This window comes from Kitasatospora sp. NPDC090308 (assembly GCF_044769485.1).
GTDB classification, from domain to species: Bacteria; Actinomycetota; Actinomycetes; order Streptomycetales; family Streptomycetaceae; genus Kitasatospora; species Kitasatospora fiedleri.
This window is the reverse complement of sequence record NZ_JBIVXY010000001.1, coordinates 110913-168373: the sequence shown is the minus strand read 5'-3', so window position 1 is coordinate 168373 and position 57461 is coordinate 110913. Positions and strand designations below refer to the sequence as shown.

General features: G+C 73.0%; 45 protein-coding genes and 2 pseudogenes (2 of these 47 cut by a window edge). 24 read left to right on the top strand and 23 right to left on the bottom strand.

What is annotated here, in order from left to right; all coding sequences use genetic code 11:
- Positions 1-6508: the 5' portion of an RHS repeat domain-containing protein gene (locus tag ACIQVD_RS00730; RefSeq protein WP_402285069.1), read on the bottom strand. It extends 209 nt beyond the left edge of the window; the window shows 6508 of its 6717 coding nt (coding positions 1-6508); it begins with the start codon at positions 6506-6508; the stop codon falls past the left edge of the window.
- A gap of 467 nt (positions 6509-6975) precedes the next feature.
- On the opposite strand from ACIQVD_RS00730, the gene ACIQVD_RS00725 reads away from it, so the two are divergent.
- Positions 6976-11916 (top strand): LamG-like jellyroll fold domain-containing protein, encoded by a 4941-nt coding sequence (locus tag ACIQVD_RS00725; RefSeq protein ID WP_402285067.1) that lies wholly within the window; start codon positions 6976-6978, stop codon positions 11914-11916.
- 130 nt (positions 11917-12046) lie between these two features.
- Here the strand turns inward: ACIQVD_RS00725 and ACIQVD_RS00720 are convergent, their stop codons facing one another.
- Complete coding sequence (locus tag ACIQVD_RS00720; protein WP_100835649.1) at positions 12047-13258, bottom strand: pyridoxal phosphate-dependent aminotransferase; 1212 nt, start codon at positions 13256-13258, stop codon at positions 12047-12049.
- 98 nt (positions 13259-13356) lie between these two features.
- Here ACIQVD_RS00720 and ACIQVD_RS00715 point away from each other — a divergent pair.
- From ACIQVD_RS00715 to ACIQVD_RS00695, 5 genes and pseudogenes are all read left to right on the top strand, one after another.
- Positions 13357-13710, top strand: a pseudogene (locus ACIQVD_RS00715) (winged helix-turn-helix transcriptional regulator); the annotation flags it as partial.
- A gap of 140 nt (positions 13711-13850) precedes the next feature.
- Positions 13851-14033, top strand: a complete 183-nt coding sequence (locus ACIQVD_RS00710) for a hypothetical protein (RefSeq protein WP_100835647.1) — start codon at positions 13851-13853, stop codon at positions 14031-14033.
- Between the two features lie 69 nt (positions 14034-14102).
- Positions 14103-14597 carry a hypothetical protein gene (locus tag ACIQVD_RS00705; RefSeq protein ID WP_402285064.1) on the top strand — a complete coding sequence of 165 codons (495 nt, stop codon included), beginning with the start codon at positions 14103-14105 and terminating at the stop codon, positions 14595-14597.
- Between the two features lie 30 nt (positions 14598-14627).
- Positions 14628-15137: a hypothetical protein gene (locus ACIQVD_RS00700; RefSeq protein WP_400688761.1), complete on the top strand. Its 510-nt coding sequence runs from the start codon at positions 14628-14630 to the stop codon at positions 15135-15137.
- 77 nt (positions 15138-15214) lie between these two features.
- On the top strand, positions 15215-15772 hold the full coding sequence (locus ACIQVD_RS00695; protein WP_400688764.1) for a sigma-70 family RNA polymerase sigma factor: 558 nt from the start codon (positions 15215-15217) through the stop codon (positions 15770-15772).
- A 6-nt stretch (positions 15773-15778) separates the two neighbouring features.
- On the opposite strand, the gene ACIQVD_RS00690 is transcribed toward ACIQVD_RS00695, so the two are convergent.
- A complete protein-coding gene (locus ACIQVD_RS00690; RefSeq protein WP_402285062.1) occupies positions 15779-17872 on the bottom strand; it encodes an MMPL family transporter in 2094 nt (697 codons plus the stop codon).
- 105 nt (positions 17873-17977) lie between these two features.
- Between ACIQVD_RS00690 and ACIQVD_RS00685 the strand changes: the two genes are divergently transcribed.
- The 5 genes from ACIQVD_RS00685 (at position 17978) to ACIQVD_RS00665 (ending at position 22495) form a co-directional block, all read left to right on the top strand.
- Positions 17978-18913: a MerR family transcriptional regulator gene (locus ACIQVD_RS00685; RefSeq protein ID WP_402285060.1), complete on the top strand. Its 936-nt coding sequence runs from the start codon at positions 17978-17980 to the stop codon at positions 18911-18913.
- 259 nt (positions 18914-19172) lie between these two features.
- Entirely contained in the window at positions 19173-19622 is a 450-nt protein-coding gene (locus ACIQVD_RS00680; protein WP_282205341.1) for a MarR family winged helix-turn-helix transcriptional regulator, read from the top strand.
- A gap of 199 nt (positions 19623-19821) precedes the next feature.
- Positions 19822-20841, top strand: a complete 1020-nt coding sequence (locus ACIQVD_RS00675) for a Dyp-type peroxidase (RefSeq protein ID WP_402285057.1) — start codon at positions 19822-19824, stop codon at positions 20839-20841.
- A complete protein-coding gene (locus tag ACIQVD_RS00670; RefSeq protein ID WP_402285055.1) occupies positions 20838-21638 on the top strand; it encodes a family 1 encapsulin nanocompartment shell protein in 801 nt (266 codons plus the stop codon). Before ACIQVD_RS00675 ends, ACIQVD_RS00670 begins: the two co-directional genes overlap by 4 nt.
- A gap of 74 nt (positions 21639-21712) precedes the next feature.
- Positions 21713-22495, top strand: coding sequence for an SGNH/GDSL hydrolase family protein (locus ACIQVD_RS00665; RefSeq protein ID WP_400688779.1), 783 nt, complete (start codon positions 21713-21715; stop codon positions 22493-22495).
- A 7-nt stretch (positions 22496-22502) separates the two neighbouring features.
- On the opposite strand, the gene ACIQVD_RS00660 is transcribed toward ACIQVD_RS00665, so the two are convergent.
- Positions 22503-22892: a PPOX class F420-dependent oxidoreductase gene (locus ACIQVD_RS00660; protein WP_100835638.1), complete on the bottom strand. Its 390-nt coding sequence runs from the start codon at positions 22890-22892 to the stop codon at positions 22503-22505.
- 69 nt (positions 22893-22961) lie between these two features.
- A complete protein-coding gene (locus tag ACIQVD_RS00655) occupies positions 22962-24278 on the bottom strand; it encodes a glycosyltransferase 87 family protein (protein ID WP_402285052.1) in 1317 nt (438 codons plus the stop codon).
- Between the two features lie 249 nt (positions 24279-24527).
- Here ACIQVD_RS00655 and ACIQVD_RS00650 point away from each other — a divergent pair, with 249 nt between their 5' ends.
- Positions 24528-26852 carry a Tex family protein gene (locus tag ACIQVD_RS00650; protein ID WP_400689263.1) on the top strand — a complete coding sequence of 775 codons (2325 nt, stop codon included), beginning with the start codon at positions 24528-24530 and terminating at the stop codon, positions 26850-26852.
- Between the two features lie 49 nt (positions 26853-26901).
- Here ACIQVD_RS00650 and ACIQVD_RS00645 read toward each other — a convergent pair whose 3' ends face one another.
- On the bottom strand, positions 26902-27465 hold the full coding sequence (locus ACIQVD_RS00645) for an NUDIX hydrolase (RefSeq protein WP_402285050.1): 564 nt from the start codon (positions 27463-27465) through the stop codon (positions 26902-26904).
- Between the two features lie 672 nt (positions 27466-28137).
- The gene (locus ACIQVD_RS00640) at positions 28138-28350 is read right to left on the bottom strand and encodes a hypothetical protein (protein ID WP_402285048.1); all 213 of its coding nucleotides are present in this window, start codon (positions 28348-28350) and stop codon (positions 28138-28140) included.
- A gap of 209 nt (positions 28351-28559) precedes the next feature.
- Between ACIQVD_RS00640 and ACIQVD_RS00635 the strand changes: the two genes are divergently transcribed.
- From ACIQVD_RS00635 to ACIQVD_RS00625, 3 genes are read left to right on the top strand one after another with little or no spacing between them, the layout of a single operon-like run.
- A complete protein-coding gene (locus tag ACIQVD_RS00635) occupies positions 28560-29390 on the top strand; it encodes a Scr1 family TA system antitoxin-like transcriptional regulator (protein WP_402285046.1) in 831 nt (276 codons plus the stop codon).
- On the top strand, positions 29387-29602 hold the full coding sequence (locus tag ACIQVD_RS00630) for a DUF397 domain-containing protein (RefSeq protein ID WP_402285044.1): 216 nt from the start codon (positions 29387-29389) through the stop codon (positions 29600-29602). Before ACIQVD_RS00635 ends, ACIQVD_RS00630 begins: the two co-directional genes overlap by 4 nt.
- The gene (locus ACIQVD_RS00625) at positions 29599-29811 is read left to right on the top strand and encodes a DUF397 domain-containing protein (RefSeq protein ID WP_402285042.1); all 213 of its coding nucleotides are present in this window, start codon (positions 29599-29601) and stop codon (positions 29809-29811) included. Before ACIQVD_RS00630 ends, ACIQVD_RS00625 begins: the two co-directional genes overlap by 4 nt.
- An 80-nt stretch (positions 29812-29891) precedes the next feature.
- Here ACIQVD_RS00625 and ACIQVD_RS00620 read toward each other — a convergent pair whose 3' ends face one another.
- The gene (locus ACIQVD_RS00620) at positions 29892-30524 is read right to left on the bottom strand and encodes an FMN-dependent NADH-azoreductase (RefSeq protein ID WP_400688795.1); all 633 of its coding nucleotides are present in this window, start codon (positions 30522-30524) and stop codon (positions 29892-29894) included.
- A gap of 143 nt (positions 30525-30667) precedes the next feature.
- On the opposite strand from ACIQVD_RS00620, the gene ACIQVD_RS00615 reads away from it, so the two are divergent.
- On the top strand, positions 30668-31303 hold the full coding sequence (locus tag ACIQVD_RS00615) for a TetR/AcrR family transcriptional regulator (RefSeq protein WP_199846950.1): 636 nt from the start codon (positions 30668-30670) through the stop codon (positions 31301-31303).
- A gap of 87 nt (positions 31304-31390) precedes the next feature.
- Here ACIQVD_RS00615 and ACIQVD_RS00610 read toward each other — a convergent pair whose 3' ends face one another.
- From ACIQVD_RS00610 to ACIQVD_RS00600, 3 genes are all read right to left on the bottom strand, one after another.
- Positions 31391-31984: a GNAT family N-acetyltransferase gene (locus ACIQVD_RS00610; RefSeq protein WP_400688799.1), complete on the bottom strand. Its 594-nt coding sequence runs from the start codon at positions 31982-31984 to the stop codon at positions 31391-31393.
- An 85-nt stretch (positions 31985-32069) separates the two neighbouring features.
- Positions 32070-32747 (bottom strand): nitroreductase family protein, encoded by a 678-nt coding sequence (locus tag ACIQVD_RS00605; protein ID WP_402285039.1) that lies wholly within the window; start codon positions 32745-32747, stop codon positions 32070-32072.
- A gap of 161 nt (positions 32748-32908) precedes the next feature.
- Entirely contained in the window at positions 32909-34555 is a 1647-nt protein-coding gene (locus tag ACIQVD_RS00600) for an ABC-F family ATP-binding cassette domain-containing protein (protein ID WP_400688804.1), read from the bottom strand.
- 94 nt (positions 34556-34649) lie between these two features.
- Between ACIQVD_RS00600 and ACIQVD_RS00595 the strand changes: the two genes are divergently transcribed.
- Positions 34650-35036: a hypothetical protein gene (locus tag ACIQVD_RS00595; protein ID WP_402285037.1), complete on the top strand. Its 387-nt coding sequence runs from the start codon at positions 34650-34652 to the stop codon at positions 35034-35036.
- Here ACIQVD_RS00595 and ACIQVD_RS00590 read toward each other — a convergent pair.
- From ACIQVD_RS00590 to ACIQVD_RS00570, 5 genes are all read right to left on the bottom strand, one after another.
- Entirely contained in the window at positions 35030-35317 is a 288-nt protein-coding gene (locus ACIQVD_RS00590; protein WP_402285035.1) for a hypothetical protein, read from the bottom strand. The genes ACIQVD_RS00595 and ACIQVD_RS00590 overlap by 7 nt on opposite strands.
- A gap of 188 nt (positions 35318-35505) precedes the next feature.
- Positions 35506-35781 (bottom strand): hypothetical protein, encoded by a 276-nt coding sequence (locus ACIQVD_RS00585; RefSeq protein WP_402285033.1) that lies wholly within the window; start codon positions 35779-35781, stop codon positions 35506-35508.
- A gap of 40 nt (positions 35782-35821) precedes the next feature.
- Complete coding sequence (locus tag ACIQVD_RS00580; protein WP_402285031.1) at positions 35822-35977, bottom strand: hypothetical protein; 156 nt, start codon at positions 35975-35977, stop codon at positions 35822-35824.
- A 574-nt stretch (positions 35978-36551) separates the two neighbouring features.
- Positions 36552-42728: a DNRLRE domain-containing protein gene (locus ACIQVD_RS00575; RefSeq protein ID WP_402285029.1), complete on the bottom strand. Its 6177-nt coding sequence runs from the start codon at positions 42726-42728 to the stop codon at positions 36552-36554.
- Between the two features lie 417 nt (positions 42729-43145).
- Entirely contained in the window at positions 43146-43691 is a 546-nt protein-coding gene (locus ACIQVD_RS00570; RefSeq protein ID WP_402285027.1) for a hypothetical protein, read from the bottom strand.
- Between ACIQVD_RS00570 and ACIQVD_RS00565 the strand changes: the two genes are divergently transcribed.
- The gene (locus ACIQVD_RS00565; RefSeq protein WP_400688823.1) at positions 43684-44391 is read left to right on the top strand and encodes a glycoside hydrolase domain-containing protein; all 708 of its coding nucleotides are present in this window, start codon (positions 43684-43686) and stop codon (positions 44389-44391) included. The two genes, ACIQVD_RS00570 and ACIQVD_RS00565, sit on opposite strands and share 8 nt — an antisense overlap.
- 348 nt (positions 44392-44739) lie before the next feature.
- Here ACIQVD_RS00565 and ACIQVD_RS00560 read toward each other — a convergent pair.
- Positions 44740-44886 (bottom strand): annotated as a pseudogene (locus ACIQVD_RS00560) (NUDIX domain-containing protein); the annotation flags it as partial.
- Between the two features lie 88 nt (positions 44887-44974).
- Positions 44975-45328 carry a VOC family protein gene (locus ACIQVD_RS00555; RefSeq protein ID WP_402285025.1) on the bottom strand — a complete coding sequence of 118 codons (354 nt, stop codon included), beginning with the start codon at positions 45326-45328 and terminating at the stop codon, positions 44975-44977.
- Positions 45329-45696: 368 nt separating this feature from the next.
- Here ACIQVD_RS00555 and ACIQVD_RS00550 point away from each other — a divergent pair, with 368 nt between their 5' ends.
- Both ACIQVD_RS00550 and aroA read left to right on the top strand, forming a co-directional pair.
- A complete protein-coding gene (locus tag ACIQVD_RS00550) occupies positions 45697-47313 on the top strand; it encodes an ABC-F family ATP-binding cassette domain-containing protein (RefSeq protein WP_402285023.1) in 1617 nt (538 codons plus the stop codon).
- 201 nt (positions 47314-47514) lie between these two features.
- A complete protein-coding gene (gene aroA, locus ACIQVD_RS00545) occupies positions 47515-48747 on the top strand; it encodes a 3-phosphoshikimate 1-carboxyvinyltransferase (protein WP_402285021.1) in 1233 nt (410 codons plus the stop codon).
- Between the two features lie 31 nt (positions 48748-48778).
- Here aroA and ACIQVD_RS00540 read toward each other — a convergent pair whose 3' ends face one another.
- From ACIQVD_RS00540 to ACIQVD_RS00530, 3 genes are read right to left on the bottom strand one after another with little or no spacing between them, the layout of a single operon-like run.
- Positions 48779-49651 carry a carbohydrate ABC transporter permease gene (locus ACIQVD_RS00540; RefSeq protein ID WP_402285019.1) on the bottom strand — a complete coding sequence of 291 codons (873 nt, stop codon included), beginning with the start codon at positions 49649-49651 and terminating at the stop codon, positions 48779-48781.
- Positions 49648-50625, bottom strand: coding sequence for a carbohydrate ABC transporter permease (locus ACIQVD_RS00535; protein ID WP_400688834.1), 978 nt, complete (start codon positions 50623-50625; stop codon positions 49648-49650). The genes ACIQVD_RS00540 and ACIQVD_RS00535 overlap by 4 nt, the downstream gene beginning before the upstream one ends.
- Before the next feature lie 32 nt (positions 50626-50657).
- A complete protein-coding gene (locus tag ACIQVD_RS00530; RefSeq protein WP_402285820.1) occupies positions 50658-51956 on the bottom strand; it encodes a sugar ABC transporter substrate-binding protein in 1299 nt (432 codons plus the stop codon).
- Between the two features lie 201 nt (positions 51957-52157).
- Between ACIQVD_RS00530 and ACIQVD_RS00525 the strand changes: the two genes are divergently transcribed.
- Positions 52158-52970, top strand: coding sequence for an IclR family transcriptional regulator (locus ACIQVD_RS00525; protein ID WP_400688837.1), 813 nt, complete (start codon positions 52158-52160; stop codon positions 52968-52970).
- Between the two features lie 19 nt (positions 52971-52989).
- Here the strand turns inward: ACIQVD_RS00525 and ACIQVD_RS00520 are convergent, their stop codons facing one another.
- Positions 52990-53649: a Pr6Pr family membrane protein gene (locus ACIQVD_RS00520; RefSeq protein ID WP_402285016.1), complete on the bottom strand. Its 660-nt coding sequence runs from the start codon at positions 53647-53649 to the stop codon at positions 52990-52992.
- 137 nt (positions 53650-53786) lie between these two features.
- A complete protein-coding gene (locus ACIQVD_RS00515) occupies positions 53787-54527 on the bottom strand; it encodes a GNAT family N-acetyltransferase (RefSeq protein ID WP_400688842.1) in 741 nt (246 codons plus the stop codon).
- Between the two features lie 112 nt (positions 54528-54639).
- Here ACIQVD_RS00515 and ACIQVD_RS00510 point away from each other — a divergent pair, with 112 nt between their 5' ends.
- The 3 genes in view from ACIQVD_RS00510 to ACIQVD_RS00500 are tightly spaced (at most 58 nt apart) and all read left to right on the top strand, a layout consistent with a single transcriptional unit that may run on beyond the window.
- The gene (locus tag ACIQVD_RS00510; protein ID WP_400688845.1) at positions 54640-55803 is read left to right on the top strand and encodes a CaiB/BaiF CoA transferase family protein; all 1164 of its coding nucleotides are present in this window, start codon (positions 54640-54642) and stop codon (positions 55801-55803) included.
- An 11-nt stretch (positions 55804-55814) separates the two neighbouring features.
- Positions 55815-56957 (top strand): acyl-CoA dehydrogenase family protein, encoded by a 1143-nt coding sequence (locus ACIQVD_RS00505; protein WP_400688848.1) that lies wholly within the window; start codon positions 55815-55817, stop codon positions 56955-56957.
- 58 nt (positions 56958-57015) lie between these two features.
- Positions 57016-57461: the beginning of an acetyl-CoA C-acetyltransferase gene (locus ACIQVD_RS00500; RefSeq protein ID WP_400688851.1), read on the top strand. The gene runs 775 nt beyond the window's last position; only the first 446 of its 1221 coding nucleotides appear in the window; its start codon is at positions 57016-57018; the stop codon falls past the right edge of the window.

The window sequence follows — 57461 nt, the reverse complement described above, 5'->3', positions numbered from 1 at the left end:
AGAGCCTGATGGGCCCACCGGTGTAGTTCGGATCGTTTTTGATCATCTGGGCAAGCACTCGATGGTTGGTCATCCCAATTCCGCTCTCGGCCGCGTGGAAGGAAGGAGAAACCCCGTTCGGAGACCCGTGGATCCAAACGTCGTGGTATCCCGGTTTGGGCGTGACCTTCAGTACCCTCGAATTCAGGATATCGTCCTTGTGAAAGAAAATTGATGGGCCGCCGCCGCCGGTGGGTCCGGGTTCCGGGGTGGTGGGAGCGGCGGGGTCCGCAGGCTCCTTCTTCAGGCTTACCCCGTCGGAATTTGCCGCCTCCTCCTCTGCCCTGATCTTGGCGGCCTGGCGGCCGGCCAGTTTCTGTTCGGCCGCGATGGTGGCCTCGTCGGCCGCGGCCTCGTTCGGCCTGATGGCCCCGTTCCCCGAGGGCTTCGTCGGGGTCTCCGCCTCCTCGTGGGGGGTGCCGCCCGCCTTGGGGCCGGGCATCATCGGGGTGAGGACACCGCCGCTGCCCCCGGTCATTCCCATGGTGATGCCGGTGCGGTAGTTGGCGTTGTTGATGTGGCAGAAGACGGCCCGCCAGCCCGAGAGGCCGGTGCAGTCCTGGGCGTCCGGGATCTGCCAGTCGCTGCCGCCCCCGCCGCCGCTGTTGGAGCCGCCGCAGGTGGTCTGGTTCAGAAGGTAGTCGGAGACCCGGGCGTCGACGTCGCCGCACGAGGTGTGCTTCACCGGATGCGAGTCCGGGCTGCCGGCTCCGCCGCCGTCCGTCTGGGCCGCGTTGAACAGGCCGGTGGGGTCGCTGCCGCCGACGGGGTTGTCGGAGGAGTAGGTGTACCCGCCCATCTGGTTGGGGTCGCCGGCTTCGAGCATCGGGTCGGCGGTGAGGAAGCGGCCGATGGCGGGGTCGTAGTGGCGGGCTCCGAGGAGGTCGAGGCCGGTGGTGGTGTCGGTGGGTTTGCCGAGGTAGCCGTGGTTGTCGGCCCAGACCGAGGGCTGGGTGCCGCGCGGGTTGCCGTACGGATCGAAGGAGCGCCGGGTGACCGCCAGGGTGCCGGCGTCGACCTGGAGTTGGGCGGTGCCTTGGTGGTTGGCGGGCTGGTAGGTGACGGTGCCGCTGCTGGAGCGGACGACGGTGGTGCCGTCGGGGTTGTGGTAGTAGCGCAGGCCGCTCACGGACCCGGTGGCGCTGTCCAGGGTGAGCTGTTCGGCACCGCCGAACAGGTAGAGGACCGCACCTGTGGGACTGCGCTGGATCAGCAGGTCGCCGTTGCCGTCGTACAGGTAACTGGTGGTCTGGTCGGCGCCGGCGCCGGTCTTGGTGACGATGCCGGAGGTCCGGCCCTCCGCGTTGTAGGTGAATGTCTGGTTCTTGACGGACGCCCCGCTGGTGGCGCGGTCCGTGGTGTTGCCCGCCGCGTCGTAGTGCGGGGTGAGGACGGTGGTGCCGGTCGGGCCGGCCGTGGTGACGGTGGTCGCCGTGTTGGGCTGGTTGGCCTTGGCGGTGCCGTTGCCGGGGTAGGTGCTGGTCTGGGTGACGTCCTTGGCGGTGTTGCCCGTCAGGTCGTGCTGGACCTGCTGGGTGCGGTCGCCGAGCAGGTTGTACTGCCAGGTCTCCCAGTAGGCGGCCGGGCCGCCGAGGGTGGCCGGGGCGGGGGTGGCGGAGTTGCACCGGGCGAGTTGGCCGGCCGTCGGCGTCGTGGTGCCGGCGGTGTCGGTCCAGGCGGTGGTCAGCCGGTCCAAGCCGTCGTAGCCGAAGCACTGGGTGTCGGTGACGGGGGTGCCGGTGCCGTTGGACTGGGCTTCGGAGATGGTGGTGGGGTTGCCCGCCTGGTCGTAGCCGTAGGCGGTGTCGGAGAGCGGCGTGGTGCCGGTCTGCACGCTGACGCGGTTGGTGGTCAGACGGCCGGTGGCGTCGTCGTAGGTCTGCGCGGTGCGGTACTGCTTGCCCGTGTCGCCGTAGGTGGACTGCAGGATCTGGCCGAGCGGGCTGTAGGCGGCGGTGTCCAGGTAGTGGGTGAACCGTCCGGAGCCCGAACTGACCAGCCCGCCTTGGAGGTTGTAGCCGTAGCCGACCGACTCGGCGGAGAGGCCGCCGTCCGCGTTGTAGGTGGTGTGCGCGAGCAGGCCGACGTTGGGCGTGTAGTCGGCGCCGATGGTGTAGGTGTTGGCCAGTTTCCCTTCGGCGGCCGGGACGGTGACGGTGGTTCCGGTCGGCTGGTAGGAGGCGTTGTAGCCGGTCACCGCGGTGGTGTAGGCGCTGCTTCCGGTGCCGGAGCCGCCGACGTAGCGGGTGCTGGAGGTCGGGTAGCCCTTCTGCAGGGTGTCGTAGACGTACCCGGTCAGCTGCTTGGTCGCATCGGTGGTGCTCGGGCCGTCGTAGGTCCCGATCAGCCGGTCGAGGGTGTCGTACTTGTAGGAGACGGTCTGCTGGCGGGCGTCCTTGGTGGTGGCGATCCGGCCCAGCGCGTCGTAGGTGGTGCTGGACGTCCCGGTGTCCGGGTCGCTCTGGGAGGTCTGCCGGCCCAGTAGGTCGTACGTGTAGGTCCAGGCGTTGCCGACGGCGTCGGTGAGGGATGCCACCTGGCCCGAGAACCCGTAGGTGTAGGAGGTGGTGGAGTCACCGGTGCCGATGCCGCCGTGGACGGTGCTGGAGACGGTCCGGCCCCGGGCGTCGGTGACGACGGTGGTGGGGCTGCCGCCGGGCGGCGGGGTGCTGTCGGTGCGGTCCACGCCCGGGTAGGCGGTGGTGGACTGCCAGAGCTTGGCGCCCTTGCTGAACAGCGCACTGGCGGTGGTTCGGCCCAGGCCGTCGTAGGTGGTGACGGTCTGCGAGAGCAGCGTGTTGTCGTTCTCCACGAACAGGGTGCCGCCGGGTGCGGTGCTCGGGTCGGCGTACGGCGCGGTCGAGGAGACCGCCTGGCCGTGCGAGTCGTACCGGGTCGAGGCGATCAGGCGGCCCGCGGAGTTGTCGGCGGTGCTGCTCTGGGTCTGCCGCAACCCGAGGAAGCCGTCGTAGATGTCGACGGAGGTGCTGTACGACTGGTCCTCGCGCAGCGTCCGGGTGGTGACCGTCGCCGGGTCGGGGTGGTCCCCGGTGCCGTGGAGGGCGTACGAGAACGTCCGGTCGGGGGTCTTGCCGTCCGCCTTGTTGCGGCCGGGCAGCCAGATCTGGGTGCGGCGGCCGAGCGCGTCGTAGGTGGAGTCGGTGATCTTCCCGTTGGCGTCGACGGCCTGGGTCGTCAGGCCGCGGGCCGGGGCGTAGGTGCTGGTGGAGGTCCAGCCGGCCGGATTGGTGGTGGAGACGGCGGTGGCGAGGGTGCCCGACGCCGGGGTGTAGGCGCTGGTGGTGGTGTTGCCCGCGAGGTCCCGGGAGGAGGTGACCCGGCCGTAGGCGTCGTAGCTGACGGCCCCGTTGGTCCGGAAGACCGCGTTGCCGGAGGCGTCGTACGAGGTGGCCACCTGACGGGCGGTGATCAGGCCCACGGTGGTGCCGTTGCCGCCGACACTGCCGAACGTTCCGGGGTTGGCGACGGTGCCGTCACCGTCGTAGAACAGCCGTTCGTGCTTGATCGTCGTGCTGTTGCCGGCCTTCGTGGTACAGGGGCCGGAGACGGTCAGCGATTCCTTGGGGAGGCTGAGCACCATCGGGTTGGACGCCGGTGCGGTGGCGTACGAGACGCTGGTGCAGACCTCCTGGCTCGGGTCGGCGATGTCCCCCTTGTCATCGGCCTGGCTCGGTCGGCCCAGGCTGTCGAAGGTCATGTCGGCCCGGGTGGTGCGCCAACTGCCGTCGGCCTTCAGCTCCAGGGTCCGGCTGCTGGCGTTCTGCGGCCGCAGGGCCACCAGGGCGGGCAGGGTGGAGAGGGTGGGCGGCGGGGTCTTGGACGTCCACGCGGCGCGCGTGCGGGTGGCGGTGGTGGTCACCGCGGGTGCCGCCGTCAGTGTCCGGGTGACGGGCGTGCCGCCGGCCTGGGTGTACGTGGTGCTCTCCTGGCTGCTGCCGGCCAGCCAGTTGCTGTCGGTGGTCGCTTCGCCCAGGGAGTTGGCGAGGCTGACGCTCCGCTTGCTGCCGTCGGCCTTGTAGTCGCCGTCCATGCCCTGGAAGTAGGACACGCTGCTCTGGCTGACCGGGTCGGGGGCCGTGCCGGTGGTGGTGGTGACGGTGCGGTAGCCGCGGAAGTCGTTCCAGGTGCGGTACTGGTCGTCCGTCAGGTCGGAGTCGTCGCGGTGCCAGGCCGCGCCGCCGCCGTAGGTGTACTTGGTCACCCGGGACGGGGACCCGGCCGTGGTCAGGTCGTTGTCGCCGACCTCGGCGACCAGCGTCTTGTGGAACCAGTCGGACACCGGGTCCTTCACCCCCGGCGGGTTCCAGTACACCGGGAAGCAGGCCATGGTGTTGCTGTCCGGCGAGGCCGGCATCGCGCCGGCGGTCCGGGAGCACTCGGGGTCGCGGTACTTGACCGTGAGGGACTCGCCGGTCTCGGTCCGGATCGCGGAGATCCTGGGCCGCCACAGCGGGGGCGCGGCCGGGCCGCCGTCGACGCGGTTGTTCATCTCGACGCCGCTGAAGACGACCGGGTCGAGCGGGGCGCTGCCGCTGCCGCCGGCCGAGGTGTCGAGGCCGGTGCGCTGGATCTGGGACAGCCACATGACGGACTGCAGCTGGCCGGTGTCCGCCGGGTCGACGGTCTTGCCGGTGACCGGGTCCATCGCGCCGCCCGCGTCGGAGAACAGGTGCGTCAGTGCGTAGGAGTCGATGTCGGACCAGGTGCTGCCGTTCCTGACCCTGGTGGTGATGGTCTTCAGCCGGACGGTGGACCAGAAGGTCGGTGCGGCGACCTGGCAGACGTTGGAACCGTTGCCGGAAGTCGCCATTCCGGCCGTGCAGTTGAGGTTGTAAGGGACGTCCGGCCAGTTGGTGGCCGTGGTCGCGGACAGGTTGGAGTACTGGCAGACGGTGTCGGAGGTGACGCAGCGCTGGGTGGGGGTGAAGACCACCTTGGCCGCGGGCTCGCGACCGGCCCGGGCGTCCGCGAGCTTGTAGCCGTAGGAGATCTGGGTGGGGTAGCCGCCGCGCACGTACGCGCTCATCGTGCCGCCGCCGCCGGAGTTGGCGACCTGCCCGTAGCCGCGGTTGTAGTAGTTGGTCTCGGTTGCCCAGTCGTAGCGCTGGACGTTGCCGTTGGCATCCACCACGAAGTCGAGGTTGAACCGGTAGCCGGGGTTGGCCGGGCAGAGCGAGTTCTTGCCGGAGCCCGCGCTGTAGCAGGGGTCGCCGGAGTTCGGGTGGTAGACCGGCACGCCCCAGGCGCTGTTGGTCGCGGTGTCCGAGGTGGTGCCCGGCGCGTGGTTGAGGCCCAGGTAGTACTGGGTGCCGTCGGGCGTGGTGACCTTGAAGTACTCGCCGTTCCAGACGCCGTTGGAAGCGCCGGTCAGGTCCTCGATCTTGGTGCCGTCGTCGTTCGGCAGGTGGTAGGCGCCCGAGCTGTCACGGACCAGTTCACCGGAGTGCGAGCCCAGCGAGAGGGTGGCGTTCCAGCCCGCCCAGCACTCGTCGCCGGAGTCGGTGATGCCGTCGGACGAGCAGGGCCGGTAGGAGCGCTCGATGTAGCCCGGGGTGAAGTCCCAGCCGTCGCCGACCCAGGAGGCCTGGGAGTTGCGGGCAGAGGTCTTGCCGTCCACCGACTGCGAGTTGTACGACAGGGCCACGGCGGGCGGGGTGCCGCCGAGGGAGGGCGGCACGCCGATCGAGTAGTTGTAGGTGAACGCGCCCTGGCTCGACCCCCAGTTCCCGGAAGCCGAGAGCGAGGTCGCGGTGTAGCTGCCCTGGGAGCCGCCGGTGTCGGAGACCGCGGCGACGGCCGTGCCGGAGCCGGCCACGGCGTCGAGTCGCATCCCGGTCGCGCCGCCGGCCGGCGCGCTCTCCTGCGCGGGGAGCTGGACGTTCGCGGTCAGCTTGTGGGTGACCGGGTCGTTGACCGTCTCCAGCGGCGTGCGGGTGCGGCACGAGTCGTACTGCGGAGTGGTCAGCGCACAGGCCGGCATCTGCACCAGGCTCAGCCGGGAGGCCCAGCCGCCGCCGTACGCCTGGGCGATGGAGCCGTAGTCGACGGCGACCGAGACGCTGCCGCCGGAGCCGTCGACCGGCTGGAGACCGACCAGCAGGCCGTCCACGTTCGCGGCCTGGGCCTTGGCGCGGTCCGCGGTCTCGACCTTCAGGGAGGTCGCAGCCGGAGCCTTCGACTTCGCCGGTCCGGTCGGGGCGGTGAGCGCCACCGTGCCGGACGGGTCGGCGGAGCCGACCGGCACCGTGGAGGTGGACGCCTTGGGCCAGTTGACGACCGCCGCCTTGTGGGTGCGCAGCTCGCGCGAACCGGCGGCCACACCGTGGTCCGCCTTGTCCGCGGGGGCGGTGGCATTGTGCCCGGCGACCTTCGGCACGGCGGGCAGTGGGTCGGCCGCCCACAGCTTCCCATCGTAGTGGTAGGGGCCGACGGTCGTCGCACCGGCCATCGGAATTATCAATGACATCGCGGCGGCGACCGTCGCGGCGACGGTCAGTCCACGAAATCTCAGTCGGTTGCGCGCCCGCGCGGGACGCCCTCTCCGAGCCAACATAGGGGGGGATGCTCCCATTTTTCTGACGGATTATCACATGACGATGCGCCAGATTTAGGCAGCTGGAAGCGCATGACTGGCGGCGGCGGAACGCTATTGCCATGCCGATCCAATCGCAATACCCTGCCGTGCCGAGCGATGTGGAGAAGGATTCGGGTCGGCGTAACAGATCGTCATGTCCCTCTATTCCATATCGGAATCCGGTGGGCGAATCGGACATGATCGGAAGCTTCGGGACGCCTCTTGGTGACGTAGGACTTTCGATTTGATTCCCCATTTAACTAAAATTTTGCAATTGTCTAGGGGTAGTAGTGCACGCAGTCAACGGAAGACCGTCCCGTAGGCGGTCCCGGCACCGAGCCGTGGCGCTGGTGGCGGCGGCCTGCGCGGTGCTGGTCGGCTTCGCCGCTCCGGCGCTGGCCGACGACCGGCCGTTCGCCGTGGCACCCGGCAACACCACGCCGCCGGCCGCCGGGCAGCAGGACAGCACGCCGAACGGGCCGGTGCAGGTGGCCCGGGCGAAGGCCAAGGCGACCGGGAAGGCGGTGACAGTGGAGGAGCTGACCACCGAGACCAGCCTGACGGTGGCCAACCCGGACGGGACACTGACCCGCACCGACAACGTCCGCCCCGCCCGGGTGCGGAAGGGTGGCGTCTGGACGGCGGTCGACGCCTCGCTCGCCAGGAACGGCGACGGCACCTGGTCGCCGAAGGCCGTGCCGTCGGGTGTCTCGCTGTCGGGCGGCGGCACCGGCCCGCTGGCGACGTTCACCGACGCCAAGGGCCACGACCTGTCGCTGACCCTGCCGTTCGCGCTGCCCGTACCGGTCGTCTCGGGTGCGGGCGCCGACTACCGCAACGTGCTGCCCGGTGTCGACCTCGAGGTGAGCGTCACCGACGAGGGCGCCTTCCACGAGGTGCTGGTCGTCCACGACGCCACCGCCGCGGCGAACCCGGCGCTGCGCACGCTCAAACTGGCCACCGGAGCCAAGGGATTGACGACCAGCGCGGACGCGGACGGCGCCGTGACGGCGGCCGCCGCCGACGGCACCCCGGTGTTCACCTCGCCCGTCCCGGTGATGTGGGACTCCGCCACCAGCGCCACTGCGGCCGGGAAGTCGCGGTCCAGGGTCGCCGGGGCCCCGCAGGCGGCTGCCGCGCCGTCCGGTGTGACGGTGGACGCCGCCGATGCCGAGGCGTCCAGCGCCAAGGGCCCGGGCCACCAGGCGCACGTGTCGGCGATCAAGGTGGCCGCGGACTCCGCCGGCCTCACCCTGAGCCCGGACGCCGCGCAGTTGGACAGCCCGGACACGGTCTGGCCGGTGTACATCGACCCGTACGTGAACCCGGTGACCGGGGGCACCAACCACTACGTGCAGGTCAAGGAGGGCTGCTCCTCCGAGAAGACCTACGACAAGGCGCAGGAGAACGGGGAGGGCGCCGGCTACCAGCAGTACAGCTCGACCTGCTTCGGCCTGTACCGCTCGTTCTACGAGTTCAACACCGGCAACCTGAGCCCGAACATGGTGGTCTCCAAGTCCACCATGACGCTCTACTCGACCCACGGCGCGGACGCCAACTGCAACGCCACCTGGCCCGCGACGCTGAAGCTCACCGGCGGCATCGACGCGAACACGGTCTGGCCCGGCCCGGGGGTGGTCTCCACGATCGGCACCCAGCAGGTCAAGAGCGCCAACGTCAACGTCGGCTGCGGCAACCAGAGCGCCCAGTTCGACGTGACCTCCACCATCAAGCAGTACCAGAACTACCCGAACCTGACGTTCGGCCTGTACGGCAACGAGAGCAAGTCCTCCACCAACTACGGGTTCATGCGCTTCGCCACCAACCCGTACCTCACCACCGTGTTCGACGTCCCGCCGAAGGCGCCGCAGGACCTCGGCACCACCCCGGCCTCGCGGAACCCCGCCTCGGCGGCCTGCGGTTCGGGCAGCCCCGGCTGGATCGGGCTGACCGCGATGAACGGCAACGCCTCGAACATCACCCTGGACGCCACCCTCAGCACGGAGATGTCCGGCGTCAACCTCCAGGCGCACTACCACGTCTGGGACAACATGGTGAACAACGGCTCCGGCGCACCCGCGGACGCCTCCTGGCCGGTCAGCCCGGGCTGGGTCGCCTCAGGCACCACCGTGCACACCCCGATCGGCGGCGCGGTCAGCGACGGCCACCAGTACGGCTGGAACGCCTGGACCCAGGATGGCACCCTCGGCAGCGGCGACTCCGCGTACTGCTACTTCAACGTCGACCTCAGCGCCCCCACTCAGGCCGCCGTCACCCCGTCGGCCGACTTCCCGCCGCTGGGCGGCGGTGCCGCCGCCACCAAGCATGCCGGTGACAGCGCCCACGTCGCGGTCTCCGCCACCGACCCGGTGCCGACCGGCTGCACCCGCGGTTCCTGCATCAACTCCGGCGTCCGGGAGTTCCAGTACTCCCTGGACGCGAACATCCCCGCCGTCGGCGCGACCAGTCTCCCGGCGACCGTCACCAACGGCGTGGCCACCGTCGACATCCCGATCACCGTCCCGAGCAACCAGTGGGGCACCCACACCCTGTACGTCCGCGCGGTCGACAACGCCGGCAACACCCAGGCCACCGCCACCACGTACAGCTTCTACGCCCCCTGGAACCCCACCGCGAAGGTCACCGCCGGCGACCTCACCGGTGACGGCGTCCCCGACCTGCTCGCCACCACCACCGACGGCAACCTCACCCTGATCGGCGGCAACACCGCTCCGGGCACCGCGCCGGACACCGCCTCGACCCCGGCGCAGAGCCCCGACGGCACCGGCTGGGACAACTACCTGATCGCCCACCGCGGCAGCGTCACCCAGCAGGACAAGGACGACCTGTTCGCCTACCAGAAGCAGACCCACACCCTGTACGCGTACCACAACGACGCGACCACGACCCCGACCGGCACCGCCGGACACTTCACCCTGGCCCAGGGCGTGCAGGGCCCGCTCCGCCGCCCGGCGTGCGTGGCCACGACGGCGGGCAACTGCTCCGGCTACAACTCCGCGGACTGGTCCTCGGTCAGCCAACTGGTCTCGGCCGGCCCGCTCTCCATCAACGCCTACAACGCCGCGCACCCCGACCAGAAGGTGGGCCCGGCCGCCGACCTGCTCACCGTCGAGAACGGCAAGCTCTGGTACTACATTTCCGGAGCCGATCCCAGCACCTACTTCGACACCGCGTACCAGATCGGCACCGGCGACTGGAGCATCCTCACCGTGGTCGGTGTCGGCAACGTGGGCGCCGTCACCGCCGGCACCAGCGCCGGGGCCACCTCCACCGGCGGCACCCCGACCCTCTGGGTCCGCAACAACATCACCGGCGCGATCAGCAGCTTCCGACTCACCTTCGACGCCAACGGCATCCCCACCGCCACCATCGCCGCCCCGACCCGGGCCGCCCTGGTCTCCGGCGTCCTGGGCACCGACGGCAAGAACATGTGCCTCGACATCAGCAACGCCAACACCACGGACGGCACCAAGGTCCAGATGTGGACCTGCAACGGCTCCGACGCCCAGAGCTTCACGCTGGGCCGCGACAGCACCGTCCACGCCCTCGGCAAGTGCCTCGACGCCAGCCAGGGCGGCACCGCCAACGGCACCCTCGTCCAGCTCTGGACCTGCAACAACAGCGCCGCCCAGAAGTGGGCCCCCGGCCCGTTCGCCGGCTCCCTGCTCAACCCCAACTCCGGTCGCTGCCTGGCCGATCCGGCGTCGTCGAACACCACCGGCACCCAGGTGGTCCTCTGGGACTGCCTGACCGGCCACGCCGAGCAGAACTGGGCCGCGACCACCACCGGCTCCGCCCTCCCCGCCGCCCAGCCGGTCCTCCCGCTGGGCATCGGCACCAAGGAGTACCCCGCCCTGTCCACCCCGGGTGACGTGGACGGCGACGGCAACCCCGAGCTGTACGCGCTCGCCCCCGACAACCGCATCATGCGCGTCTCGGGTGCCAGCCCGTTCACCGGCCCCCTCGTCGACCGGTGGAAGCTCACCGACGCCAGCGACACCGTCCGCACCAACAACCTCACCCTGAACGGCGGCGCGGCCGTCGCCACCGACGGCGTCCTGGGCCAGGTCCTCTCGCTCAAGGGCGGCACGGCCTACGCCTCCAGCGCCACCACCGGCGTGGACACCAGCAAGAGCTTCACCGTCTCCGCCTGGGTGAACCTGCCGGACCTCCCGACCCAGAACGCCACCGCCGTCTCCCAGGACGGCACCCAGAACTCCGGCTTCTACCTGCAGTACAACAGCACGGTGAAGGGGTGGTGCCTGAACATCATGGCCAACGACACCGCGACCTCCACCGGCAGCGGCTTCACCCCCTGCTCCAGTGCGAACGTCGCAGCCGGCACCTGGACCCACCTGACCGGCTCCTACGACGCCGCCGCCAAGAGCACCAGGCTCTACGTCAACGGCACCCTCTCCGCCTCCACCACCGGACTGGTCAACTGGTCCGCCGGCGGCAACGTCTCCATCGGCTCCGCCCTCTACCACGGCACCCGCACCGACTACTTCCCCGGCCTGATCAGCGACGTCCAGGTCCGCACCGGCGCGATGGCCGACGTCCCCCAGTTCGGCACGTCAGGCACCCTGGGCTACTTCCAGCCGCGGCCCACCGACCGCTGGAAGCTCGCCGACACCACCGACAGCGCCCGCGCCAACGACCTGACCCTCACCGGCGGCGCCACCCTCGGTACCGACAGCGGGCACACCACCCTGAACGGCAACGGCACCGACGGCTACGCCAACAGCACCACCACCAGCCTCGACACCGGCAAGAGCTTCACCGTCTCCGCCTGGGTCAAGCTCACCAGCCTCGCCGCCAACTCCACCTTCGTCTCCCAGTCGGGCACCAAGGCCAACGGGTTGCAGCTCTACTACTCCGCCACCTGGCACGCCTTCGGCTTCGGCAAGGGCTGGGCCGACGACACCACGGGCAACTTCACCTCCGCCTACGGACCCACCACCGGCCCCACCGCACCCGCGGTCGGGGTCTGGTACCACCTCACCGGTGTCTACGACACCACCACCAACCAGGTCAGCCTCTACATCAACGGCACCCAGGCAGCGACCGCGGCCTACGGCGGAACCAGCTGGAACGCCACCGGCCCCCTCCAGATCGGCCGCCGCCTCTACCAGGGCAACTACGGCGAATACCTCAACGGATCCGTCAGCGACGTCCAGACCTACAACACCGTCCTGTCCCCCGCCGCGATCTCCCTGCTGCCCAGTGGGATCCTGGCCGTCGCCCCGGTCCAACTGAGCTGACCGAGCCGGTCCACCGAACGACGGTGCCGCCGCGGAGAGTCCTCTCCGCGGCGGCACCGTCGTTCGGTGGACCGTCGCTCCGACGGTCCGGCAGGGCGAAGCGCCGCCCGCACCCGCGCCGCCGCCCCCGCTACTGGCGGTAGGTGGCCAGGAAGCGGCCGATCCGGTTGATCGCGGTCTCCAGTTCGTCGGCGCGCGGGAGGGTGACGAAGCGGAAGTGGTCGGGGCGGGGCCAGTTGAAGCCGGTGCCCTGGACGATGTGGATCTTCTCGCGGAGCAGCAGGTCGAGGACGAAGCGCTCGTCGTCGACGATCCGGTGCACGGCCGGGTCGAGCTTGGCGAAGGCGTAGAGGGCGCCCTTGGGCTTGACGCAGGAGACGCCGGGGATCTCGTTCAGCGCGCGCCAGGTGACGTCGCGCTGTTCGGTGAGCCGGCCGTTCGGCAGGACCAGGTCGTCGATGGACTGCCGGCCGCCGAGCGCGGCCTGCACGGCGTACTGGGCGGGCACGTTGGGGCACAGCCGCATCGCGGCCAGCATGGTGAGGCCCTCCAGGTAGTCCTTGGCGTGCTCCTTGGGGCCGGAGACCACCAGCCAGCCGCTGCGGAAGCCGGCCACCCGGTAGGACTTGGACAGGCCGTTGAAGGTGAGGGTGACCACGTCGTCGGCGAGGGCGGCCAGGCAGTGGTGCTCGGTGCCGTCGTAGAGGATCTTGTCGTAGATCTCGTCGGCGAAGACCAGCAGGTGGTGGCGGCGGGCCAGGTCGAGGATGCCCTCCAGCAGCTCCTTCGGGTAGACCGCGCCGGTCGGGTTGTTCGGGTTGATCACCACGATCGCCTTGGTGCGGTGGGTGATCTTGGCGGCGATGTCGTCCAGGTCCGGGTACCAGTCGGACTCCTCGTCGCACAGGTAGTGCACCGCCTTGCCGCCGGCGAACCGCACCACCGCCGTCCACAGCGGGAAGTCCGGCGCCGGGACGAGCACCTCGTCGCCGTCGTCCACCAGCGCCTGCACGGCCATCTGGATCAGCTCGGACGCGCCGTTGCCCAGGTACACGTCGTCCACGCCGACGCCCGGGACACCGCGCTGCTGGTAGTACTGCACGACGGCGCGGCGGGCGGGGAGGATGCCGCGCGAGTCGGAGTAGCCGTGCGCGTTGGGCAGGTTGCGGATGATGTCCTGGAGGATCTCCTCCGGCGCCTCGAAGCCGAACGGGGCCGGGTTGCCGGTGTTCAGCCGCAGGACGCTGTGGCCGGCCTCCTCCAGGGCGTTGGCGGTGTCGACGACCGGGCCACGGATCTCGTAGCACACGTCCTTCAGCTTGCTGGACTGGCGAAACTCCATCAGCGGCCTCCCGACCCTCACCGAGCCCCTGCGGCCGGCTTGCTTCGTTCTACCAAGTAAGGACTTGGAAAGTCCAACCTATTGGCTATGCTGACGACATGCCACGCCGAAGCTACGACCAGTACTGCGCCGTCGCCCGCGCCCTGGACGCGGTGGGGGAGCGCTGGAGCCTCCTGATCGTCCGTGAACTCCTCGGCGGACCGCGCCGCTACACCGACCTGCACGCCGACCTGCCCGGCGTCTCCACCGACATCCTCGCCACCCGGCTCAAGCAGCTGGAGGGCGAGGGGCTGGTGGAGCGCCGCCGCCTGGAGCGCCCCGCCAACGCCACCGTCTACGAACTCACCCCCCGCGGTGCCGAACTGCGCCCCGTGGTCGAGGCACTGGCCCACTGGGGCGGCCCCGACCTGGGCGAGCCGCGGCCCACCGACGCCGTCCGCGAGCACTGGTACACCGCCGCCGACTCCTGAGCCCGCCCCGGCGCACCCCCGCCAACTCCTGAGCCTCCCTTGAGGCTTGACCACCCCTTTGCCGGGTACGCTGACGGCATCCGGGCCGCGTCCAGGGCCCGGCGACGGACGGGGGTCCCACCATGCCGCGCCTGCTCGCACTCGCCGCCTCGGCCGCCCGCGCGGCCGCCCGGCCCTTCCGCCACAAGCGCCAGGCGTACGACCACACCGAGGCCCACCGCGCCCAGGTCGACCGGGACGTCGCGGTCTCCCGCCACCACCGCGCCGCCAACCACAGCTGGACGGGCGGCAACTCGGCCAACTAGGAGGCGGGCCGCCGCTGTTCGGCCTCCCGCCGCTGTCCGGCCGTCGGCGGGGCGTGCTTAGCTGGGGCCGTGAACGCCTCTCCCGGTATCCGGATCACCGCCGTCCCGCCGTTCGGGGCGGCGGACGTCGGCGTGCTGCTCTCCGTCGACACCGCCTCCGCCGAGCCCGGCGAGCGGGCCGTCCGAGGGCTCCTGGGCCACGGCCACGAGGGCGAGGAGGGCGTCCACCACCTCCTGCCCCACGACCTGGCCGCCCGCTACGCCCGCGCCGGCGACCGGCTCGCCGTCACCCTGGTCACCACCCGCGCCGTCCTCGTCCGCCGCCTCGCCGAACAGCCCGACCTGCTCGCCGAGTTCGCCGACATACCCACCGAAGGCGGGGACGCGTGGCTGCCGCTGCGGCGCCGCGAACCGGCCACCGACTTCGTCCCCGCCGACCGGGACGGCGAGGCCCGGGCCGTCCTGCTGATCGACCACCCCGGCCCGGTGGCCTCGCCGGAGGCGCTGCCGGCCGGCTTCGAGGCGGGCGAGTCGGGCCTCGCGGTGCTCAACGCCCGGTGGTGACGCGGGCGGGTCGGGCGGTAGGTTCCGGGGGTGGGCGAATCGGAGCTGGAGGGTGCGCGGGCCGGGTTCCGGGCCGGGGCGGCCGGGGTGGGGCTCGGGGCGGTCGTCGCGCTGGCGGTCTGGGGGCTGTCGGCGGTCTTCGGCGACGGTGCGTTCCCGTCGGGCGCGGTGATCGTCGTGGCGATGTCGGCGGTGGGCTTCCTCGGCTCGTTCTGGCAGGCCCGCCCCGGGAACCGGCGGTCGGCCACGCTGATTTCCGTGCTGGTGTTCGTGCTCGTCGCCATGCTGGTGGCCCAGTTGGCCGGCGGCGTCGAACAGGGCTCCGGGCACGGGCCCTCCGGCGGACTGGCCCTCGGCTACCTGGTGGCCGTCCTGGTCGCCGCGACCGCCTTCGGTGCGCTGACCGACCCGCCCGGCGCCGTGGCCGGGGACGGCACCGGTGCCGCGGCCGGGCGCGGTCGGCGCCACCGCCTCGTCGTCCACGGCGCCCTGGCCGTGCTGCTCGTCCTGCTGGCCGGGCTGGTCGCCGTCACCCGGTGAAACGCTGCACGACCCGGTGAAACGCTGCACGGACGCTGCGAGTGGCGTCCGGCCCGGGGTGGGACGACCGTGGCAGGGTGACGGTGGAAGCATGCGGAGGCGAACTGGTGGCCCGGGTCGCCCGGGGCGAGCGGGACGCCTTCGAGGCGCTGTACCGGCACCTGCTCGGTCCGGTCGGGGCGGTGGTGCGGCGGGTGCTGCGCGACCGGGCGCAGAGCGAGGAGGTCGTCCAGGAGGTGTTCCTGGAACTCTGGCGCACCGCCGACCGCTACCGCCCCGACCGCGGCAGCGTGTACGCGTGGGCCCTGACCGCCGCCCACCACCGCGCCGTCGACCGGGTCCGCGCCGCCCGCGCCGGGGCCGAACGCGAGCGCACCGCCGCCTTGCGCGAGTACCGGCCCGCGTACGACAGCGTCGCCACCGAGGCCGAACGCCGGCTGGAGGGCCGCGCCGTGCGCGCGGCCCTGGCCGCCCTCACCCCCGCCCAGCGCGAGGCGCTCGCCCTCGCCTACTGGGGCGGCTGCACCCAGACCCGGATCGCCGCGCTGCTGGACACCCCGCTGGGCACGGTCAAGAGCCGGGTCCGGGACGGCCTGCGGCGGCTGCGGACGGAACTGGAACCGGAACCGGCCTGAGCACCCTCAGTCCGCCCGGCGGGCCGGCCACCAGACCCGGCCGCCGAGGTCGTGCACCAGGGCCGGGACGAGCAGCGAGCGCACCAGCAGGGTGTCGAGCAGGACGCCGAAGGCCACGATGAAGGCGATCTGGGCCAGGAAGGCGAGCGGGATCACCCCGAGGGCGGCGAAGGTCGCGGCCAGCACCACGCCCGCGGAGGTGATGACGCCGCCGGTCGCGGTCAGGCCGCGCAGGACGCCGGCCCGGGTGCCGAGCACCGCGGTCTCCTCGCGGACCCGGGTCATCAGGAAGATGTTGTAGTCCACGCCCAGCGCGACCAGGAACACGAACCCGTACAGCGGGACGGACGGGTCGGTCGCCGAGAACCCGAACACGTGCGGGAACACCAGCGCCGAGACGCCCAGCGTGGCCAGGTAGGAGAGCGCCACCGTCGCCGCCAGCAGCACCGGCGCCAGCACCGAGCGCAGCAGCAGGACCAGCACCACCAGGATGCACAGCAGCACCACCGGCATGATCAGCGTCCGGTCGCGCTCCGCGGTGGCCCGGGTGTCGGCCTGCTGCGCCGAGTAGCCGCCGACCAGCGCGTCGGCCCCGTCCACGGCGTGCACGGCGGTGCGCAGCCGGCCGACGGTGGCGAGCGCGGCGTCGCTGTCGGCCGGGTCGGTGAGCGTCGCGTCCAGCCGGACCAGGCCGTTCGCGGTCACCGGCGGGTCGGTGGGCGCGCCGCCGGTGTACGGGCGCACCGAGGCCACGCCGGGCACCTGCGCGGCCGCCGCCACCGCCCGGGCCTGACCGGCGTTCGTGACGATCACCGCCGGGTTGCCCGAGCCGCCCGGGAAGTGCGCCGACAGCAGGCGCTGCGCGGCGACCGAGGGCTGGGCGGTGGTGAACAGTTCGGACTGCGGCACGCCCCGGGCGTCCAGCAGCGGGGAGCAGGCCGCGAGCGCCGCCAGCACCGCCGCCGTCCCCACCCACAGGGCGCGCGGACGGCGGCCCACCAGGTCGGCGACCCGCTGCCAGACCCGGTGCGAGCCGCCCCGGCCGTCGGCGGCGGGCCGGGCCGGCCAGAACGCGGCCCGGCCGCACAGCGCGAGCACCGCCGGGAGGAAGGTCAGCGCGGACAGCACGGCGCAGGCGATGCCGATCGCGCCGACCGGGCCGAGCGCCCGGTTGTTCGTCAGGTCCGAGAGCAGCAGCACCAGCAGGCCCAGCCCGACCGTCAGGCCCGAGGCGGCGACCGGCTCCGCCGAGCGGCGCAGCGCGGTGCGGGCGGCGGTGAACCGGTCCGGTCCGGTGGCGAGTTCCTCGCGGAAGCGGGCGGACAGCAGCAGCCCGTAGTCGGTGGCCGCGCCGATCACCAGGATCGACAGCAGCCCCTGCACCTGCCCGTCCACCCGCACCACGCCGTGCTGCGCCAGCGCGTACACGATCGCGCAGGCCACGCCGAGCGCGAACACCGCGCCCAGGATCACCAGCACCGGCAGCAGCACCGCCCGGTACACCAGCACCAGGATCAGCAGCACCACCCCGAGCGCCACCCCGAGCAGCAGGCCGTCGATGCCCGCGAACGCCCCCGACAGGTCGGCCAGCACCGCCGCCGGTCCGGCCACCCCGGCCACCGCGTCCGGCACCTGCCCGGCGCGCTCGCGGATCGCCGTGACCGCGACCTTGGTGTCCGGTCCGAGGTCGGAGCGCAGCTGCACCACCGCCTCCAGCGCCCGCCCGTCCTCGGACGGCAGCAGCGGCGACGCCTGCCCGGTGGTGCCGGGCACCTCCGCCGCCGCGGCCAGCGCCTGCCCGGCGGCGGCCCGCAGCGCCTCGTCGACCTGCCCGGACCGCGCCTCCCAGACCAGCACCACCGGCAGCGTCGCCTCGGTCCGGAAGTCCTTCTCCAGCTGCGCGACCCGGGTCGACTCCGCGCTGCGCGGCAGGAACGCCGCCCCGTCGTTGGTCGACACCTCGCCCAGCCTCCCCGCGAACGGCCCGAGCGCGCCGCCGAGCGCCAGCCAGACCAGCAGCAGCACGAGCGGGAGCAGGAAGCGCAGCCGGCGCGGGGCGGACGAGGGCGCGGGGGGTGCGGGCGGGGCGGGAGTCGGCATGACCGGAGAATATCTCAATCATTGAGAGATTTGGGGCACCGAGTCCACGCGGTGTTGACGGCGGTAGCGACGTCCGGAGTGCCCGGCAGGCCCTAGGCTGACGTGGTGTCAGCAGAACCGGCCGAGGCGGGAACGAGCACCGGGGCGGTCGCCCGGCGGCTCGGGGTGTCGCCGACCACCGTCCGCTCCTGGGAACGCCGCTACGGCATCGGCCCGGCCGAACGCGAAGCCGGGCACCACCGGCGCTGGACGCCCCGGGACGTGGCCGTGCTGGAGGCGATGTGCCGCCTCACCGCGCGGGGGGTGCCGCCCGCCGAGGCCGCCCGGCTCGCCCCCGCGCTGGCCGGAACGGCGGACGGCCCGCCGCCGACGGCCCCCGGACCGGCCGGGGCGGTCCGGCCCGAGGTGCGCGGACTGGCCCGCGCGGCCCGCCGCCTGGACAGCCCCGAGGTCGCCCGCATCCTGCACGGCAGCGTCGAACGGCTCGGCGCCGTCACCGCCTGGACGGACGTGATGGCACCCGCGCTGCGCGCCGCCGGACGCCGCTGGGCCCGCAGCGGCGAGCGGTACGTCGAGGTCGAGCACCTGCTCTCCTGGCACGTCTCCAGCGCGCTGCGCCGGGTCGCCGAACCCCCGGCCACCGCCCCCGGGCCGCCCGTGCTGCTGGCCGCGATGCCCGGCGAGCAGCACACCCTCCCGCTGGAGGCGGTGGCCGCCGCCCTCGCCGAACGCGGCCTGCCCTTCCGGGTCTTCGGCGCCGCGGTGCCCGCCGAGGCCCTCGCCGAAGCCGTCCGCCGCACCGGCCCCGCCGCCGTCCTGCTCTGGTCGCAGACCCGCGCCACCGCCGACCCGGTCCCCGTCCGCGCCACCGCCACCACCGCCTGGGGCGGCCGCGGCTCCCGGGTCCGCCCCACCCTCCTCGCCGCCGGCCCCGGCTGGCACCGCACCACCCGCCCGCCCGACGCCCTGGCCCCCCGCGACCTCCCGGGCGCCCTCGCCCTGCTGACGGGCGCGCTGGGCGCGGGTGGAGCGGGGCGGTGAGGGGAACGTCGTTGCCTCCGGCGGGAGTCGGGGTCGGGCGGGGGTGCGGGGCGAAGTGGCCGCTCGCCGTCGGTCCCCGTGTCCGGCCGGGCGGGCCCGCGTTCCGGGTGCGCCGGGCCCCGCCGGGGGTGCTTGTCGCCGTTCCGCCGCGTTGCGGTGCCTGCGCGGCCGGCCGGAAGTGGTCGCGCTAGGGTCGGGGCGGCAGGGTCGGGCGGGCAGGGTGGCAGGTGGGTGGAGGGGTGTGGTGGAGGAGCGGCCGGTGGCGCAGCGGGAGTTCGGGCGGTTGTTGCAGGGGCTGGCGTCCGAGATGAACCTGCTCGGGCACGATTTCGCGGCGGCCTCGGGCCTGCACGCGACGGACGTCCAGGCGTTGCTGGCGGTGTTGCGGGCGGCCGATCCGCCCGGGATCACGCCCGGGGGGCTGCGGGCCGAGCTGGGGTTGACGTCGGGGGCGGTGACCGCGGTGCTGGACCGGTTGGAGCGGGCCGGGCACGTCCACCGGACCAAGGACGCCACCGACCGGCGGCAGGTGCACGTGCACTACCACCCGGACGCGGCCCGGATCGCCGGGGAGTGGTTCGCCCCCGTCGCGGACTGCACCGACCGGGTCCGGGCCGAGTTCGCGCCGGAGCAGGTCGCCACCGTGGTGCGCTTCCTGACCCGGATGACCGAGGAGCTCGCCGAGCTGCGGCAGGCCAGACGGTCCTGACGAGCCAGACGGTCCTGACGAGCCCGGCGGTCCTGACGAGCCCGGCGGTCCTGACGAGCCCGGCGGCCCCGACGAGCCCGGCGGTCCCAAGCCCCCGCCGGACACGCCCGATTCGGGCACTATCGCGGTGTCTGGAACCTTTTGCCGGGTATGGTCGGCGGGCGTCCGAACGTCCGGCAGCCCTCTGGGAGCACCCGCCATGCCGCAGCCCCAACCGGTCCTCTCCACGCTGACCGGGGCCGCCGTGTTCCTAGTGCTCGGGATCGAGGACGGCGGCGAGCAGACCGTCCGCGACCTGCTGCCGGACCTCGGCGGCCTGACCCGCTCGGTCGGCTCCCGGGCCCCGCGCCAGGACGTCAGCCTGGTGCTCGGCATCGGCTCCGACGCCTGGGACCGCCTGTTCGCCGGGCCCCGCCCCGCCCAGCTGCACCCCTTCGTCGAACTCGCCGGGCCCCGGCACCTCGCCCCGGCCACCCCCGGCGACCTGCTGCTGCACGTCCGGGCCGAGCGGATGGACCTCTGCTTCGAGCTGGCCACCCTGATCAGCCGGCGGCTCGGCGACCGGGTCACCGTGCTGGACGAGACCCACGGCTTCCGGTACTTCGACTGCCGCGACCTGATCGGCTTCGTCGACGGCACCGAGAACCCCACCGGGCGGGACGCCGCCGAGGCCGTCCTGATCGGCGACGAGGACCCGGACTTCGCCGGCGGCAGCTACGTCATCGTGCAGAAGTACCTGCACGACATGGCCGGGTGGAACGCGATCAGCGTCGAGCACCAGGAACGGGTGATCGGCCGCACCAAGCTCGACAACGTCGAACTCGACGACGCCGCCAAGCCCGCCGACTCGCACGTCGCGCTGAACACCGTCACCGGCCCCGACGGCGAGGACCGCGACATCTGGCGGCTCAACATGCCGTTCGGCTCCTTCGCCGAGGGCGGCGAGTGCGGCACCTACTTCATCGGCTACGCCCGCGACCCGCAGGTCACCGAGGAGATGCTCCGCAACATGTTCCTGGGCCGCGGCCCCGCCGCCCACGACCGGCTGCTGGACTTCTCCACCGCCGTCACCGGCACCTTCTTCCACGTGCCCAGCGCGGACTTCCTGGACGACCCGCCGCCCGCCCCCGGCGCCCGGGTCGAAGCCCCGGCCGTCCCCGTGCCGGTCCGGGACGGCAGCCTCCGCATCGGCAGTCTGAAAAGGAGCACCGCACCGTGAACAACCTGCACCGCGCCCTGGCGCCCGTCTCCGCCGCCGCCTGGACCGAGATCGAGGAGGAGGCCCGGCGCACCTTCCGGCTGCACCTCGCCGGACGCCGGGTGGTCGACCTGGCCGGACCGGACGGGCCCGAGCTGGCGGCCGTCGGCACCGGGCACCTCGCCGACATCGCCGCCCCCGGCAACGGCGTCCGGGCCCGCGCCCGCGAGTCCCTCCGGGTGGTCGAGCTGCGGGTCCCCTTCACCGTCACCCGGGCCGCGGTGGACGACGTCGAACGCGGCTCCAAGGACTCCGACTGGGACCCGGTCAAGGACGCCGCCCGCACCATCGCCCTCGCCGAGGACCGCACGGTCTTCGAGGGCTACCAGGCCGCCGGCATCACCGGCATCCGCGACGGCTCCTCCCACCACCCCGTCGTACTCCCCGCCGACGTCCGCGAGTACCCCAACGCCGTCAGCCGCGCCCTCACCGTGCTGCGCCTGGCCGGGGTCGGCGGCCCCTACTCGCTGCTGCTCGGCGCCGACACCTTCACCGCCGTCAACGAGACCTCCGACCACGGCTACCCGGTCCACAACCACCTGGCCCGCCTGCTCGACGGCGAGATCATCTGGGCCCCCGCCGTCGAGGGCGCCGTCCTGCTCTCCGCCCGCGGCGGCGACTTCGAGCTCCACCTCGGCGAGGACCTCTCGATCGGCTACCTCTCCCACGACGACACCACCGTCCACCTCTACCTCCAGGAGTCCCTCACCTTCCAGCTCCACACCCCGGAGGCCGCGGTCACCCTCACCTCGGCCTGACCGCCGCCGCCCTCCCCGCCCGTCCGGTACGCCTCGGTAGGGTGGGGCCGCGACGGACGACTCCAGGAGGCGGTGTGCGGCAGTACCGGGCGATGGTGGCGGTGGGCGACTCGTTCACCGAGGGGATGTGCGACGACACCCTGCCCGACGGGCAGTTCCGCGGCTGGGCGGACCGGGTCGCCGCCGTGCTGGCCGCCGAGGCGGGGGCGGACGGCTTCCGGTACGCGAACCTGGCGGTGCGCGGCAAGCTGATCGGCCAGATCCGGGACGAGCAGGTCGACCTGGCCGCGGCGACCGACGCCGACCTGGTGACGCTGGCGGGCGGCCTGAACGACGTGCTCCGGCCGGGCTGCGACATCGCCGAGGTCGAGCGGCAGCTCGGCGCGTGCACCCGCGCGCTGCTCGCCGGGGACCGCACCGTGGTGCTGTTCACCTCCACCGACCCGACCCGGCGGATGGCCGGCAGCCGCCGGCTGCTGCCCGCGATCCTGCGGATGAAGGCGTTCGTCGAGGGCGTGGTGCGGGACCACCCGGACCGGGTGGTGCTGGTCGACCTGTTCTCGGCGCCGGTGTTCGACGACCGCCGGCTCTGGGCCGAGGACCGGCTGCACCTGTCCCCGGAGGGCCACCGCCGGGTCGCGCTGGCGGTGCTGGAGGCGCTCGGCCGCCCGGCCGCCGAGGACTGGCGGGCCCCGCTGGCCGAGCCGGACCCCCGCACCCGCGTCCAGCGGGCCCGCGCCGACGCCCGCTGGCTGGGCACCCACGTCGGCCCGTGGATCGGCCGCCGCCTGCGCGGGCGCTCCTCCGGGGACGGGCGCCCGGCCAAGCGCCCCGAGCTGCTGCCGTACGAGGGCTGACGCCGGGTCAGCCCCGGTCGAGGCGGACGGTGATCCCGACGGTGCCGTCCTTGCCGCGGCGCAGCCGGCTGCCGAGCAGGGTGAGCCGCCCGACCAGCCCGTACTTGCGGGCCAGCAGCTGCCGGTAGCGCTCGGTGGTGGCGGCGTCCGCGATCTCGGCGGTGGCGGGCAGCGGCTTGCCGGTCGGGTTGCCGCGCACGTCGCACGGCCCGACCAGCACCTCGCCGCGCCGCCGGATCCGCTTGACCTTCCACGACCCGGCGGTGGTCCACACCCCCAGCGCGTCGCCGTCCCGGACCACCCACACCGGGGTGGGCACGGCGCTGCCGTCCTTCTTGTAGCTGGTGATCAGCAGGTACTTGCCGGCGGCGAGCCGGTCCAGTGCGGTGTCGGCCATTGCTGGAGTGTACGTCCCCTGGCCGCCTGACAGGCCGTCAGTCCGGCGGTCCGGCAGCCCGCCAGTCCGTCAGGCCGTCGGGACGGGGTCCGGGTCGCCGCGCGGATCGTCCTGCGCGTCGGCGTCGGCGTCGGTCGCGCGGGGCGTGGGCGCGGGCCCGGGCGAGGCGGTGGCCCGCCAGAGCCGGGCGGCGGACCAGAGCGCGGCGGTCAGCAGCAGCCCGTTGCGCAGCAGGATCACCCCGGTCGGCCACCAGCCGCCGGCCTGCATCGCGTCGAAGAACAGCGGGTAGTCGACGGTGGTGACGCCGACCACCGGCAGCAGCAGCAGGGCGACCGGCCACTGCGTGGTGCTCTCCACGGTCAGGCAGACGGCGGCCAGGCCGATCAGCCAGACCAGGTACTGCGGGGAGATCACCCGGCTGGTGACGGTGAACAGCAGCACCGCGGTCAGCGCCGCGTCGTACGGGGTGGCGGCCGTCCAGCGGCGGGCCCGCACCCGCCACAGCAGCAGCCAGGCGAAGGCCGCGGCGCTCAGCAGCAGCGACAGCTGCGAGATCCGGTGCACGTACCGGCCGAGGAACTCGAACGAGCCGTAGTGCTGCTCGACCCGGCCGGACCAGCCGAACTGCCGGGCCACCTGGAGGACGCTGCCGCCCAGCGACTCGATCTCCACGCCGCGCCCGCCCTGGGCGTGCAGGAAGCCGAGGGCGTGGTCGAAGCAGGCGGCGAGGACCAGCAGCAGGGCCAGCGCGGAGAGCGCGGCGGCGGTCCACGCCTGCCGGGTGGTGCGGCCGCGCGGGGTGCCCAGGACGGCCAGCGCGGGCCACACCTTGACCATCGCGCCGATCCCGGCCAGCGCCCCGCCGAGCCGGGGCCGGGCCGGGAGCAGCAGCAGCGCGCCGACCGCGAGCGCGGTGGCGAGCAGGTCGTAGCGCCCGTAGGGCAGGCCGAGCAGCAGCGGCAGGGCCAGCGCCCAGGCCCACGCCCCCCGGACCGAGCGCCCCGGGCCGCGGCCGGCCGCCAGCAGGGCGGCCTGCACGGCGGCGTCGGCCAGCAGCGCCAGCAGCACGAACGCCTGGAGGTAGCTGAGGAACGGCAGCAGGCCCGGCGCGAGCATCGGCAGCGCCGCGCCCGGCGGGTACTGCCAGGTGACGTCGTCGACCGGGAAGGTGCCGGTGCGCAGCACCCGGTACCAGCCGTGGTACAGCCGGTGCACCTCGATGGCGGGTTCGGTCCGGCCGGAGCGGATCAGCCCGACCATCAGCACCCGACCGGCGACCCAGTACGCGGCGAGGGCGAGCACCTCGCGGGGCCAGGTGGCGGGGCGGGTCCAGCGGACCGGCCGGTCGGGTGTCCGGACGGCCGGGGCGGGGGCCTGCGCCACCTGGTCCTCCCATGCGCTGACGGGGGCTCCGGCAGCGGCGCTGACGGAGGATCGCAAAACAGTCGTTCACCTCTCATACCAGACGATTCGGGCGTCCTCCGGGTCGCCCCGGCGCGTGTCCCCCCGCGTCCCCGGAACGCGCCACGCCCGCAGCGGCCACCCGGTCCACCGGAGGTCCGTCGGTCGGACCTGCCAGAATGCACGGGCGACACCGCCCAACCGTCTGAAGGGGTGACCGGCACCGTGACCATGCCCGTCGAACGCAAGATCGCCGAGGAGCTCGGCGTCCGCGAGAACCAGGTGCAGGCCGCCGTCGGCCTGCTCGACGGGGGTGCGACCGTTCCCTTCATCGCCCGCTACCGCAAGGAAGCCACCGGCGCCCTGGACGACACCCAGCTGCGCACCCTGGAGGAGCGGCTGCGCTACCTGCGCGAGCTGGAGGAGCGCCGCACCGCCGTCCTGGAGTCCATCGAGGCCCAGGGCCGGCTGGACGACGCGCTGCGCGCGCAGGTCCTCGCCGCCGACTCCAAGGCCCGGCTGGAGGACATCTACCTCCCGTACAAGCCCAAGCGGCGCACCAAGGCGCAGATCGCCCGCGAGGCCGGCCTCGAACCGCTCGCCGACACCCTGCTCGCCGACCCGGGCCGGGACCCGGCCGCGCTCGCCGCGACCTACCTGAACGAGCAGGTCGCCGACGTGCCCGCCGCCCTGGAGGGCGCCCGGGCCGTCCTGGTCGAGCGCTTCGGCGAGGACGCCGACCTGGTCGGCTCGCTGCGCGAGCGGATGTGGACCCGCGGCCGGCTGGTCGCGAAGGTCCGGGACGGCAAGGAGCAGGACGGCGCCAAGTTCGCCGACTACTTCGACTTCGCCGAGCCGTACACCAAGCTGCCCTCGCACCGCATCCTGGCCATGCTGCGCGGCGAGAAGGAGGAGGTCCTCGACCTCGAACTCTCCCCGTACGACGGCGAGCAGGAGGCCGACCTGCCCGGCGCGAGCGACTACGAGCAGCGGATCGCCGCCCGCTTCGGCATCGCCGACCGCGGCCGCCCCGCCGACAAGTGGCTCACCGACACCGTCCGCTGGGCCTGGCGCACCCGCATCCTGGTCCGGCTCGGCATCGACCTGCGCACCCGGCTGCGCGCCGAGGCCGAGGACGAGGCGGTGCGGGTCTTCGCCGCCAACCTGCGCGACCTGCTGCTCGCCGCCCCCGCCGGGACGCGCGCCACCATGGGCCTCGACCCGGGCTTCCGCACCGGCGTCAAGGTCGCCGTGGTCGACGCCACCGGCAAGGTGGTCGCGCACGAGACGGTCTACCCGCACCAGCCCGCCAACAAGTGGGACGCCGCGCTCGCCACGCTGGCCCGGCTGGCCGCCCAGTACCGGGTGGACCTGGTCGCGATCGGCAACGGCACCGCGTCCCGGGAGACCGACCGGCTGGCCGCCGACCTGATCAAGCGCCACCCCGAGCTGGGCCTGACCAAGGTGATGGTCAGCGAGGCCGGCGCGTCCGTCTACTCCGCCTCCGCGTTCGCCGCCCAGGAGCTCCCCGGGCTGGACGTCTCGATCCGCGGCGCGGTCTCCATCGCCCGCCGCCTCCAGGACCCGCTGGCCGAGCTGGTGAAGATCGACCCCAAGTCGATCGGCGTCGGCCAGTACCAGCACGACCTGAGCGAGCTCAAGCTCTCCCGCTCGCTGGACGCCGTGGTCGAGGACTGCGTCAACGCCGTCGGCGTCGACGTCAACACCGCCTCCGCGCCGCTGCTCACCCGGGTCTCCGGCATCACCGGCACGCTCGCCGACAACATCGTCGCCCACCGGGACGCGAACGGGCCGTTCCGCACCCGCAAGGCGCTCAAGGACGTCGCCCGGCTCGGCCCCAAGGCGTTCGAGCAGTGCGCGGGCTTCCTGCGCATCCCCGACGGCGACGACCCGCTGGACGCCTCGGCCGTCCACCCCGAGGCGTACCCGGTGGTCCGCCGCATCCTCGCCGCCACCGGCGGGCAGCTGCGCGAACTGATCGGCAACGGCCCGGCGCTGCGCGCGCTGCGGCCGGGCGACTTCGCCGACGGGACCTTCGGCGTCCCGACCGTCACCGACATCCTCGGCGAGCTCGACAAGCCCGGCCGCGACCCGCGCCCCGCCTTCCAGACCGCCACCTTCAAGGACGGCGTCGAGAAGCTCTCCGACCTGGAGGTCGGCATGGTGCTGGAGGGCGTGGTCACCAACGTCGCCGCGTTCGGCGCCTTCGTCGACGTCGGCGTCCACCAGGACGGCCTGGTGCACGTCTCCGCGCTGTCGAAGAACTTCGTCAAGGACCCGCGCGAGGTGGTCAAGCCCGGCGACATCGTCCGCGCCAAGGTCACCAGCGTGGACGTCCAGCGCAAGCGGATCGGCCTGACCCTGCGCCTGGACGACGAGACCGCCCCCGGCGCGTCCGGCGGCAGCCGCCGCGAGCAGTCCCCCCGCCGGGACTCCCGGCCCCCGCGCCAGGAGCGCCGCCCCGGCCCCCCGGCCGCCGCCCCCGCCAACTCCGCCATGGCCGACGCCCTCCGCCGCGCGGGCCTGGGCAAGTAGCGGCACCGCCCCGCGCCGGCGGCCGGGCCCCGAGGGGCCGGGCCGCCGGTCAGCCGGTGCGGGACTCGACCGCCAGCGCGACGAGTTCGGACCACCAGGGCTCGCGGTGGTCGCCGAGCAGCCGCAGCGCCTCGTCGGGGGTGACCGGGCGGACCTCGACCACCTGCTCGCCGTCGTCCGGGTTGGTGGGGGCGGAGTCGACCAGGACGTCGGCCCAGCCCCAGAGCCACGCCTTCACCGGGTGCGGCTGCCAGGGCCGGTAGGGCGTGGGCGAGTCGGTGACGGCGAGGTGGTGCCCGATCCAGGTCGGCGGCCCCAGCAGCCGGGCGCCGGCCTCCTCGCGCAGCTCGCGCTCCAGGCAGGACTCGACGCTTTCGGCGGCCTCCCGGGTGCCGCCGGGCAGGAACCAGTGGCCGCGGACGTCCCGGCACAGGACGACCCGGCCCCCGGCGAAGCCGACCAGGTGGATGTTGGTGATGAGTTCGTCCGGCGGCAGGTCGGTGCTGAACTGGGCGTCGATGCCGCCCCACTCCCAGCGCTGCGGCGCGTGCAGGGCCGGGTACCTGGCGGCCAGTTCGGTGCTGTCGCTTGCTCTGCGTGTGGTGTCCGTCATCGATCGATCGTAGTCCCGGCCGGTCCCGAACGGACCCGGACGGTCAACGGAGCGGACGAAACCTCACCCGCCCGTGGCACCCCGTCAACCCGCCGCGCCGGGCGTCCACCTGACCGCCCGTCACCGACCCGCGGGCACGGAACCGGCCCGGCCGACCGCGCGTACTGACCGTGGGGGAGCGCGGCGACCGGGCCGTGTGGGGGTTGGTTCTCAACACCCGCCCGAAAGCGGGTTCTCGACCACCGTGCCGGGGGCGGCCGGACCGCCCCGTGCACCCAAAATGCCCGGCCCGCCGAGGCCCGTCAAGCGTTCCCCGGCCCGCTTGAGCCACCCTTAAGGCTCCCTTCGCCGACACCACCGGTACCGCCCTCCCGCCCCCGCTCCGTGCCCGGTGGGGCGGGCGGCTCCGACCGGACCTCGCTCCACACGCTGTCCTGCACGAGACCGCCGCCGTCGGGGAGGACCGAACGCCGGTGCCCCCAGCGGTCGCCCAGCGCGAGGGCCGCCAGCACCCCGGCCGCGTCCGGCGCCGGCCGGGTCGACCGGAGCTCGACCCGGTACCCGCCCGCGACGGAGGTCAGCCGGGCCTCCTCGCCACCGGCCCGCGTCAGCCGGTCGGCGATCACCCAGGCCCGCCGCCGCGCCTCCTCCTCGGAATCCTCCGGCTGTCCCTCAGGCCGCATCCGACGCCCGCTCCCCACCGCCGTCGCCGTCACCGCACCGCGGACACCGGCAGGCCGGCCAGGTCAGCGGGGAGAGCGGCGCGGGCCCGATCGGCTCGTCGGACGTGCGGAACGAGACCTGGACCCGGGTGCCGTCGGCCCGCGCCGTGTAGACGCGGATCGTCAACTTCGCTCCCGGGTCGGGGCATGGGTGATCGGACATGGTGGTGGACCTCGCAGGGCTCGGGCCGGGCGGGAAGGGGCGTCCACGCCCCCGGAGGGCACCGGACCGACGCGCGCCGGGACCGCGCTCCGCGCGCCGGTCACCGTCCGCGTCCTTCTTCTTCCGGTGTGTCACCAGCATCGGCAGAAACGACTACGCTCACCAGTACTTGCCCGTTGACGGTTCAGGCGAGTTAAGGAGCTTCAGCGGTGAGCGATGATCAAGAAGTTGACGGTGCGTCATCTCCGGCTCTGCGCTTCGGTGAGGAACTCCGCAGGTCGCGGAGGGCGCGCGGATGGTCCCAGCTGGCCCTGGCCGCGCGCATGGGGTACTCGGGCGGGCTGCTCTCGTACGTGGAAAGAGGGAAGAAGCCCGTAACCCTTAACCTCGCGGTCAGGGCCGACCAGGTGTTCGGGACCGGGGAGCGGTTCCAGCAGCTCTGGCGTCAGTACTCGAACGCCAGCCTGCTGGAGGGCTTCGCGGAGTTCGCCGCGGCGGAGGCCCGGTGCCGTCGGCTGCGGACCTTCGAACTCGGCGTGGTGCCCGGCCTGTTCCAGACGCCGGCCTACGCGTCCGCGCTCGCGGCGGCGGCCGTGCAGCGAGGGAGCATCACCCAGGCGCAGGCCGATGCGCGGATCGCCTTCCTGGCGACCCGGCAGGAGCTGCTGGTCCGGACGGACCCGCCCTTCGTGCACGCCGTCCTGGACGAGAGCTGCATCCGGCGTCCGGTGGGCGGCCCGGCGGTCATGGCCGAGCAGTTGGGGCACCTGGAGGAGCTGGCCGGGCGGCCCCGGATCACCCTGCAGATCGCCCCGTTCGACATCGGCGAGCGCGCGCCGTTCACGATGCCGCTGGTGCTGCTCGACCTCCTCGACCGGGTGGTCGTCGGGTACGCGGAATCCCAGGGCCGGGGCCATCTGGAGCGCGGCCGGGACGCGGTTTCGACCTGGTCCAGGGAGTACGATCTGCTCCAGGTGGAGTCCCTGTCTACGGCCGCTTCACTCGCCAGGATCCGGGTTGTCAGGAAGGAACTCTCATGACCGATGTCGACCTGTCCGAGCTGCGCTGGGTGAAGTCCACCTACAGCAATAACGGCGGCAACTGCGTGGAGGTGGCCCCGGCCGGGCTGCCCGGTCGTTTGCCGGTCCGTGACTCGAAGGACCCGCAGGGGCCGGTGCTGGTGTTCCCCGAGGCGGCCTTCGCCGCGTTCGTCGCGGCGGTCAAGTCCGGTGCTTTCGAGGAGCTTTCGTGACCGACGTCGACCTGTCCGAGCTGCGCTGGGTGAAGTCCACCTACAGCGACAACGGCGGCAACTGCGTGGAGGTGGCCCCGACCGGGCTGCCCGGCCACTTGCCGGTCCGTGACTCGAAGGACCCGCAGGGACCGGTGCTGGTGTTCCCCGAGGCGGCCTTCGCCGCGTTCGTCGCGGCGGTCAAGTCCGGTGGTCTCGGCGAGGTCTGAGTCTGCGTCAGTGCGGTGAAGCCCCGCGGGCCCGAAGTGTCGGGCGCGCGGGGCTTCTGCCTGCCCGGAGGGGCGGGGTGTCAGGCGCGGGCCAGGTTCTTGCCGGCGGTGGCGGCGGCGTCCAGGGCCCGGGTGTGGTACTCGGCGGCCAGGTCGCGCAGGCTCTCCATCGCCGGGTTGGCGGCGGCCATGGTCAGTTCGCGGCGGACGGTGGTCAGGTCGGCGCCCCAGACGTCGCGCAGGATGCGCTCGACGTAGGGGGTGGAGTGGTCCCAGCCCTCGCGGGGGGTGCCGGCGGCGAAGCCGCCGCCGAACGAGGCGACCAGGAGGACCGGCTTGTCCTTGAGCAGTTCGGTGGTCGGGCCGGCCGCGGCGATGACCAGGTCGACCCAGGTCTTGAAGTGCTGGGAGACGCCCCAGTTGTAGAGCGGCACGGCGATGATCGCGGCGTCGGCGGCGCGCAGCTCCTCGGCCAGCGAGGCGCCGAGCGCGGCGGCCTCCCGCTGCTCGGGGGTGTGCTGGTCCGCGGGGGTGAACGCGGCCAGGGTGGCGTGCGTCCAGGCGTCGCCGGGCAGCGGGTCGGTGCCCAGGTTGCGCCGGGTGACGGTGCCCTCGGGGTGGGCGGCGGTCCACTCGGTCTCGGCGGCGGTGGCCAGCTCGGCGCTGGTCGAGGTGCCGGGCAGGATGCTGGCGTCCAGGCGGAACAGGTGCATGACAGTACTCCTCGGTTCGCACCCCGCCGGGAGGGCGGTGGCGCGGGCGGGCGGGTGCGACAGGGCGCAGGTGCGGGCCCGGAGGCGCCGCACTCGACGTAAACGGACTTTACCCCGTTTCTCTCGCCGGGTAAATTGGCGGCATGGACAGCCCCCTGGTCCCCTTCGGGAAACCCCCCACCGAACGCGCGGACGCGGCCCGCAACCGCGAGGTGCTGCTCTGCACCGCCCGCGCGATGATCGCCGAACTCGGGGCGGACCACCTGACCATGGACGGCCTCGCCGAACGCGCCGGGCTGGGCAAGGGCACCGTCTTCCGCCGCTTCGGCACCCGGGCCGGGATCTTCCGCGCCCTGCTCGACGCCGAGGAGCAGCGCTTCCAGTGCCAGGTGCTGTCCGGCCCGCCCCCGCTCGGCCCCGGCGGCGACCCGGTCGACCGGCTGATCGCCTACGGCCGCGCCCGCACCCGCTTCCTGCTGGAGCGCCACCACATCGCCCGCGCCGCCTTCGAGCGCAAGGGCCCCGTCCCGCCCGCCGTCGGCCCCAACTTCTCCCGCCCGCACATCCGGATGCTGCTCGCCCAGGCCGCCCTCGGCCTCCCCGACCTCGACACCCTCGCCCTCCAGCTCGCCAGCGCCCTGGAGGGCCCCCCGCTGCTCTTCCTGGTCGCCGACCTGCCCCCCACCGCCCCGGCCGCCGGCCGCTGCGCGGAGGAGGACCTCGGGGCCCTGCTCGCGGACGGCTGGCAGACGCTGATCGAACGGCTCGCCCACCGCTGAGCGCTGGCGGGGGCGCGGGTCCGCTCCCGGAACGCCGGAGGGGACGGCCCGCCGGGCCGTCCCCTCGTCGCGCGCGCCGGCGGGCGCTCAGGCCCCGGTCAGCCAGATCATCTTGCGTCCGGTCTCGGCCGGGGCGGTCGGGACCGCCGGCTCGATCCGGTCCAGGACGTAGCCGAGCTTGCGCGGCACGGCGGCACTGGCGGCGTTCGACTCGTCGCAGTGGATCTCGGCGCGGGTGATGCCCGGCAGGGCGAGGGCGGCCGAGGTGAGCGCGCGGGCGGCGGCGGTGGCCAGGCCGCGGCCGGTGTGCTCGTGGTGCACCCAGTAGCCGATCTCCAGCGCGCCCGGGCCGATCCGGCCGTGCAGGCCGAAGCCGCCGACGACCGCGGCCGGGTCCGCGTCCAGGCCGAGCAGGTACATGAAGTCGGTGCCCTGCTCCCAGGCCGCCTCGCCGGCCACCGAGAGCTGCTCGCTCTCCGCGAGGGTCGGCGCCTGCCGGGCCCAGGGCATCCACGGACGCAGGTGGTCCAGGTTGGCGATCACCGCGGCGTTCAGCCCGGCGGCGTCCGCCACCCGGCGGCGGCGCAGGTGCGCGCCGCCGCCGAGGGGCAGCAGCTCGGGCGGGCGGCCCGCGGTGAGCGGTCGCGCAACGTTGTCAGGTGCGTCGGTGGAGTGACTCATGGACGGAGTATGCGCCATCCGGCAACGCGCCGACCAGCGGATATCCCCTCCGCCACCCGGGCGCACCACCCCGGCGGGCGGCGGCTCAGAGCCGCACCAGCACCTCGTCCAGCGGCTTGCGGACCAGGTCCGGCACCCGGGCGTCCTCGGCCGGGTAGCCGACCGGGATGACGTACGCGGCGCGCTCCTCCGGCGGGCGGTCGCACACCTCGTTGAGGAAGCGCATCGGGCTGGGCGTGTGGGTCAGCGTGGCCAGGCCCGCCTGGTGCAGGGCCGCGAGCAGGAAGCCGACCGCGATGCCCACCGACTCCTTGGTGTAGTACGGGCGCGGCGAGTTCGGGCCCTTGTGCACCTCGAACACCACAATCACAGCGGGCGCGTCCTCCAGGAACGGCTTGCGCCAGTCGGTGCCGATCGGGGCCAGCGCCGCCAGCCACTCCTCGGACGCCCGGTGCGCGTAGAACTCCCGCTCCTCCGCCTCCGCGGCCTCCCGCAGCCGCCGCTTGCGCTCCGGATCGGTGACCACCACGAACCGCCACGGCTGCACGTGCGCGCCGCTCGGCGCGGTCGCCGCCGTCCGGACCGCCCACTCCAGCACCCCCTCGGGCAGCGGGCGGCTCGCGTAGTCGCGCACGGTGCGGCGCCGGGCCATCACCTGGTGGAAGGCCCGGCAGCGGTCGGCCGCCTCGTGGGCGGGCACGTTCATCGGGTGCAGCGACGCCGTCGGGTGGGACGGTGCCGGGGCGGAAGCTCGGTCAACCATGCGCGCCAGCACAGCACACGGCGCACCCGGGCGGAAGACGCCGCCGGGCCCCGGCAAGAACCGGCCCAAAGCGACCGGGCACGGCCCCCGGCCCCCGGCCCCCGGCGCAGCCCCCGGTCCCGGGCGCAGCGCCTGGCCCCCGGCGCAGCGCCGGGCTCGCCTCAGGCTTCGGAGACCTTCCCGTCCGCGACCACCAGCCGCCGGTTCACCTGCACGGTGTCCAGCATCCGGCGGTCGTGGGTGACCAGCAGCAGGGTGCCGGTGTACGAGGCCAGCGCCGACTCCAACTGCTCGATCGCCGGCAGGTCCAGGTGGTTGGTCGGCTCGTCCAGCACCAGCAGGTTCACCCCGCGGGCCTGGAGCAGGGCCAGCGCCGCCCTGGTCCGCTCGCCCGGGGAGAGCGTCGCGGCCGGGCGCAGCACGTGCACCGCCTTCAGGCCGAACTTGGCCAGCAGGGTGCGGACCTCCTCCGGGGCGAGGTCCGGCACGGCGGCGGCGAACGCCTCCAGCAGCGGACGTCCGGCGTCGCCGCCGAACAGGTGCCCGCGGGCCTGCTCCACCTCGCCGACCAGCACGCCCGAGCCGAGCGCCGCACTGCCCGCGTCCAGCTCCAGCCGGCCCAGCAGCGCCGCCAGCAGCGTCGACTTGCCCGCGCCGTTCGCACCGGTGATCGCCACCCGGTCCGCCCAGTCGATCTGGAGGTCCACCGGCCCGAACGCGAAGTCCCCGCGCCGGACGGCGGCCTGCCGGAGCGTCGCCACCACCGAGCCGGAGCGCGGCGCGGCGGCGATCTCCATCCGCAGCTCCCACTCCTTGCGGGGCTCCTCCACCACGTCCAGGCGCTCGATCATCCGCTGGGTCTGCCGGGCCTTCGCGGCCTGCTTCTCGGTCGACTCGGCGCGCTGCGCCCGGGCCTTCTTGTCGTTGTCGCCGCCCTTGCGCCGGGCGTTGCGGACGCCGTGCTCCATCCAGTTGCGCTGCATCTGGGCCCGCGCCTCCAGACCCGCCTTGGTGTCCGCGAACTCCTCGTACTGCTCGCGGGCGTGCCGGCGGGAGATCGCCCGCTCCTCCAGGTACGCGTCGTAGCCGCCGCCGTACACGTTCACCTGCTGCTGGTGCAGGTCCAGCTCCAGCACCTTGGTCACGGTGCGGGCCAGGAACTCGCGGTCGTGGCTGATCAGCACGGTGCCCGCGCGCAGGCCCTTCACGAACGCCTCCAGGCGCTCCAGGCCGTCCAGGTCCAGGTCGTTGGTGGGCTCGTCCAGCAGGAACACGTCGTAGCGCGACAGCAGCAGCGAGGCCAGGCCCGCGCGGGCCGCCTGGCCGCCGGACAGCGCCGTCATCGGCAGGTCCAGCGAGACCTTCAGGCCGAGCTGGTCGGCGACCTCCTCGGCCCGCTCCTCCAGGTCCGCGCCGCCCAGCTCCAGCCAGCGGTCCAGGCTCACCGCGTACGCGTCGTCCGCGCCCGGCCGGCCCTCCACCAGGCCCTCGGTGGCCTCGTCCAGCGCCGCCTGGGCCGCCGCGACGCCGGTGCGGCGGGCCAGGAAGTCGCGCACCGACTCGCCCTCCCGGCGCTCCGGCTCCTGCGGCAGGTGCCCGACGTTCGCGGTCGGCGGGCTGAGCTTGAGCGAGCCGCCCTCCGGGGCGTCCAGCCCGGCCAGCAGCCGCAGCAGGGTCGACTTCCCGGCGCCGTTCACCCCGACCAGGCCGATCACGTCCCCGGGGGCGACGACCAGGTCCAGCCCGGAGAACAGCGTGCGCTCGCCGTGGCCGGCGGCGAGGTCCTTGACGACGAGAGTGGCAGTCATGATGCCCCGATTCTAGGCCGCCGCCCGGAGCGCCCCGGACGGCCGGGCCGGGGTGCCCGGGATCCCATCGGACCGGTTGCCGCCGCAGGACGGCATGACGCGGAGCACGCCTGATGAGAAGCTGTTCGCCACGATGGTTCACGCGCTGGTCGGTGGACACACCTGGCGTGCGTTGCCGCCCTGCTTCGGGGTCTCCACGTCCACCGCCTACCGCCGCTTCCTCATCCGGTCGAGTGCCGGCGTCCGGGGCCGGCTGCACGAGCTGGCCCTGGACCGCTTGGACGACGCCGACCCGTTGGATATCTCCCGTATGGTGCTTGACTTCTCCCATGGCAGGACCGGAAAGGGGAAAAAATCGCAGGTGCGAGCCCATGCGGACCGGGAAACCTGGCTTCCAGAACGCACATTTTTTCGGGCGCTGGCGGACTGTCCCTCGTCATTGCAGTTACCACTGATAACATCTGCGACGGGAAATCACTGAAGCTCCTCGTCGAGCCATGTTGGATGAGACAGGGCGCCCGGTGCGGCCGCTATCGTAAATCCGGAGGACCTTACGCCGACAAAGCCTAAGATGTCCCGTTGCAGGAGCTTCTTGCGGCGCAGCGTCGCGGTCCGGTCCCGCGACGAACTACCGGTCCGGCTCTCTTCGGCGGCCAGGGCACCGAGCTCCCGGCCCAGCAGCCGGTGCGCGGCCACCAGCGCCGCACCAGGCTCTCGCGCCGCTGACAGCCTCTGTCCCGTCTCCGCCTCGAGGGTGGTCACCTGCTTGCCGGACAGGCCGGTTTCCTTCCCGCGCCGCCTACTGGCGGCCCTCCGGCCCTCTGCCGCCGGAGCGGCGACAGGAGCAGCGCTGAGGCACTCCTCGTCTCCACTCCCGGAGACGGTGCCGCCGGTTCAACGAGCCGGAGCGGGGCGGGACACGGACCTGGGGCAGCGGCTGGCAGGCCGGGCTACGCGGTGTCGCCTTCCCAGTCCCAGCGGAGCGGGTCGCCGGGGCGCGGCTCGTAGCGGGCGCGGCCTCCGGCGCCGTAGTGGCCCAGCGGTGCGATCAGCGCGGCCCCGCACTCCAACTCGTCCGGGGCCCAGCCGGTGACGTCGACCAGCTGGCCGTCCAGCGGGCCGCCCACCAGCTCCCGGTACTCGTGTCCCGGCTCGGGGCCGGGGTCCTCGCCGGGCTCGGCGCCGTAGACCCGGCCGCGCAGCAGCTGCTCGTCCCCCTCGTCCATCCTGTCAGCGTGGCACCGCCAGCCGACAGCGCGCGGGTGTTCAGCGCCACTGGTAGCTGGCGTCCGACATCTCTGGCAGCAGCACCGGGGCTTCGGCCGTGGGCGGGGCCTGGGCTGGGACGGCGTCGACCAGGTGGTCGCCGACGTCCGGGTAGAGGTGCCAGCCGGCCAGATCGGCCGGGGCCAGCCAGAGCACTTCGGTGGTGTCCTCGGTGTCGAACTCGACCAGGGCGACGTCCTTGGCAAGCAGCCGGGACAGATGGACAACGTGGACCAGGTGGCGGCGCCGAAACAGCCGGCCCTCTCCCGGGCATCGGGTTTCCTGGTGCTGCTCGAACCGCAGCGGTAGCTCGCGCAGAAGCCATGCCAGGCGGCCGGGTTGTGCACCTGCCCGGCCGCCTGGGACTTCACCGTAGGGCGCTCAGACCATGAGAGGTGCTCGCGTTGGTCGATGCGAAGCAGGCACAGCTTCGCGCTCTGATACAGGCATCAGAGCAGCCGACCCGACCACGTCTTACTTTTTACGGACGGAGGAGGCCGTTACGTTAGCCCCGAAAACAGTTACCGCAAACCAAATGGCCGCCTGGACCCCAGAGTTCTCAACAATATTTGAAACCCTGGCAAGGAGAGCGATCGCCACCCCCAGGATAGTCCATCCAATAAATCCGATCCAAAATTTCTTGCTGCTCAACATTGCAATTCCAAACTCCAGGCGGCGGGCACTGGAAGGCTATCCAGCGCCCGCCGTTTTCTATGGGTCTAAATCAAGGTCAGAACATTCCCCTACCGAGCCTCGAAACCCACCCTAGCCTACTGAAGCCACCAGCGGCACCCGCAAGGGAGAACCATCCGATGTTTTTCACGTAGTCCTTTGAGTTCCACTCGTTCTTTCGGCCGAACAGGAAGCGGGCGCTGTAGTCAATACTTCCGATTGATGCTCCGATAATGGCACCTCCGATTACGCACCCTATGCCGCCGGTAGCCGCACAGACGCCAGCCGTGAGAAGCGCCCCGCCGACGACTGCTGTCACGCGGATAGCCCGACGCGCCCACTTCTTCCAGCCCCATTTTCCATCGAGGTCATAACACCCCAGTGGGTCGCCGCTGCAGTAGTCGTAAGCGTTGGCATTACCGCCGCGCACTGGGTCGATCGAAATAAAGCGTCCGGTGGTCGAATTATAAAGGCGCACCCCCATCAGGGTAAGGCCACTGGGGGTGTCGGCAGAGCGCTGCTTGGCTCCGATCCAGCCGTAGCGGGTAGTTGCCTGGCCGGTGCGGGGCTGGCCGTACTCGTCGAAGTCGAGGACGGTGGGGGCGCTGCCGTTGAGGGGCAGTTGCAGGGTCACGTCGCCGTGCAGGTTGGCGAGTTGGAGAGTGACCGAGCCGGTGTTGGCGGTGGTGGCGCCGAGGTCGCCGGTGGTGCCAGTGATGTTGCGGATGTAGTTGCCCGCGTTATCCACAGTCCAGCGGGGGTTGTCGCTGTCGGAGCCGTAGTGGTTGGTCTTGGTGAGGTTGGTGGTCCAGGTTCCGGAGTTGTTGGTCTCGGTGGTCCAGGAGCGGAAGCGCTGGTTGGAGTCGAGGGTCCAGGTCTGGCGGTTGGTGCCGGTGGTCTGCTGCTGGACGAGGTCGCTGGTGTAGTAGGCGACGGTGGAGCCGGGCAGCGCGGTGGTGCGGCCGAAGGCGTCGTAGGTGTAACCGGAGTTCACCAGGCGGTCGGCGCTGTCGTAGGTGGTGGTCTGGGTGGTGGCTCCGGTGGTGGTGCAGTCGGCGCCGCGGGCGGCGACGGCGGTGGCGAGGGTGGTGCGGTTGGTGTTGTTGTCGAAGCCGTAGCCGCGGGTGGTGCAGACGGCGTCGGGCGAGGTGTCCTGGACGGCGGTGAGGCGGCCTGTCTTGTCGTAGGCGTAGGTCTGGGCCGTGGTGACGCCGGGGGTGCCGGTGTGGGTGGCCCACTGGCCCTGGACGGTCTCGGTGATGCCGTCGGAGACCAGCACGGTGCCGTCACTGTCGCGGGTGTAGGTGCGGCCCACGGTGGTGCCGGAGGGGTCGCGGCGGTCGGCCATCGTGTAGCCGCCGGGCATGCCCTGGGTGACGGCGGTGCCGTCGGCGTCGTAGCGGGCGGTGAAGGTGCCGGCGACTGAGTCGGTGACCGAGGTGGTCAGGCCGCGCGGGTCGATGGCGGTGTCGTAGGTGTAGGTGGTGGTGGACGGGACGCTGTCGGTGACCTTGGTGGGCCGGTCGAGGGCGTCGTACTCGGTGGTGGTGGTCGCGCCGTCGGCGTCAGTGTAGGAGGTCAGGCGGCCGAGCGCGTCGTACGCCTTGGTGATCGTGCCGCCGCTGGTGGAGGTCTGCTTGGTGACCTTGCCGGTGACCGGGTCGTAGGTGGTGGTGACGGCCGGGACGGCGATGCCGAGGCCGCCGGTGACGGTGGTGGTCACCGGTCGTCCGGCCGCGTCGGGGGTGATGGTGGTGGTGCGGGTGACGCCGTTGGCGGTCTCGTCGGTCTGCGTGGTCTGGCCGAACAGCCCGTACTGGACGGTCTTGACGGGCAGTTGGACCGGGTTGGTGCCGCCGCCGGTGATGTCGCCGGCCGGGCCGGTCTGGCAGAGCTGGTCGGCCCACTCGGGGCGGCCGGCGCAGGTGCCGGTGCCGGCGGCGGACCAGTAGGTGGTGCGGGTGGTGCCCGCGTCCGTGCCGGTCGACTTGGGCAGTTGCTTGGAGGTGACGCGGCCTTGGGTGTCGTAGCCGGTAGTGGTGGTGAGGTTCAGGCCGCCGGCGTCCTGGATCTGCTGGGTGGCGACACCGAGGGCCCAGTCGAAGACGGACTTGTCGGTGCGGGTCTCGGCGAAGACCTCGGGCCAGGCGCGCAGGGCGCCGCCGGTGACGGTGGTGGTGACCTGGTCCTTGACCTTGGCGGTGCCGTCGGTGGGGCGGCCCTCGTCGTAGGTCTTCACGGTGCGGGTGCGGGCGACGGTCTGGGTGCCGGCCTTGGCGACCGTCGCCCCGCCCGAGATCACGTCGGCGGCGAGGGTGATGCGGTGCAGCGGGCCGGAGTTCTCCGTCTCGCGCTGGCCGTCGGCGCTGTACACGCTGGTGGTGGACAGCAGGCGGGCGCGTTCGCCGCTGGGCAGGTTGTTGATGCCGAGGTCGGCGAGCTGGGCCTTGGCCGTGCCGGTGGTGCCGAGGGCGAGTTCGCGGTTGGCGGCGGTCAGCGTGCGGACGCCGTTGCCCCACTTGTCGTACTCGGTGGTGGTGAGGCGGTGGCCGGGGGCGGCGGTGTTGACCTGGCGGCCGGAGGCGTTGAGGTAGTTGACGGTGGCCCGGGTGTAGTCGCCCGCGTTCAGGTCGGTGCCGCTGTTGGAGGCGGGGACCTGGTCGGCGGGGAAGACCGCGGTGGCGTCGGTGGGCAGGTCGCTCTGGCCCCAGGTGGCGCCGACGGTGACCGACAGGTCTTCGGGGGCCTTGCTGCCGGAGGTGGGCACGCCGTACACGATCGTGGTGATGGCGGTGCCGTTGACGGTGGCGGTGGTGCCGGGGGTGAGGGTGTTGGTCCACACCTTGGTGAGCATGCCCTCGCCCGCGGCCGGGTTGGCCGCGATGTTGCCGTAGGCCATGTGGTAGCCGCCGTTCATGCCGGGCGGCAGGACCGCGTACAGCGCGCCGTCGGAGGCGGCGCCTTCGACGTACGAGTACTGGGTCTTGGCGCTCGTGCCCAGGCGCGGGTCCCAGGTCTGGCGCAGTCGGCCCGCCAGGTCGTAGCGGTAGGTGGCGACGTCGGTGGCGGTGGCGGCCGTCGCGCCGGGGGCGGTGGCCCACAGTTTGATGGTGGAGAGCTGGCCGGTGAAGTCGCCGAAGTCGGTGCCGTTGGTGTTGCCGGTGGCGGTGGTGGCGGTGGCGTAGACGAACTGCAGGACGCGGCAGCCCTTGGTGGACGGGGCGGCCGTGCAGGCGGCCGCGGTGGCGGCGGAGGTCGGCGCGATCATGTACTTCGGCCGGGCCAGGGTCTTGCCGCCCACCACGGTCTTCTCGGAGACCACGGTGGTGGTGGAGTTGGCCATGCCGTCCAGCAGGCTGGACGTCACGGTCCAGGTGGTGGCGGCCGGGTCGACCTTGGCGAAGGTGGTGACGGTGCCGTCGGTGTCGGAGAGGGTGAAGTCGCCGGAGGCGAAGGAGCCGCGCAGGGTCAGTGCCTCGCTGCCCGGCTCGGGCACCCAGCCGTTGCCGGCCGTGTTGGCGGTGAAGCCGATGGTGTCGCCCTCGGCGAGGACCACGTCCAGCGAGGTGTTCGAGGTCTTGCGGATCTCGGTGTAACCGGACTGGGAGACCTCGGAGGCCACGCCGGAGGTCCAGTTGGGGCCGAAGATCGGCGCCTGGCCGTCCTTGTTCGCCGGGGCCTTCGGGTCGCGCGAGGAGTGCGTGCGGCCCACGGTCAGGCCGAAGAACGAGGCGTCGGTGGCCGAGACGGTGAGGTCGCCGGTGAGCAGGTTGAGCGTGCCGGGACCGATCTGCTGGGTCGCAGCTCCCGTCGCCTTGCGGTCGACGACGGCCTTGATGCCCTCGGAGGAGACGGCGGCGTTGTTCGGGCCGGTGAAGTCGGCGCGGACCTGCACGGTGCCGTCGGGGTTGACGGTGCTGGTGGCGTTCCAGGTCAGCGACGGGCTCTTGCCGCTGCTCAGCGCGACGGGCCAACTGACCGCGCTGCCCGCGTTGGTGACGTCGGAGGCCGGGATCGTGGTCCAGGCGTCGGCGTCGGAGCGGCGCCAGGAGAAGCTGACCGCGTTGTACTTGGCGGCGTCGGCCTCGGCGACCAGCGGGAGGCGGGCGGCGGTGCGGGTGCCGTCGTTGGGCGCGGTCACGCCGCCGGCCCCGACCCGGAAGGTGTAGGTGACGGGTTCGGACTTGTTCTCGGCCTTGTCGACGGCGCGGACCTGCAGGGTCTGCGTGCCGGCCTTGTCCGGGGTGATGGTCAGGTTGACCGGGGCGGTGGAGCCCCCGGTGGCGACCTTGGTCCAGGTGGCGCCGTCGAGCGTCCACTCCAGGGCGCTCTGGTCACCGGCGGGCGGGGTCAGGGTGAACACGCCGGACTGCCCGGCGCCCTTGACCCACTGCCCGGAGGGGTAGTCGGTCGAGGTGATCGCGGACGGCGCGGAGGGCGCGGCGGTGTCGACGGTGAAGTACGCCCACGGCGACCACGTGGTGTTGTAGTGCAGGCCGTCGTAGGGCGAGGTGCGGAACCGGTAGGTCTTGCCGTTGGTCAGCAGCCCCGCGGGGACGGTCACCGAGGCGGGCTGGCCCGAGGCGACGTACGGGGAGACCAGTACGTTGCCGACCTGCGCGCCGCTGTCGTTGTCGAAGACCTGGAAGGTGCCGTCGACCTTGTCGTTGTTCGGGTCGACGAAGGTGTCGCGCAGCGTCGGGGTGGTGGAGTTGACCCACCAGGTCCCGTTGCCGTCCTTGTAGAAGGGGGAGCCGGCCTGCTGGTCGGTGCCGGTGCGCGGGCGGTAGTTGTAGGTGACCGTCAGCTTGGGCACGTTCGAGCCGGCCTCGGAGGAGTTGACCTCCTTCCAGTACTTGGTGCTGCTCTCGTCCGGGGCGCGCAGGCCCATGCCGGACGTGGGGTTCTTCGCCGAGGTCCAGCTCTGCACGAGGTTGGTGACGTCGGCGTTGATCCAGCCGTCGTTCTGGCAGCCGGTGCGGCCCGCGGTCTCCGTCGACGTCGCCTGCTTGGAGTTCCAGGAGGGTTGCAGGGTCCACCGTGAGGCGGTGGAGGCGAGCGAGGTGTCGTAGACGTCCCAGGCGTAGCCGGCGCAGTCGCTGTTGCCGGACTGGAAGTTCCACAGCGACACGGTCGCGTTGGTGATCAGCGCGTCCGCGATCGGCGCGGTGTTCCAGTTGATGAACGCGCGGGCCTCGCGGGAGGAGCCGTCGGCGTTCTTGGTGCCGGGGTTGCCCCAGTACAGCTCGGTGTCCGCCGACCAGTCGACGCTCTCGCCCTTCTGCACCCGGGTGTCGAACACGTTGCCCAGCGCGATCGTCGAGGGGTCGACGGTGACCGGGTACCGGGTCTTCGGGTCGGCGAGGAACGCCGCGTCGGGAGTGAACACCAGGTCGATGCTGTCGCCGTGCTGGACGACCTTCAGGTCGACCTTCGCCCGGTTGGCGTGCTCGCGCGAGCCCTCCGCGATGACGGCGGAGTCCCACATCACCGGCGCGGGCAGCACGGCCCGCTTCTCACCGGTCTTCTTGTCGGTGAACAGCACGCTGCCGTCCGCCTGCGCCTCGGCCTTGAGCCCCTTGGCCTTCATCGGCATCGTGTAGGAGTAACCGGCCGCCGTCGGGCGCTGCTTGAGGACGGTGTACTGCTCGAAGCCGGTGCGGGTGGCCTCCACCACCAGGTCGGCCGCGCCGTCGCTGATCGCGTCCTCGTAGGTGGCCTTCGTGCCGTCCAGCTCGGGTGCGGGCAGGCCGCCCTTCCACTGCAGCTCGACCTGCTGATCGCCCTCGCCGAGGGTCACCAGGGTGCGGTCCTCGCCCTTGCCGGACTGCGAGTCGGCGAGCGAGCGTGCCCGGGTGCCGCCCGGGGCGGCCAGCTTCAGCGCGCCCGGGTGCGCCTTGGGCGCGACCGAGCCGTCCGGCTGCCGCTGCAGCGTCAGGTCGACGTCCGTCCACCGGCCGTCGCGCTGGAAGCGCACCGGCCCGGCGAACAGCTCGCTGGTCAGCGAGCCGTCCTTGTTCACCCACGTCGTCGACGTCTCGGTCCGCTCGGACAGCGCCTCCACCCGCTGCCCGGACAGCCGGGCCGCGACCCGCGCCGACGGGATGTCAGCAGCCTCGGTGGCCCACTTGGTGCCCTGCGCCTGACCGGACTTGTCCGGCTTCGGCGCGGCCAGCGCGTCCTCCGTCCCCGCCAACAGTGACACCGACACGGCGAGCGCCAGTACGGCGCTCACCCCCCGGGCGCCCGGGGGCACCAGCCGCCCGCGGCGCCTTGATATGTGTTCGCGCACATCCACTCCCTGCGATCGCCCCACCACTGAAGCGGGGGCGCGTGGATCGTATGCGGGTCATGAATCGGGCATATGACGAACAGTCATGCCAATGTCCCGCAAGCGGCTCGCGGGAGGTTCGAAGGATTTATGAAACCGAAACATGGATGGTCCGGCGAGAGGATGTGCGCGAAAGGTGAAGGGATGGAATCAGGCCGGAATGCTGGATACCGGTCTTCTCGACCGGGGCCCCTTGGTCCTTGATCGGCTCCGTCGAGCCTGTCGTGGCGGGTTTCGAGGCGACCCCGGGGGCCTGGATCCCGAGGTGCGCGTCAGCTGTGAATCCTCTGCGGTCGGAGCGGGTTGGTATCTGACCGGCCATCAGGTCAAGAGTGCCCCAAAGAGCGGACACACCCGGACAAAGCTCACTGCTTCCCCCCAAGCTGGCTGGAACGAACCGCTCCCAGGGTGATATGCATACCGGCAGTCGCTCTCCGCGTCCCCGCGGACACTCCGCCCATGAGGAATCCCCGTGCCGAACACCCCCCTCCACCGGGGGCGCAGCACCGTGCTGTCCGCCGCCTGCCTGACCGCCGCTGCCGCCCTGGCGCTCAGTGCGTGCGCGAAGCCAGCTGACGATCCGCGCAGTGGGTCGGCCGGCGAGGCGGTCGGCGCAGTGCAGGCGGCTTCGCCGTCGGCGACCGACAGCCTCTCTGCCTCCGCATCGCCCTCGGCGTCCACCTCGGCTTCGGCGTCCGCCTCGGCTTCCGGGTCCGCGTCGGCCTCGGCCTCGGCCTCGGCCTCGGCTTCCGGGTCCGCGTCACCGTCCGGTTCGGCCGCCGCCTCGGCCTCGGCGCCCGGCGCCTCCAAGCCCGCCGCCGCGGCGGGCGGCGCACCGGCCGGTACCTCCAGCGGGAGCGTGTTCACCGGCCTGGCGTTCGACACCTGCACCGCCCCGCCGCTGGCCACCATGAACGCCTGGCGCGGCACCTCCCCCTACGGGGCGATCGCCGTCTACGTCGGCGGCAAGAACCGCGGCTGCGCGCAGCCGCAGCTGACCGCGTCCTGGGTGGGCGCGGTGGCCGGCTCGGGCTGGAAGCTGGTGCCGCTGTACGTCGGCGCGCAGCCGCCGTGCCAGACCGGCTCCAGCCCCGAGAAGATCACCGCCGACACCGCCGTCTCGCTCGGCGCGGCGGACGGCGCGGACGCGGTGGCCAAGGCGTCGGCGCTGGGCATGCGCGCCGGCAGCACGCTCTACCTGGACGTGGAGGCCTACAACACCGCCGACACGGCCTGCGCGGACGCGGTCCTCGCCTACACCCAGTCCTTCGACCGGGCGGTCAAGGCGCGCTCCTACCGGCCCGGTTTCTACGGATTCGCCTCCTCCAGCGCCGCCGGCATCGCCAGGGCCGCCGAAGCCGGCGCCGCCGACCTGCCCGAAGCCCTGTGGTACGCCAAGTACGACGGCGTCGCCGACACCACCGGCAGCTTCCCCTACAGCGGCGGCCTCTTCGGCGGACACCGCCGCGCCCACCAGTACCAGGTCAACCAGAAGGAGACCTACGGCGGCGTCACCCTGACCGTCGACCGCAACGCCTGGGACGCCCCCGTCGCCGTCACCGGCTGACCACCACCCGACACGGTGCCGCACCCGGCCCTCCTCCGCCGGAGGCCCGGGTGCGGTGCCGTACCGCACGATCCATTCCGGACGCTGCGTCGGCTCTCCGACCGCACGGGCGGCGGCACCTGCGGCACCTGCGGCACCTGCGGCGTCCCGGCCGTCGACCGGCATGACCGTGCGTTCCTTCCGGTGGGCGGTGCGGAGCGAGGCGAACCACGCCCGCTGCTCGACCTGAAGGAACGACAGCCACTGCTTCCGGGCCCGCCGCGCGAACGTGTCGTGCTCGGCACTCGGTCGCACCGGCGCTCCGGCCGGGACCGGTTCGGCCGCGAAGGCGAAGCCGATGACCCGCGGTCACCCTCCGGCCGCCGACCGGTGGCCCGCCGTCAGCGGCCGCAGTGCCTCGGCGGGCCGGAGCCCGGCCTCCTCGGCGAGCTCCCGCAGCGCGGTGGCGGGCGGACGCCCTCGCGGGAGGCACCGCCCTCCTGGTGCTCTTCCGCCGCCGCCGGGCCGCCGGCCGGCACGGCCGCACCCACCGCTGACCCCGGCGGCCCGGCGGGGCCCGACGCGCCGGCCGGGCCGCCCCGGCTCAGGCGGGCTGCCAGAGCTCGATCCGGTTGCCCTCCGGGTCGGTCACCCAGCCGAACCGGCCGACGCCCGGCATCTCCTGCACCTCCCCGGCCACCGCCACGCCCGCGGCGCGCAGTTGGGCCAGCATCGCGTCCAGGTCGCGGACCCGGACGTTCAGCATCACCTGCTGCGCGGGGGAGCCGAAGTAGTCGGTGCCGGACTCGAAGGCGGCGAACACCGTCGGGCCCGGGGCCTGCTCCCACCGGCCGTGCCCGTCGGCGGGCAGGCCCAGGACGTCGCGGTACCAGGCGGTCAGCGCCGCCGGGTCGGTGGCGCGCAGGAAGTACCCGCCGATGCCGAGGACTCGTTCCATGGCGCCCATCCTGGCAGCCGCCACCGACACTCGGGGGCGGGGGACCCGGGGGCCCGGGACTTAATTCCGTTGCGGCGGGCGCGCGGGGGTCCGTACCCTCGGAGGCGTCACATCCCCGCACGTCTGGAGAAGGCCGTTGCTCGTCTGAGGTCATGAGACACCGCGCCACGCCACACCCGTGTCCTTCCCGGGTCGATCGGCGTGCGGGCGCGCGTGCGACCTCGGCAGGGCGGCGATCCACTGCTCCCGTGCGGGTTCCCGGTTTCCCGTGACGGCTGCCCGTCTCCCCGTGCCGGTCCTCCTCGCACCCGCGTCCCCGGTGTCTCCCGTGTTGCTCCCCTTCCCACGGCAACCTCCAGGAGGCCCTCATGGCGCAACCCACCACCTCGATCCTCTGCACCGACCTCGGCTTCGAGTGGCCCGACGGCCGCCCGGTGCTGAGCGGTTTCCACCTCGCCGTCGGCCCCGGCCGCACCGGGCTGGTCGGCCTCAACGGGGCCGGCAAGTCCACGCTGCTGCGGCTGATCGCCGGGGAGCTCGCCCCCGCCGCCGGCACCGTCCGGGTCGCGGGCGAACTCGCCTACCTGCCACAGGACCTGACGGTCGTCGCCGGGCAGCGGGTCGACGAGACGCTCGGCATCCGGGCCAAGCGCGAGGCCCTGCACGCCATCGAGTCCGGAGACGTGGCCGAGCGCCACTTCACCACCATCGGCGACGACTGGGACGTCGAGGAGCGCGCCCGCGCCACCCTCGACCGCCTCGGCCTCGCCGGGCTCGACCTCGACCGCACCAGCGGCGAGCTCTCCGGCGGCCAGGCCGTCCTGCTGCACCTCGCCGCCCTGCTGCTGCGCCGCCCCGACGTCCTGCTGCTCGACGAGCCCACCAACAACCTGGACACCCATGCCCGGGCCCGGCTGTACGACGCGGTGGCCGCCTTCCCCGGCGTGCTGCTGCTGGTCAGCCACGACCGCGAGCTGCTGGAGCGGGTCGACCAGATCGCCGACCTGCGGGACGGCGAAGTCACCTGGTACGGCGGCAACTTCAGCGCCTACCAGGGGGCCCTGGAGACCGAGCAGGAGGCCGCCGAGCGCCTGGTCCGCAACGCCGAGGCCGACGTCAAGCGGCAGCGGCGGGATCTGGTCGAGGCCACCCAGCGGCTCGCCAAGTCCGCCGCCTACGGCAAGCAGCGCTCGGTGCGGCGCAACGACCCCAAGGCGCTGGCCGACAAGCTCCAGGGCAAGGGCGAGGAGACCGCCGGCCGCCTGCGCGGCATGCACACCGAACGGCTCAACGAGGCCAAGGAGCGGCTGGCCACCGCCGAGGAAGCGGTCCGGGACGACGCCGAGATCCGGATCGACCTGCCCCGCACCGCCGTCCCCGCCGGGCGCACCGTCCTCACCCTGGAGGGCGTCCGGCTGGCCCACGGCGGCGGCGGCCGGATCGACCTGGAGCTGCGCGGCCCCGAGCGGATCGCCCTGATCGGCCGCAACGGCTCCGGCAAGAGCACGCTGCTGCGCACCGTCGCCGGTGAACTCGCCCCCGCCGAGGGCATGGTCACCACCCCGGTCCAACTGCGCCACCTCCCCCAGCGCCTCGACCTGCTGGACGACGGGGCCACCGTCTTCCGGAACGTCAGGGCGCACGCCCCCGCCGCCACCGACAACGAGGTCCGGGCCCGGCTGGCCCGCTTCCTGTTCCGCGGCGCCCGCGCCGACCAGCCGGCCGGCACCCTCTCCGGCGGCGAGCGCTTCCGCGCCACCCTCGCCGCCCTGCTGCTCGCCGACCCGCCCCCGCAGCTCCTGCTGCTCGACGAGCCCACCAACAACCTCGACCTGGCCAGCGTCCGCCAGCTCACCCAGGCCCTGTCCGGCTACCGCGGCGCCCTGCTCGTCGCCAGCCACGACCACCCCTTCCTCCGGGAGATCGGCATCACCCGCTGGCTGGAGTGGGACGGGGGTGAGCTGCGCCCGACCGACCCGCGCTGACCCGTCGCCGTCCCGCCCGCCGTCCCGGTCCCATCGCCGTACCGGTCCCGGTCCCGTCGCCGCACCGGTCCCGGCCCCGTCCCGCCGTCCCGGCCCCGTCCGGCCGGGGTGTCCGCACCGTGGGACGAGTCGGCCCGGTCGGTGGACGGGAGGGCAGGATCGGGGCGGTCCTGTTGTCGCTGTCCCGCTGGAGTGTGCGCCGTGGCGCTGGTCGAGATCCCCGGTTCGAAGTCGGTCACGGCGCGTGCGCTGTTCCTGGCCGCGGCGGCGGACGGGGTGACCACCCTGGTGCGGCCGCTGGTGTCCGACGACACCGAGGGGTTCGCCGAGGGGCTGCGCGCGCTCGGGTACCGGGTGGAGCGCGACGAGCGGGAGTGGCGGATCACCGGGCGCCCGCAGGGGCCGGCGGCCGACGGGGCGAGGGTGTTCTGCCGGGACGGCGCGACCACCGCGCGCTTCCTGCCGACGCTGGCCGCCGCCGGGCACGGCACCTTCCACTTCGACGCGTCCGAGCAGATGCGCCGCCGCCCGCTCGGCCCGCTCACCACCGCGCTGCGCGACCTCGGCGTCGACCTGGAGCACCACGGCGCCGAGGGCCACCACCCGCTGAGCGTCCGGGCGGCGGGCGTCGAGGGCGGCGAGGTGGTGCTCGACGCCGGGCTGTCCTCGCAGTACCTGACGGCCCTGCTGCTGCTCGGCCCGCTCACCCGCACCGGCCTGCGGATCCGGGTCACCGACCTGGTCTCCGCGCCGTACGTCGAGATCACCCTGGCGATGATGCGCGGCTTCGGCGTCGAGGTGGCCCGCGCGGGGAACGTGTTCGAGGTGCCGCCGGGCGGCTACACCGCCGCCCGGTACCCGGTCGAGCCGGACGCCTCCACCGCCTCGTACTTCTTCGCCGCCGCCGCGCTGACCGGCCGCGAGGTGACCGTCCCCGGCCTGGGCCGCGACGCGCTCCAGGGCGACCTGCGCTTCGTCGAGGTGCTGGAGCGGCTCGGCGCGAAGGTCGAGATCGGGGCGGACGCCACCACCGTCACCGGCGGCACCCTCACCGGCGGCACCGTCCGCATGCGGGACATCTCCGACACCATGCCGACGCTGGCCGCCATCGCCCCGTTCGCCTCCGGCCCGATCCGGATCGAGGACGTCTACAACACCCGGATCAAGGAGTGCGACCGCCTCGACGCCTGCGCGGAGAACCTGCGCCGCCAGGGCATCGACGTCGCCACCGGCCGGGACTGGATCGAGATCCGCCCCGGCACCCCGGAGCCGGTCGAGATCGCCACCCGGGGCGACCACCGGATCGTGATGTCCTTCGCCGTCGCCGGGCTGCGCACCCCGGGCACGACCTTCGACGACCCGGGGTGCGTGCGCAAGACCTTCCCCGGCTTCCACGAGGCGTTCGCCGCCTGGGCGGCCCGGGCGGCGGACTGAGCCGCCCGGGGCGCTGATCCGTCGGAGCGGATCAGTCCTTCACCGCGCCGCCCAGCCCGGACACCATGTGCCGCTGGACCAGCACGAAGAAGACCAGCACCGGGACGGTCATCAGGGTCGAGGCGGCCATGATGCCGCCCCAGTCGTTCTCGTCCGGCTTGAAGAACACCATCAGCGCGGCCGGGAGCGTCTGGTGGTCGGTGTCCAGGATCAGCGTCTTGGCGAACACGAAGTCGTTCCACGCGGTGATGAAGGAGAACACGCTGGTCGCCGCCAGCCCGGGGGCGACCAGCGGGAACAGGATCCGCCACAGGATGGTGAACCGGCTCGCGCCGTCGATCCGGGCCGCCTCCTCCAGCGACTCGGGCACCGCGGCGACGAAGCCGCGCAGCATCCACACCGCGAACGGCAGCGAGAACGCCAGGTTCACCAGCATCAGCGAGCCCAGCGAGGAGAGGCCGAAGCCCGGCGCGACCGAGCCGATGTCGCGCACCAGGAAGAACAGCGGGATGGTCAGCGCCTCCACCGGCACCATCTGCGCCACCAGGAACATGATCAGGATGGTGGTCCGGAACCGGAACCTGAACCGGGACAGCGCCACCGCCGCCAGGAAGGCGATCGCGGCGGACACCACCACCACGACCACCGCCACCAGCATGCTGTTCACGAAGTACCGCCCGAACCCGGACACCCCCAGCGCGTTGCGGAAGTTCTCCAGCGTCGGCGCGAACGTCCACGGCCGCGGGTGCGCCGAGGTGATCTCGCCCTTCGGCTTCAACGCCGACAGCACCATCCAGTACAGCGGGAACACCGTCAGCAGGGCGAGCACCACGGCGGCCGCGTTGGCCCCCTGCCGCAGCACCCGGTTGTCGCGGCGCTTGATCGAGAAGGTCTTGCCGGTCACAGTTCCTCCCCGGAGCGGCGCAGGCTGCGGACGTAGACGGCGGTGACGGCCAGCAGGATGACGGTCATCAGGACGCCGATGGCCGCGCCGAGGCTGTAGTTCTCCGCGACGAAGGCCTTCTGGTAGGCGTAGACGTTGAGGACCAGGTTCTGGCCGGCGATGCCGCCGCCGCCGGTCATCACGTAGATCTGGGTGAAGACCTTGAAGTCCCAGATGATCGACTGGATCACCACGATCACCAGCAGCGGGCGCAGCATCGGCAGCATGATCTTGCGGAAGATCGTGGTGGTGCCGGCGCCGTCCAGGCGGGCGGCCTCCAGGACGGAGTCCGGGATGGCCTGGATGCCCGCGTAGAGGGTGATCATCACGAACGGGAAGCTGTGCCAGACCACGACCACGGCGACCATGGCGAAGGCCGACCACTTGTCGTACATCCAGTTGTGGCCCTGGGTGCCGAGGACTTCGTTGACCAGGCCGGAGTTGGTGTCCAGCAGGAACATCCACACCGTGGAGCCGGTCATCGCGGGGGCGGCCCAGGCGCCCAGGGCGCCGAACATCAGCATCAGCCGCGGCCACCGGCCGACCCGGGTCAGCAGCACCGCGCAGGTCGCGCCGACCGCCAGGGTGGCCAGGACGCAGAACGCGGCGAACGCCAGGGTCTGGGCGAGCACCGACCAGAACTGCGCGTCGCCCAGCACGTCGGCGTAGTTGGAGAGCCCGACGAACTCGGTCGGCACCCCGCCGGAGGCCTGCGGCTGGCCGAACCTGAGCACCGAGAGCAGGCCCAGCTGGTACAGCGGGTAGCCGAACAGCGGGATCAGCACCAGGGCGGCCGGCAGCAGCAGCCAGAGCGGGACGGGTGTCCGGGCCAGTGGCCCGGGGCGGCGGCGGGCCCCGGCGGGGGCGCCGCCCGCCGGGCGGAGCGGGGTGGGGTCCCCGTGGTCCGCCCGGGCGGTGACGGTCGTGGCAGGCATCGACAACTTCCGGTTCCTCTGCGGGCCGACGGCTACTTGCCGCTGAACGAGGTGTTCATCGCGGCGGCGGCCTCCTCGGTGGCGGCGGCCACGTCGGACTTGCCGGTGATGACCTTCTGCAGCATGGTCGGCACCACGTTCTGGGCGTCGATCCGGGCCCAGGCGGCGTCCTTCGGGACGAACTTGGTGCCCGCCTCGATGGTGTCGGTGAACGGCTTGAGCCACGGCTGCTTCTGCACCACCTCGGCGCGCGCGGAGGACAGCGTCGGCAGGTTGCCCATCGCGTCGAACAGCGCCAGCTGGTTCTTCTCGGAGGCCAGTTCCTTCATGAAGTCGACCGCCAGCGAACGGTGCTGGGTGGACTTCATGACGCCCAGGTCGTTGCCGCCGGAGAACGCCGGGGCGATCTTCCCGGCCGTGGTGCCCGGCAGCGGCACGATCGCGTACTTGCCGGCCGCCGCGCCCGCCTCCACCGCGCTGCGCGAGGAGTTCGGCAGGATCGCCATGCCGGCCTTGCCCGCCGCGAACGCCTCGACGGTCTTGCCGCCGGTCAGGTCGGCGCACTGCTGGGCCGGGCAGATCGCGTCCGTGAACAGGTCGGTGTACTGCTTCACGCCGGCCTGCGACTGCGCCGAGTCGATCGCCGAGGTGTACGCCGAGCCGCTCCGCGCCGCCAGGTCGCCGCCGTTGGCCCACACGAACGGCAGCGCGCCGAAGGTGTACTTGCCGCCGACCGCGATGCCCAGCAGGTCGCCGTGCGCGGCCCGGACCTTCTGCGCCGCCGACTTCAGCTCGTCGTACGTGGTCGGCGCCGACAGGCCCAGCTCGGTGAACACGTCGGTGCGGTAGTACAGCGCCCGCACGCCCAGCCACCAGGGCAGGCCGTACGTCTTGCCGTCGACCACGGCGGTGTCCTTCAGGTCCTGCGGCAGGTCCTTGCCCTCGGCCCAGTCCGCCAGGTCGGAGGTGATGTCGGCGAGGCCGCCCGAGGCGGTGTAGCCGAACAGGTCGGTGTTGCCGAACTCCACCACGTCCGGGGCCGAGGAGGGGTCGTTGAACGCGCCCTTCATCTTCTCGGCGCGCGGACCGGCGTCGGTCGGGATGTACGAGACCTCGACCTCGACGCCCGCGTGCTTGGCCTTGAAGTCGGCGACGGCCTGCGCCACCACCTGCTCCTTCGGAGCCCGGTTCGCCTCGTCGTACAGCCAGACCTTCACGGTGCCGGTCTGCTTGTCCTCCGAGGACGCGGTCTTCGCGGTGCCCGGCGCACAGGCCGTGGCCACGGTGCCGGCCAGCAGGGCAAGGGTGGCACCACGGGCCAGCTTCTTCATGCTCAACTCATCTCCTCGCCGCAGCGGGACGCACCTGCGCGCCCCGGGACGAACCGGGACATGCAGTGGGGGATCGGTGTGAGCGGGACGTTAGGAACTCGCCGGGCACGGCGACAAGAGCAGAGCGCGAAAGTTCTGCACTGCAAAACGATGTGCTGCGGAACTGGCACCGCGCCCGGGCGCGCCGTAGCGTCACACCCCATGACCAGCACCGCCGCCGAGAACCGGACCCCCGAGGGCCGGCCGGAACGCAACCAGTCCGCGTCGCTGCGCCGCGCCCTCGCGGTGCTCGAACACGTCCGGGACCACGCGGCGGCCGGCACCGACCTCAGCCTGACCGCGCTCGCCGACGGCCTGGAGATGTCCAAGTCCACCGTGCTGCGCCTCGCCGCCCCGCTGGTCGACGCCCAGCTCCTCGCCCGCGACCGCGACACCGGCCACTTCCGGCTCGGCCCCGGCGCCCTCCAGCTCGGCCAGGCGTACCTCGCCACCCTCGACCTGCGCACCGCCGCCTCCGAGGAGGCCCACCAGCTGATGCGCGAGGTCGGCGGCACCGTCCACCTGTGCGTCCCCGACGCGCCGTACGTGGTCTACGTCGACAAGGTCGAGAACGAGACCGCCGTCCGGATGGCCTCCCGGATCGGCAGCCGCGCCCCGATGTACTGCACCGCCGTCGGCAAGGCCATGCTCGCCTGGATGCCCGAGGACGCCTTCGCCACCGTCGTCGCCGACGGCCTCCCCGCCATCACCACCCGCACCCTCACCTCGGCCGCCGCCCTGCGCGCCGAACTCACCCGCATCCGCACCCGCGGCTACGCCGTCGACGACCGCGAGAACGAACCCGAGGTCCGCTGCATCGCCGCCCCGGTCTTCGACCACAACAACACCGTCATCGGCGCCATCTCCACCTCCGCCCTCACCTCCCGCATCACCGCCGCCCGCGCCCGCGAACTGGGCCCGGTCGTCGCCGCCACCGCCGCCCGCGTCTCGAAACGCATGGGCGCGACCCGCTGACGCGCGCCGCCGCGCGGGCTCAGACGGTGTCGGTGCCGGGCGCGGGGGCGGGCTCGCGGCGGAGCCTGGTGCCGAGGCGGTCGAGGCCGATGACGAGGGCGCCGAGGACGGCGAACTCGACGACGAGCTGGACCATCTGGAGGCCGACCCAGGCGTAGCCCTTCTCGGTGGGGTCGAGGAAGAAGTAGGGGTAGCGGACCGGGAAGTCGGGGAAGAGGACGGCCCGGGTCTCGGTGAGGACGGCGTAGCCGAGGGGGTAGGAGAGCCAGAGCGGGAGGTCGCGCCAGCGGGAGGCGTTGCGGGGGGAGAACACCAGCCACTCGACCAGCACCATGACCGGGGTGGTGTAGTGCAGGAAGAAGCTGGACCAGTGCTGGAGCCGGTCGGGGCCGGAGAGCAGGCCGGGGAGCGGGTTCTCGCCGTGGTTGAGCAGGACGTGCGCGACGATGCCGGTGATGGTGATGTACAGGACGGCGGCGCCGCGCAGGCGGGGGGCCGGGGCGTCGGCGGTGCCGCGCCGGGCCGTCCAGTAGACCGCGGCCAGGAAGTAGCCGAGCACGATCACGTTGCTCTGGATGGTGAAGTACACCAGGGAGCTGTTGCTGAGGAAGATCCCCAGGAACGCGGACAGGACGATGGCGCTGCGCCACCAGGCGGCGGGACGGGTCCAGACGGTCATGCGGTCACCGGACGTTCGTTTCGGTGGTGCCCCCCGTGGGCACGACAGATCGCCGCACTCTACCCGCCGGTTCCGCGGTCGGAAAAGATCACCGGTCGGGGCGGGTGCGGCGGTCGGGGACGGCCCGGCGGGAGCGGTCAGGGCGTGCGGAAGCCGCGGAAGACCACGTCGGCGCGGCGGGCGAAGCCGAGCCGTCCGTACAGGGCGAGCGCGCCGGTGTTGGCGGCGGCCACGTGCAGGAAGGGGCGTTCGCCGCGGGCGGTGATCCGGGCGGCGAGTTCGCCGACCAGGTGGGCGGCCAGGCCCCGGCCGCGGGCCCCGGGGGCGGTGCAGACGGCGGAGACCTCGGTGAAGCCGGGCGGGTGGAGGCGTTCGCCGGCCATGGCGAGCAGCGTGCCGTCCCGGTCGCGGACGCCCAGGTAGGTGCCGAGTTCGCGGGTGCGGGGCCGGAACGGGCCGGGGCGGGTGCGCTCCACCAGGTCGAGCATCTCGGGCACGTCGGCGGCGCCCAGCTCGACCGCCCGCAGACCGCCGGGCAGCGCCGGACGGACCTGCTCCACCTGCACCAACTGGTGGCCCTCCAGGACGAATTCGGGCTCCCAGTGGGCGGGCGGCAGGGCCGGGCAGCTGAACAGGTCGGCGAACTCGCCGGCCCCCAGCAGCCCGACCAGGTCGTCCCAGGCCCCCGGGCCGGGCCGCGCCCCGACGCTGCTGAAGCTCGCCACCTCGGGGTCGTACCGCACCGCCTCCCCGCACCGCCGCGCCAGGTGCGCGTGCGCCCCGCCCAGCGAGTGGCCCACGGGGTCGTCCAGTGCGGCGGTGTCGAGGTCGAGTTCACGCATGGGGTTCCGGCCCTCCCGGTCGATCGGTCCGTCCATGATCCCGCACCGCCGGGCGCGGCGGCCGGGCCGGGCTCTTGTTACCGGCCGGTCACGTCCCTATCATCGCCACTGTGACAGCTTCACTGTCAAACCTGGGAGGCGGTCGACGATGACCTCCGCAACACCCCCCGCGGCCTCCGCGGCACCCCCCTCCGGCCCCCTGGCGGGCGTCCGGGTGCTGGAGCTCGCGGGCATCGGTCCGGGCCCGTTCGCCGCGATGCTGCTCGCCGACCTGGGGGCGGACGTGGTGCGGGTCGACCGCCCCGGCGGGCAGACGCTCGGACCGGACCCGGCCCGGGACCTGACCAACCGCAACAAGCGCTCGGTGCTGGTCGACCTGAAGTCCGCCGGAGGCCCGGCCACCGTGCTGGCCCTCGCCGCCCGGGCCGACCTGCTGGTCGAGGGCTGGCGCCCCGGCGTGGCCGAGCGGCTCGGCATCGGCCCGCGGGACTGCCTGGCCCGCAACCCGGCGCTGGTGTACGGCCGGATGACCGGCTGGGGGCAGGACGGCCCGCTGGCGCAGCGCGCCGGGCACGACGTCACCTACCTGGCCACCTCCGGCCTGCTCGGCCTGATCGGCCCGGCGGACGGCCCCCCGGCGATCCCGGCGAACCTGCTGGGCGACTACGCGGGCGGTTCGCTCTACCTGGTGGTCGGCCTGCTCGCCGCGCTGCACCACGCCCGCGCCACCGGCACCGGCCAGGTGGTCGACGCCGCGATCGTGGACGGCGCCGCGCACCTGTCCACCATGCTCTGGGGCCTGCTGGACGCGGGCCTGTGGCAGGACCGCCGCGGCGTCAACCTGCTGGACGGCGGCGCCCCCTGGTACGGCACGTACGCGACCTCCGACGGCCGCTGGATGGCCGTCGGCCCGCTGGAGCCGCGCTTCTACGCCGAGTTCGCCCGCCTGCTGGAGCTGGACGCGGACCTCCCCGACCAGTACGACCTGGCCCGCTGGCCCGAGCTGCGCGCCGCCCTCGCCGCCCGCTTCGCCACCCGCACCCAGGCCGAGTGGACCGCCCGCTTCGAGGGCCACGACGCCTGCGTGGCCCCGGTGCTGACGCTCGGTGAGGCCGCCGCGCACCCGCACCTGGCCGCCCGCGGCAGCTACACCGAGCACGGCGGTACCCGCCAGCCCGCCCCCGCCCCGCGCTTCTCCGCCACCCCCGGCGCGCTGCGCACCCCGCCCGCCCGGCCCGGCGAGCACACCGCCGAGGTGGCCCGCGACTGGGCCGTCCCCGGCCTCGACCCCCCTGCCACGCAAGACTCCTGAAGGGAACGTCCGTGCAGCGCGAGCTCTACACCGAGGAGCACGAGGACTTCCGCACCACCGTCCGGGCCTTCCTGGCCCGGGAGGTCGTCCCGCACCACGCCCGCTGGGAGCGGCAGGGCGTCGTCGACCGCTCCGCCTGGCTGGCCGCCGGGAAGGCCGGGCTGCTCGGCCTGGCCGTGGACGAGCGCCACGGCGGCGGGGGCAGCCCGGACTTCCGGTTCGCCGCCGTGCTGGCCGAGGAGTTCGTCCGGGCCGGGGCCAGCGGCCTGGCCGTCGGCCTGCACAACGACATCATCGGCCCGTACCTGACCGGCCTGGCCACCGAGGAGCAGCAGGAGCGCTGGCTGCCCGGCTTCTGCTCCGGCGAGCTGGTCACCGCGATCGCGATGACCGAGCCCGACACCGGCTCCGACCTCCAGGCGATCCGCACCACCGCGGTGGACGCGGGCGACCACTACCTGCTCAACGGCGCGAAGACCTTCATCTCCAACGGCATCCTCGCCGACCTGGTCGTGGTGGTCGCCCGGACCACCGCCGAGGGCGGCGCGCACGGCCTGAGCCTGCTGGTGGTGGAACGCGGCATGCCGGGCTTCGAACGCGGCCGCAACCTCGACAAGATCGGCCAGAAGGCCCAGGACACCGCCGAGCTGTTCTTCCACGACGTGCGCGTCCCGAAGGCCAACCTGCTCGGCGAGGAGCACCAGGGCTTCCTGTACCTGATGCGCAACCTGGCCCAGGAGCGGCTGGCCATCGCGGTCGCCGCGATCGCCGCCGCCGAGCAGCTGCTGGAGGAGACCACGGCGTACGTGAAGCAGCGCACCGCGTTCGGCCGGCCGCTGGCCAAGCTCCAGCACGTCCGGTTCGAGATCGCCGAGCTGGCCACCGAGTGCGCCGTCACCCGGGCCTTCGTGGACCGCTGCGTGAGCGAGCACAACAGGTACGCGCTGACCCCGGTGGACGCCTCGATGGCCAAGTGGTGGGCCACCGAACTCCAGAAGCGCACCGCCGACCGCTGCCTGCAACTGCACGGCGGTTCCGGCTACATGAGCGACAGCGCGGTCGCCCGGGCGTTCACCGACGGGCGCGTCCAGACCATCTACGGCGGCACCACGGAGATCATGAAGGAGATCATCGGCCGCTCGCTGCTCGCCTGACCCCGGTCACCCGCCCGGTCCGAAACCGTCCGCACCCCCTCTGAGAGGCATCCCCACCGTGACCACCGAAGCGTACGTCTACGACGCGATCCGCACCCCGCGCGGACGCGGCAAGCAGACCGGTTCCCTGCACGGCACCAAGCCGATCGACCTGGTGGTCGGCCTGATCCACGAGCTGCGGCGCCGGTTCCCGTCCCTGGACCCGGCGGCGATCGACGACATCGTGCTCGGCGTGGTCAGCCCGGTCGGCGACCAGGGCTCCGACATCGCCCGGGTCGCGGCGATCGCCGCCGGGCTGCCCGACACGGTCGCGGGCGTGCAGGAGAACCGCTTCTGCGCGTCCGGCCTGGAGGCCGTCAACCTGGCGGCGGCGAAGGTCCGTTCGGGCTGGGAGGACCTGATCCTGGCCGGCGGCGTCGAGTCGATGTCCCGGGTCGCGATGGGCTCCGACGGCGGCGCCTGGTTCGCCGACCCGATGACCGCGTACGAGACCGGCTTCGTCCC

Bases quoted from the DNA above. Each gene is read 5' to 3' on its own strand.
- ACIQVD_RS00720 (WP_100835649.1), bottom strand. From the start codon at position 13,258: ATGGAGTTTCGCCAGTCCAGCAAGCTGAAGGACGTGTGCTACGAGATC.
- ACIQVD_RS00710 (WP_100835647.1), top strand. From the start codon at position 13,851: ATGCCGCGCCTGCTCGCACTCGCCGCCTCGGCCGCCCGCGCGGCCGCC.
- ACIQVD_RS00690 (WP_402285062.1), bottom strand. From the start codon at position 17,872: ATGCCGACTCCCGCCCCGCCCGCACCCCCCGCGCCCTCGTCCGCCCCG.
- ACIQVD_RS00675 (WP_402285057.1), top strand. From the start codon at position 19,822: ATGCCGCAGCCCCAACCGGTCCTCTCCACGCTGACCGGGGCCGCCGTG.
- ACIQVD_RS00660 (WP_100835638.1), bottom strand. From the start codon at position 22,892: ATGGCCGACACCGCACTGGACCGGCTCGCCGCCGGCAAGTACCTGCTG.
- ACIQVD_RS00650 (WP_400689263.1), top strand. From the start codon at position 24,528: ATGCCCGTCGAACGCAAGATCGCCGAGGAGCTCGGCGTCCGCGAGAAC.
- ACIQVD_RS00645 (WP_402285050.1), bottom strand. From the start codon at position 27,465: ATGACGGACACCACACGCAGAGCAAGCGACAGCACCGAACTGGCCGCC.
- ACIQVD_RS00640 (WP_402285048.1), bottom strand. From the start codon at position 28,350: ATGTCCGATCACCCATGCCCCGACCCGGGAGCGAAGTTGACGATCCGC.
- ACIQVD_RS00630 (WP_402285044.1), top strand. From the start codon at position 29,387: ATGACCGATGTCGACCTGTCCGAGCTGCGCTGGGTGAAGTCCACCTAC.
- ACIQVD_RS00620 (WP_400688795.1), bottom strand. From the start codon at position 30,524: ATGCACCTGTTCCGCCTGGACGCCAGCATCCTGCCCGGCACCTCGACC.
- ACIQVD_RS00615 (WP_199846950.1), top strand. From the start codon at position 30,668: ATGGACAGCCCCCTGGTCCCCTTCGGGAAACCCCCCACCGAACGCGCG.
- ACIQVD_RS00610 (WP_400688799.1), bottom strand. From the start codon at position 31,984: ATGAGTCACTCCACCGACGCACCTGACAACGTTGCGCGACCGCTCACC.
- ACIQVD_RS00605 (WP_402285039.1), bottom strand. From the start codon at position 32,747: ATGGTTGACCGAGCTTCCGCCCCGGCACCGTCCCACCCGACGGCGTCG.
- ACIQVD_RS00600 (WP_400688804.1), bottom strand. From the start codon at position 34,555: ATGACTGCCACTCTCGTCGTCAAGGACCTCGCCGCCGGCCACGGCGAG.
- ACIQVD_RS00595 (WP_402285037.1), top strand. From the start codon at position 34,650: ATGACGCGGAGCACGCCTGATGAGAAGCTGTTCGCCACGATGGTTCAC.
- ACIQVD_RS00585 (WP_402285033.1), bottom strand. From the start codon at position 35,781: ATGGACGAGGGGGACGAGCAGCTGCTGCGCGGCCGGGTCTACGGCGCC.
- ACIQVD_RS00555 (WP_402285025.1), bottom strand. From the start codon at position 45,328: ATGGAACGAGTCCTCGGCATCGGCGGGTACTTCCTGCGCGCCACCGAC.
- ACIQVD_RS00550 (WP_402285023.1), top strand. From the start codon at position 45,697: ATGGCGCAACCCACCACCTCGATCCTCTGCACCGACCTCGGCTTCGAG.
- ACIQVD_RS00535 (WP_400688834.1), bottom strand. From the start codon at position 50,625: ATGCCTGCCACGACCGTCACCGCCCGGGCGGACCACGGGGACCCCACC.
- ACIQVD_RS00530 (WP_402285820.1), bottom strand. From the start codon at position 51,956: ATGAAGAAGCTGGCCCGTGGTGCCACCCTTGCCCTGCTGGCCGGCACC.
- ACIQVD_RS00525 (WP_400688837.1), top strand. From the start codon at position 52,158: ATGACCAGCACCGCCGCCGAGAACCGGACCCCCGAGGGCCGGCCGGAA.
- ACIQVD_RS00520 (WP_402285016.1), bottom strand. From the start codon at position 53,649: ATGACCGTCTGGACCCGTCCCGCCGCCTGGTGGCGCAGCGCCATCGTC.
- ACIQVD_RS00515 (WP_400688842.1), bottom strand. From the start codon at position 54,527: ATGGACGGACCGATCGACCGGGAGGGCCGGAACCCCATGCGTGAACTC.
- ACIQVD_RS00510 (WP_400688845.1), top strand. From the start codon at position 54,640: ATGACCTCCGCAACACCCCCCGCGGCCTCCGCGGCACCCCCCTCCGGC.